This window comes from Adlercreutzia equolifaciens DSM 19450, assembly GCF_000478885.1.
Classification (GTDB): Bacteria; Actinomycetota; Coriobacteriia; order Coriobacteriales; family Eggerthellaceae; genus Adlercreutzia; species Adlercreutzia equolifaciens.
Window position 1 is genome coordinate 2,764,261 of the sequence record NC_022567.1, and the last position, 57,671, is coordinate 2,821,931.

A 57,671-nucleotide genomic window follows, 5' to 3' on the forward strand; every position below is an offset into this window, starting at 1 on the left:
GTGGATCTTGCGGAAGCATAGCCACCCCGCCGCGGAACAGCTCGGCCTTCTTCCAATCCTTCAGCCGTCGCCCAAACACGGTGATCTTCCCGCGATAGGGCCGCGCGACGCCGCAGATGGCGCGCAGCATCGTCGACTTCCCCGTGCCGTTGCCGCCCACCACCGCGAACAACGACCCCTCCGGCACGATCAACGTCGTCCCCCGCAGCACATCGGCGCCATCACGCTCATAGCGGAACCACACATCCCGCAGCTCCACCGCCGCCCGCGCGGGCGCCGAGCCGCAAGCCTCCCCCGCCGGAAGCGCCCAACGACGCGGCGGAAAAGCCGCCACCTCGTCCGCCAGCCAAGCCCGCCCCTCCCGCACAGTAAGAGGAGCTTCAACCTGCAAAGCCACTCCCTCTTCAACTATGGAAGAGTAGGGCCGCCGCAGTGAGGAGGGGGTCCGCGCGCAGTTCATTGAAGTGCATACAGAAACGTCAGTGGCCCTCGAAGAGCCCTGCACTTCAATGCTGTTTGAGCACGGCGCCCCCTCCCCGCTGCGGCGGCCCGGCCGATCGCACGGCGCCCCCCTCCCGACAGCGCGGGCCGGAGGAACGCACGGCGCCCCCTCCCCGCTGCGGCGGGCCGGCCGATCGCACGGCGCCCCCCTCCCGACAGCGCGGGCCGGAGGAACGCACGGCGCCCCCTCCCCGCTGCGGCGGCCCGGCCGACCTTCCACACCCCAAGCAATCCGTGCCGCTGCCGGCAGCGCCAGCGCCATCGGGCTGCCCGCACGATGCAGCTGGCCCGCGACAGCCCGCGGCTCCCCGTCGGCGACGACGCGCCCCTCCTCCAGCACCACCACGCGGTCGGTCAGCCCATACACCTCTTCCAGTCGATGCTCGCTCATAACCACCGTCGTCCCCAGCTCGCGATTGATCCGGTGCACCGTAGCCAGAAAGTCGCTGGCGGCAATGGGATCCAGCTGGCTCGTGGGCTCGTCCAGGACCAGCACATCGGGTCGAGCCGCCATGACCGACGCCAGGTTCAGCAGCTGTTTCTGACCGCCCGAAAGCTCGCCCACGTTCTTATGAAACCAGTGCTGGATGCCGAAGTAGCTGGCCATTTCCGCCACGCGCAAGCGCATGGTGCGCTCGTCGCAGCCGAGGCTTTCCAAGACGAAGGCCAGCTCGTGCCACACCTTGTCGGTCACAATCTGCGCATCGGGGTCTTGCATGACGAAACCGATGCGAGCCACTTGCTCGCGTTCGGGCGCATCAGCGAGAGGCACACCATCGAACAGCACCCGCCCGCTTTGGTTCCCATGGGGAGCGAGCGCCGACTTGAACTGGCGCAAGAGCGTTGTCTTCCCACAGCCGCTCTGCCCACATACCAGCACAAACTGGCCCGGCTCAATGGCCACAGAGACATCGCGAAGGGCATCGCGAGGCGCTTCCGGGTAGCGAAACGTCAGCTCTTCGAAAGCGAATAGCGCCACAACGCCCTCCCTCCGCAATTGATAACCGCCGGAATAGCCAGAAAGGCGCCGTAGCAAACGGCCCCAACAAGCACGGCCGCACTCGCAGAGGGCCATACGATTGTCGGGAAGTACGTGACCGCGAACCCTCCCTGCACGAGCGCAACCACCGCCCCAGCGGCAAGCGCAACCATCACTCCGGCCAGCACCGTATCGCGCGTCTCCCAGCGGAAGAGCGCGAAATGGGTGCGCCCCCGCAGCCCGAAGCCGCGGGCCGTCATAGAGTCGGCAGCCACGACGGCACCTTCCAAAGCGTCGGCCGACAGCAACAAGAGAACGCTGCCTCCGTCGCGCACGCGCGCTGCCACAGAGGCGCCTTCCGCTGGGCCTTTCCCAATGCAGGCGCGAGCCGTCATGAGGGCGTCGGCTTTGCGGCGATAGCTCGGCACAAGGCGCAGCACCATGATGAGCGTGAGCGATAACGCCGGAATGGCGCGGCCGAACAGATAAGCGAACTTGTCCGAGGTCATAACTAGGTGATAAGAGGCGAACCACAGCATCATAGCCACGAGCATAAGCCCCGTAGAGGAGCCCAAAGCTAGCGCTTCCAGCGTATAGGGCCGGCTGCCCCACCAGCGAAAGAGCACCGTGGCCCCCTGCGTGTTGAACAGCGGAGCCGACAGCGTCACCACAAGCAGCACCACCGCGAGCCCCCCGATGAAGCGCCAGGCTTCGCGGCCGCGGAACGTCAGGTAGCACACAGCCGCAAAAAGAACGGATATCGCCTGGCAGATTGGATTAGCGAGCACCACGGAAAGCACGATAGCCCCCGCGAAGAAGCCGAACGTCACCACGGGATGCAGAGACGCAAAGGCGCAACGGCCTTGGTATGGCAGGGTGCTCATGGGCGACGCGGCTTCTCGGCGAGAACCTTACAGGACCGGTGCCACATCGAGGCCCGCAACGGTGGCGGCCAGCACACCGGTGTAAGCCGGGGTCGCCTGACCGGCGGCGCGCAGGAACTGGACGCCGGCCGCGCGCAGCTCAAGAGCCGCGGGCATCATGGTGTCGGGGCTGTAGTAGGGGTTCTCGGCCGTGGGGCCCTGTTGCTTGGCGTCGCGCTGGAACACCTGCAGCGTGGCCGCAAGACACAAGTCCGCCCCCCGGGCCTCCAACGCCTCGCGGGCCGTATCGGCCAAGCTGCGCACCTGGCTCGGCGCGGCCAGCGTCGAGAAGCCGGCCACCGCCGCGCCGTATTCCACCATCACTTCCACGGCCTCGCGCCAGGTACCCCGGCCGCTCGTCAGCACGCCGTCGCCCTGCACGTCCACCGACGCGATGATAGGAGCATCGGTCACCTTGCGCAGACCCATGAGCGCGCACTTCAGATCATCGGCCGTCGTGAACCCGTTCAAAAAGAACGCGTCGAAAGCGCGGCCATCGAACAATTGCGCCGCGCGGACGTACTGGTCGCGATTTTCCACAAGCGACGCCTTGGAGTCGGGATCCAGCGGCAGACCGCAGGGAGCGATTTCCACAAGCGTGTGCTGAGGTTTGAACTCCGCCATGACCGCAAGAGCCGCCTCAGCCAGCGCTTCGCCTTTGCCCTCGGCACCAACGGCCACCAAGCGCGCCGGCGTGAAATCGGCCACAGGGGTGACAAGGCACTGCGGGCCGGCCACCGCTTCCATACGGTAGGCCTCCTCGATGGTTTCCGGCTCCACGAACAGCGCGAGCGCCTGATCGCGCGCCGACTCGATGCCAGCCCGACGCAGGGCCTCCTGAATCGGCGACGAAACGACGAGCATATCCTTGCCAAAGCGCAGCGCGAGATCGGCCATGGGGGTTCCTTTCCACGAATTTGTTGCCTTCCATGATACAAGATTGCTCGCGGGAGAAACCTTTTTCGACATGAACCCCTTCCAAATGATCTTTTGCGACCGCCGTGCATCCTACGTCCTAGAGCGTGGCAAAATCAAACAACCAGGGGGGTGACATTCTTATTCGTCCATAACACCGTCGTGCATTCTGCGCATCGTTTCGTCCATTCAAAAGGCGCTTTCCGATGCCGAGGGCCCTGCATCAACGAAGGAAGACAGAAGGCTCGGAAAGGAGGGAGACAGGCAATCTGAAAACTTTCTTATTGAATGTGAAGAAAATTCTCGGAGGGCGAACGGGCTTCTGGCGCGGGTAAACGGGCTCTGACAAGGGGTTATGTGCTATTCACCGTCGAATTGGCACCGTTCTTCGTGGAAAATGAAGCACATTATGGTGACCAAAACAAGTCTTGACCTATAATTCGTTTCAGCGATTTGGAAGTTCCCCTGCTTCCATCGCTCTGCTTCAATCCCCTTGAAAGCAGAATGCGGCACTCGATGCCGCTACCCCCTCCTCCGAGGCGGCGAGGCACCCCTCCTTGCCGCCTCACTTCTTTTTTTGGCGCTGCCCTTGAAACAAGCGCCGTGCTCGCGACGATGAGCAACCCGCCAACCCTGTTGGCACAAGCCGGTGGAACTGGATCGGAGTTCCGCCGGCTTTTCTTTTGAAAGCTCCAGAAACAGTTTTTAGAAGTTGAGGTAAAGAAAAGTGCGATCGTGCGAGCTTTAAGCAAGCTAGAACTCGCACAATCGCACTTTTCTCTGCACGACAACCCCGAATCAGCGATTCAGACTCGCACAATCGCACTTTTCTCTACCGAGAAGGCAGAAAACTCGGGGGAGTAGGGTTGCGGATGCGGACGAGATCCGTGAACCGGGCTGAAGCGTGCAGCCCGACGGGGGTTACTCGGCGTCTTCCACGACCTCTTCGGCCTTTTCCACCGTGTCAGCGACTTCCTCGGCCTCTTCGGCATCGCCCTCTTCGACCTCGTCACCCTCAGCGTCGGCCTCTTCGACCTCGTCACCCTCAGCGTCGGCCTCTTCGTCGCGGTAGCGCTCGTCGATCTCGTCGTCAGTGTAGGCGACCGGCTCTTTCAGGGCCGCCATGAAGTTCGGGGCCTCGCCGATGTAGGCGGCCTCGGATTCGAAGGTATAGGTGCCCTCGTCATCCACCTCGTACAGATAGGCGATGGCGTAGCCCTCCTCGGCACCCGGCACGCCGCCCTCGGCGATGAGCGCGTCCTTCACGCCATCGTCGGTCTCGATGTAGCCGTCGTAGCAGAAGGCATAGCAGTCGGCCCCGCGGGCGCCGCGCACGTTCTTCTCGGCCGCCTCGAAGCACTCCTCGGCGGAATCGCCCGGATGCGACTCGATGAACAGGTTGTCCTTCACGACGAGCGTGGTGAAGGGGATGACGTCCTTGCCGCCCTCGATCTTCTCTTTGGCCTCGTCCAGGGCGAAGACGAGCACGCGCTCCAGCTCGTCGGGGATCTCCGGCACCTCGGTGCTCGCGTTCTCAATGTTGCGATCGGCCACGGAGGGCCTCCTTTCCTTCAGGTTCACAGGCGGCGCAACCTCCTGCGCGTCGGCCTGCATCACGGGGCGCCTTCTTCGGCGCTTCGTTGCTTGCCCGTAGTGTAAAGCAACGGCATCTCAACTCAAACCACAACACGGCGACAAACGGGCAGCGCGGGCAGCCGCTTCGGTGAGGCTTCGCCCCCTTGCCGCAGAGCAGGAACGAAGTTCGGCGGGGGCAAGCGGCGACCGGAGCGCGTCGCTTTATCGTCAGACGCAGCACCCGTTTCAGCATAGCGACAATCCCCCGCTGTCCGTAGCATGAAGAGCTGGATGTGGGAAACTTTTCTCATTACAAGCAAGGTCAGCAAACGGGCAGAGAAAGGCGCAAGCGGGCGCATATGCTGAAGCGAATGCGGACATACCTTGGGGTGATCTTCGCCATTTTCGCACGGGACGTGAAACGCGTGCTGCGCAACCCAGTCGCGCTCGTCATTGCTCTGGGCATGATCGTCATGCCGTCGGCTTACGCCTGGTACGTGGTCGTCGCCAACTGGGATCCCTACAGCAACACCACCGGCATGTTGGTAGCCGTGGCCAACGAGGACGCCGGCGCCGACAGCCCTGAGACGGGGCATTTGGACGTGGGCGCGCAGGTGGTGGCCCAGTTGCACGACAACCACGAGATGGGCTGGGAATTCACCGACGCCGAAGCGGCCATAAACGGCGTCTATGAGGGACGCTACTGGGCGGCGCTCGTCATCCCGAAGGATTTCAGCGCCGATTTCGCCAGCGTGTTCACCGGCGACTTCACCCAACCGACCATCGACTACTACGTGAACGAGAAGCCCTCCTCCATCGCGCCCAAGGTAACCGACGCGGCGGCCAACGCCGTTGAGGCGGCCGTCAACGAGAACTTCGTGAAGACGGTGTCGGAGAAGGTGGTGGAAACGACCCAGAAGGTGGGGGCCGAGGCGGAAGAGAAGGCCGATGCCGCCGAGGGCAGCCTCACCGCCGGCGTTCGCAGCGCCAAAGAAACCGTCAGCGAAACCCGCACAACCTTGGAAGGGCTCGTCAGCACCGTAAACGACACGCAGACGTCCGTCGCTCGCGCCGACGACACGCTGGCGGGGCTTCAAGACGACGTGCCGCATCTGCTGGAGGCCATCGGGCAATCGAAGGAGCTGCTCGCGAAGGCGCGGAGCACCGTGAACGAGTACGGGACGGCGCTTTCCAAGAACGCCACCGATGGGGCGCTGCAGTTGTCGAGCGCCGCCGCGCAGGCCCAGCGCGCGCTGGGCACCGTGAGCGGCGATGTCGCAGCGGCCAAAGCGGCCACCAATACGGCCCTTGCCACGGCCGAGGGGCTGCTGGCCGACAACAAGGTGCTCATCAGCGACCTCACGTCCCAGGCCGGAGCGGCCGGCGCCGACCCGGCCATCGCCCAAGCTCTCTCCGAAGCCCGCACTGCCAACGAGCGGCTGACGACCACGACGGACGCCCTGCGCACGGCCTCAGACGACCTGGCTTCCACGGCCGACTCCCTGGAAACTGAGGCGAGCACCTTGGACACGGCGGCGCAATCGGCCTCCGAAACTATTCGCGCCACGGCGGCCACCTTCCAAGACAGCGTGCTGCCGGACATCACGACCAGCTTGGATTCCCTGGTGGAAGCCTGCGGCACCCTGGAAGGAGCCCTGCGCGGGCTGACCCCGTCGCTCGCCGAAGCACGGGCCATTTTGGAGCAACTCGGCGACACGCTGACCTCTTCCGAGACCTCGCTTTCCACCACTTCCGATTCCCTGAGCACCATGGAGACGAACCTGGAGCAGTCGCTCACCGACCTGACCGCGCTGCAGAACTCCGCCACCGTGAAGGATCTGGCCACCTATTTGAAGGCCGACCCGGAGAAGATCGGCGCCTTCATGGCCGCGCCCGTGGCCCTGGACACGCAACTGGTGTACCCCGTGAAGAACTACGGCAGCGGCGTCACCCCCTTCTTCACGAATCTGGCCCTGTGGGTGGCCGGTTTCATCCTCATGGCCATGGTGAAGCTGCGCGTCGATCCGGAGGGGCTGCCGAAGTTCACCGCCGTGCAGGCCTACTTCGGACGCTGGCTGTTCTACATGGTGTGCGGGCTGGCCATGGGGCTCGTCTGCTGCGTGGGCGATTTGGCCCTCGGGATTCAGTGCGAGAGCCCGGCGGCCTTCATCGGCGCGGGACTGCTCACGGTGTTCGTGGACGTGAACCTCATGTTCGCGCTGGCCTACGCGTTTAGGCACATCGGGAAGGCCATCGCGGTCATTCTGCTCATCGTGCAGATTCCCGGCTCCTCGGGCATGTTCCCCATCGAGATGATGCCGGACTTCTTCCAGGTCATTCATCCGCTTCTGCCCTTCACCTATTCCATCGACGCCATGCGCGAGGCCATCGGCGGCTTTTACGGGATGGACTATCTGCACGACATGTTGCTGCTGGGACTTCTGTTCGTGCCCCTGGGGTTCGCCATCGGACTGGGCATCGGGCGCTGCGATTTCAATTTGAACCTCATGTTCGACGAGAAGCTGGGGGCGACCGACCTGCTTCTGGCCGAGCCGGTCACGGCCAGCGCCAAAGCCGCAGGGCAGACGCCGGCCCGGTACCGCACGCGCACGCTCGTCCGCGCGCTGCTGAACATCGACGCCTTCCGCCAGGCCCTCATCGCCCGAGCCGAGCGTTTCCACCGCGCCTACCCGGTACTGCGGCGCATCGGCTGGGTGGCGCTTATCGCGCAACCGCTGGTCACCTTCGCCATTATGGTGCTGGTGCATGCCGACGTGGATACGCGCGTCATGATGCTCATGGCCATGGTGGTGGGGATCATCGTGGTGGACACGTATCTCATCGTGATTTCATACCTGGACACCAACCTCGCGCACCAGCTTGCCCTGGCGAACCTGAACGCCGAGGAGCTGCAGAAACGCGCTAGCGGGCAGATTGGTGGTGATTCGGCGTGAGGGTGATTTGGGACATTTTCTCGGGTGATGTGCGGAACCTGTTCCGGAACGTCATTGCTGCCATTGTGGTGATGGGACTGGCGCTCGTGCCGCCCATGTACGCCTGGTTTACAACGCTCGGCTTCTGGGATCCCTACGACAACACCGGCAACATCAAGGTGGCCGTGGCCTCGGAAGACGCCGGCTACACCTCCGACCTCATACCGACGCCCATTAACGCTGGCGAGCAAATCATCGGCAAGCTGCGGGCCAACGACCAGTTCGCCTGGCAGTTCGTCAGCGCCGAGGCGGCTGTGGAAGGCGTGCGGTCGGGCGAGTATTACGCAGCCCTGGTCATCCCGAAAGAGTTCTCGCGTGACCTCATGACCGTGTTCTCCAACGACATCACGGAGCCGAAGATCATCTACTACGACAACGAGAAGGAAAACGCCATCGCCCAGCGCGTGACAGCCACAGGCGCGAGCACCTTGCAGGAGACCATCGACGAGACGTTCACGGAAACCGTGGCGTCGGTGGCCTTGGGCACCACGAGCAGTCTCACCTCGTTCATGAGCGGCGACGGCATTCTCACCTACGCGCAAACCTTGGGGTCGCGCCTTGGCGAGGCGGTGGGCGAAGTGGGCGCGGCAGCCGACCAGGCCCAGGCCTACGCCGATCTCATGGGGTCCACGACCTCGCTCGTGAACGCGACGGCGAGCATTCTGAAGGAGGCGGGGAAGGCGCCCGACGCTACCGCTCCTTTGGTGAGCGAGGCACAAGAGGGCCTGACGAGCGGCCGGGGCGGGCTTTCCGCCGCGAGCACCGCAGCCGAGAAGGCACTCACCGCTGCCGATGCCAGCTACGACGCTGTAGCCCGCGCCGCCGATGAAGCCTTCGCCACCATGAAAGACGACCCAGCCGCGGCCCAGGGCGTGCTGGCCGCCTGTCGCTCGGACGTGCAGGGACTCGCCCAAGCCTACCAGACCATGCGCGACACCCTGGCCGGAGCCGACCCGGACAGCCCGGCCGTCGCCGCCCTTGACCGCATCATCGCCCAGCTGGGCACGCTGGAGGCGAACCTCGCCACCGCCGAGAGCGCCATCGCAAGCGACGCAGCATCCATCGACGAGGCGCACACCAAGGTGACTGACAGCATCAACCAAGCGCGTGCGGGTCTGCACGACTCGATGAGCACCTATAACGACCAGCTAAAAGGCGAGCTGGCGTCGCTGGCCGACAGCTTGCAGAAGGTGGGCGCCGATACCGAAACTCTGGCCGAATCGCTGAAGGACACCGCGGACAGCCTGGGCGACAGCACCGATTCTCTGGCCGCGAACCTCGCCACCGCCGAGGCGTCGCTGCACAAGACCACCGAAACCCTGCGCACGGCGGAAAGCCAGCTCGCCCAGGCCCGCGACGACTTGCAGCACGCCCTGGACACCGGCGATATCGACGAAGTGCGCCGCATCATCGGCGATAACCCGGCCGCCATCGCCCAGTTCCTCGCCGCGCCGACGCACCTGGAACGTCACGCGGTGTACCCCATGGCCGACAACGGCAGCGCCATGAGTCCCTTCTACACCTCCCTCGCGCTGTGGATCGGCGCCATCTTCATGGTGGCCCTCATGAGCGTGACCGTTTCCCCCGCGCGCCAGGCCGCCCTGACGAAGAAGTTCGGGCGCGCGCCGCGGCCGGGCGAGCTGTACCTTGGCCGCTACGGGGTGTTCTGCCTGCTGGGCCTCGCCCAAGCGCTCATCGTGGGACTCGGCAACGTGTTCTTCCTCGGCGTGGAGTGCGAGCATTTCTGGCTGTATCTGGCAGCCTGTTGCTTGGCATCGGTGGTGTTCACGAACCTGGTGTACACGCTGACGGTGTCCTTTGGCAACATCGGCAAGGCGCTCGCCATCATCGGGCTCGTGCTGCAACTGGCCGGCGCCGGCGGCCTCATGCCGGTGCAGATGCTGTCGGCCCCGCTGTTCCAGGAGATTTACCCGTGGCTGCCCTTTGCCCATTCCATGCCGGCGTTAGAAGGAGCCATGGCCGGCATCTACGGCGACCAGTACCTCGTGCAGATGGGCCTGCTCGCGGCCATCCTCGTGCCGAGCCTGATCCTCGGCCTCGTCCTGCGCCGCCCCGTCATCCGCCTGAACGACTGGGTGCTCGCCAAACTGGATGAGACGAAATTTTTGTAGCACTTGCCGTGCTCCCTCGTGTCGCTTTCATCTCGTTCCGTCCTCATTCATTCACCAAACCACTGTAAGCACGCTCAATTCTGGAAAATGTGCTTTTTTGGAACATTTCGGCCACCCGCAACAAAGCGCCGCGCAAAAAAGCACATTTTCCAAAATTCACACCACCGTCTTCCTCGCAGCATCTTGCGCGGCAGCTTAACGACTCCGAATCGGAAGCTGAACGTTTCTCCAGCAGGAAAGCTCTGCTGCGAATTCCATCCCATGCGTCCAGCGGGACGAGAGCGCCGGGAATCATCCCGCACGCCCGATGCGACGGGAACTCGGGGGCATCCTATGCGTCCAAGGGGGCGAGGGCGCGGGGGAGGATGTTGTGGGCGCGGGCGATGGTCATGCCGTAGTTGGTGAGGGGAACCTGCTGGGCGCGGGCGCGCTGGATGCGGGAGGCCATGTCGCGGGCGTTCAAAGTGCAGCCGCCGCAGTGGACGATGGCGGCGTAGGGAGAAAGATCGTCAGGGAAGTCGCGGCCGGAGGTGAAGGCGAACTGGGGATCGGTGCCGCTGATGGCGCGGATGAGCCGGGGCAGCTTCACCGTGCCGATGTCCTCGCAGGTACGGTGGTGGGTGCAACCCTCGGCGATGAGCACGGTATCGTTGTCGGTCAGGCTTTCCAGAGCGCGCACCGCTTCCAGTTGGGCGGGCAGGTCGCCCTTGTAGCGGGCCATAAGGATTGAAAACGAGGTAAGCGGCACCTCGGCTGGCAGCAAGGCGTCTACCTCGCCGAAGACCTGGGAGTCGGTCACCACCAGGCGCGGCGGCCGGGCGAGGGCGGCCAGCAAGTCAGGCAGCCCTTCGACGCCGGTGGCGCAGGGGAAGGCGCCCACTTCCAGCGCGTCGCGCATGACCTGCTGCTGGGGCAAGATGATGCGACCCTTGGGGGCGGCGGAGTCCAGCGGGATGACGAGCACGACCACATCACCGGGCTCGAGCAAGTCGCCCACGAGCCGCCGCTCCCCCGCCGTGTCGGCGGCCAGGGTGGCGAGGGCGCGCTTCAAGTCGTCCAGTCCCTCCCCTGTCCGCGCCGATACGCGCACGCGGACGGCCCAGAGAGAAGCACTCCCCGGAGCTTCCGAACCGCAACCCCCTCTCTCCTCACGGGCACGAGCGCTAAGAGGCAAGGAGGCATCGCGGTTGCCTTGAACTCCTTCCTCGATCCTCTCGGAAGCTCCGTCTTCTTCTCGCAACGAAGCGCAGAGACATTCGCTCGACTCTGGCGCAGCGGTAGGGCACAATATCTTTCCCGGCTCAAACAGGGAAGGCTGATCCGAGGAACCAGCGCGCTCTTCCTCCACAAGCAAGTCGGCTTTGTTCTCGGCGATGACGTAGGGGATGCGGCGCGCCTGGAAGGCAGCGATGAGCCTCTCGTCGAAGGCAGTCATGCCACAGGTGGCGTCCATCACGAGCACGGCAACGTCGGCCTCGTTCAGGGCGGCCTCGGCTCGCTGGACACGTAGGTCGCCCACATCGCCGACGTCGTCGATACCTGGAGTGTCAACAATGAGCACGGGGCCGGCCGGTGCCAGTTCCATGGCCTTGCGCACCGGGTCGGTGGTGGTGCCGGCGACATCGGACACTACGGAGACGGTCTGGCTCGTCAGCGCGTTCACCAGGCTGGACTTGCCGGCATTGCGCACACCGAAGAAGACGATGTGCGCGCGCTCGCCGGAAGGGGTATCGTTCAGGGACATGCAGACTCCTTTCGTTGCCGGTTTGCCTCCGTAGGGGGCGACCTTGGTCGCCCCTCTCGACCAAAAGCGTTTTTCCTGTTGGGAGGGGCGACCGAGATCGTCCCCAACGGAAGGCACACTTCCGACGGCCTTCGGGACAGCGGCTAGAACCGGAAGTCGCGGGCGCCGGTGCGGATGCGGGCGAGGTAGTCCGTGGCGAGGGCGCGGCGGCGGTCGTCGGGGACGCGGGCGAGCTCGGCGTCGATCATCTTCCAGCCCTTCTCCGCCACCTCGGGGCTGGCATAGTCGCACAGGTACTCGCCCAATGTGAGCAGGGCGTTCGGCTGGCAGAAGTCCTGGATCTGGCCGCTCTTGCAGAATTCCATGAAACGATCGCCCGTGCGGCCGGCGCGATAGCACGCGGTGCAGAAGCTGGGAAGGTGGCCCTCGTCCATGAGCCAGCCGATGACCTCGTCCAAGGTGCGCTGATCGGACACGTCGAACTGCTCGGTGTCGTGGGGGCGTGCCTCGTCCACGTAGCCGCCCACGCTGGTGCGGCTGCCGCCGGAGATCTGCGAGACGCCCAGTTGCAGCGCCGCTGCGCGCACCTCTTGAGACTCGCGGGTGGAGATGATCATGCCCGTGTAGGGCACCGCGATGCGGATGAGCGCGATGATCTTCTCGAACATTTCGTCGGGAATGCCGTTATCGAAATCGTCGGGGTCGATGTCGCTCGCCGGCTTCACCCGCGGCACCGAGATGGTGTGCGGCCCCACGCCGAACGCCGCCTCCAGGTGTTCGGCGTGCATGAGCAGGCCCGCGAACTCGTAGGCGTAGCCCTCCAGGCCGAACAGCACGCCGAGCCCCACGTCGTCGATGCCGGCGGCCATGGCGCGGTCGTGGGCCTCAGTGTGCCAGGCGTAGTCGGCCTTGGGGCCTGAGGGGTGCAGCTCCTCGTAGCGGGCGCGGTGGTAGGTCTCCTGAAACAGGATGTAGGTGCCGATTTCCGCCGCCTTCAGCTGGCGATAGGCGTCCTCCGTGGTGGCGGCGATGTTCACGTTCACGCGGCGGATGGCGCCATTGGCGTGCTTCGTGGTGTAGATGGTCTGAAGGCTTTCCAGAATATAGTCGAGCGGGTTATGGGCCGGATCCTCCCCCGCCTCGATGGCCAACCTCTTGTGACCCATGTCCTGCAGGGCGATAACCTCAGCGCGAATCTCCTCCTGCGTGAGCTTGCGGCGCGGAATGTCGCGGTTCTTCGCGTGGTAGGGGCAGTAAAGACACCCGTTCACGCAGTGGTTGGAAAGATAGAGCGGCGCGAACAGCACAATGCGGTTGCCGTAATAGGCCTGCTTGATGTCGCGGGCGAGCTGGTGGATCTCGGCGTTCACCTCCGGATCCTCGCAGGCCAGAAGCACCGAGGCCTCGCGGTGAGTGAGCGTCGTACCGTGGTCGTGGGCCGGCGTCAGGTTTGCCCGGGCCTTTTCCAGGATGGAACGCGCCAGAGCGGCGTCGTGCCGATGCATGGCGGCATAGGCCAGGGTGTCGAGGATTTCCTGGTGGTTAATGAAATCATCGGCGCGAGGCGAGCGCACATCATAGCGAATCATAGGTTTTCTCCTTCATAGGGTTCCCGCGGTCTACCACGAGGCGGCGGCCCAAGGGCTCAAGCTGCGCCGCCAGGTCGGCCCACTTGCGGGCCGCGCCGGCCGACGAGCGGGGCTTCCCATCGTAGAGTGCGTAGTCGCCCTGGTGCTCGGGCGGCGACAAGTTCGGCATCACGACGTTGGCCCCGGCGAGAATGCCCTTTTCGCGGCCGTGAGGATCCAGCGCCTCCAGCGCCGTCGTGGCCGGCAGCAGCACCGTCGGGTGCGCCAGGCGAACGAGGGACAACAGGTAGCAGGTGAGCTCAACCGTGCCGGGTGCCTCGGCGGCGAAGGGGGTGTCGCGGTGAGGCACAAAGGGCCCGATGCCGCACATCTCGGGGCGGAACTCCTGAACGAACGCGAGGTCGGCCGCCAGCCGTTCCGCCGTTTGGAAGGGCGAGCCCACCATGAAGCCGGCGCCCACGGCGAACCCGGCCTCGCGCAAGGCGGACAGGCACGCCATGCGGCGCTGAAGCGTCATGACCGCCGGGTGCAGCTGCCGGTAATGGGCGGCCGTGGCCGTCTCGTGGCGCAGCAGGTAGCGGTCGGCCCCGGCGGCGCGCAGGCGCTCGTAGCTTTCCCGCGAGCGCTCCCCCACCGACAGGGTGACGGCGCAGCCCGGATGGACCGCCTTCAGCGCGCCCACCACGTCGGCCAGCCACTCGTCGGTCGCCGCCGGATCTTCCCCGCCCTGCAGCACGAAGGTGCGGAAGCCTGCCTGCCACCCTTCCTCGGCGCAGGCCAGAATCTGCTCACCGGTAAGGCGGTAGCGCTCGCAGGCGCGGTTGCTGCGCCGGATGCCGCAGTAGTGGCAGTCGTTGGCGCAGATGTTCGTGAACTCGATGAGCCCGCGTGCGAACACGCCGTCCCCGTAGACGGCCTCGCACGCCTCCCGCGCGCACCCGGCCAGCTCGGCGGCCAGCGCCGGGGTGCGGGCATCAATGAGCGCGGCGTACTCGTCCAGGGAAAGGCCGTGCCCGCGCGCGAGCTTCGCAGCCAGTGTCGCTGGTCTGTCGGTCATGAGCCTCTCCTTTCCGTCGAATACGCGCGATCCTACAAAAACAGGGGGGCGGAACGGCTGCGCAGCGGTTCCGGCCCCCTGCTCCTTCTTCCGCAACGGCGCTAGATCTTCCAGCTTTCCTGATCGGTGTGCAGCCACTCGTGGGCCGTATGCGACAGCGGCTCGCCGATCCAGTCGGCGTACAGCTTCGCAATGTCGGGGTTCTCGTGGGAGTAGCGCAACTTGTCCGCAGCGTCGAGCCGATTCAGCACCCCGGCCCGCGTCTGGGCCAGTTCGCTGTTGAACCGGATGGGCTGGCCACCGCCGCCCACGCAGCCGCCGGGGCATGCCATAATTTCCACGAAATCGAAGGCGGCCTCGCCAGACTCCAACGCGTCCAAAAGCTTCGACGTGTTCTCCAAGCCGCTGGCCACGGCGATGCGCACGGTGGCGTCGCCGATGGCAAGCTCGCGGGACATCCAGGGCGTCTCAGGCGTGGCGGCCGTGGTGTCGCAGGCGCTGAAATCGGGGTTCTCGCCGGTGATGAGGTAGGCTGCCGAGCGCAGGGCCGCCTCCATGACGCCGCCGGTGCGCCCGAAGATGGTGGCCGCTCCGGTGGACAAACCGAGGGGGCTGTCGAAGGACGCCTCGGGAAGCGCCGCGCAATCGACGCCCACCAAACGCAGCAGGCGGCCGAACTCGCGCACGGTGAGCACGGCGTCCACATCCGGCGTCGCCTCGGCGGCCAGCTCCGGGGCGGCCGGGGCGTCGGGCGCCAGGTTCGCGTCGCTCGTGCCGTTCCCATGGGTCGCGCCGACCACCGTGGAAAGCTCCGGCACGTCGCACTCGTACTTCTTCGCCACGCAGGGCATGATGGACACGACGAACAGCCGGCGGCCGGCCTCGTCGGCCTCGGCCGCAAGCGTGTTCTTCACCACGGCGCCCATCATCTGGTGCGGCGACTTGGCGCTGGATAGCTGGGCCGTGAACTGTGGATAGTGCTGCTTCACGAAACGCACCCACCCGGGGCAGCAGCTCGTGAACATGGGGCGGGGCGCGTCGGAGCCCAGGAACTCCACGAACTCGCTGCCCTCTTCCATAATGGTGAGGTCGGCGGCGAAATCGGTGTCGAAGACGCGGTCGAAGCCCACCGCGTGCAGGGCCGCGGCCAAGCGTCCCGGCGTGGCCTCGTCGCGGGAAAGCCCCACACCCTCCCCCCAGGCGGCACGCACGGCCGGGGCCACCTGCACCACGGTCTCCACGGCCGGGTCCAGAATGGCGTCCATGATGCGGCTCACGTCGTCGCGGGCGGTAAGGGCGCCCGTGGGGCAGTGGGTGATGCACTGGCCGCACAGCGCGCAGCCGGCGTCGGCGATGGGCAGGTTGTCGCGCACGATCACCTTCATCGAGGGGCCTGCGCCGGTGAAGTCCCACACGCCGCAGTGCTGCACCTTGTCGCAGATGGCCACGCAGCGCATGCACTTGATGCACTTGCTGCTGTCGCGCTGCAGCGGGAAGGTGGCATCCCACGGCTCCGGCACCGGCAGGGCCTCGCCGGCATCCTGCAGGTTGAAGGTGCTGGAAAGGAAGCGCAGGGCGCAGGTGTCCTGGCGCACGCAGGTGGCGCACAGGGCCCGATGGTCGTCCATGATGGCCTGCAGGTTCGCCCGGCGCGCCGCAGCTACCTGCGGGGTGTCGGTGCGCACGACCATGCCCTCGGCCGCGGCGGTGTTGCACGCCGCCACCAGGCCCTGGCCCTCCACGTCCACCAAGCACACCCGGCACGAGCCGATGCAGTTCAGATCCTTCAAATAGCACAGCGTGGGAATGTTAACGCCCGCCGCCGTGGCGGCCTCGAGCAGCGTGGAGCCCTCGGCCACCTCCACAGCCTGGCCGTTCAACGTGATGGTTACCATGCCTCAAGCCCCCTTCCGGTCAGCGCGCCTATGCCGTACACATCGCATCGCAGGCAGCGGCGGCACTCCTGAGCCGCCTCCTCGTCGGTCATCGGAACCTCGACGCCCTCGAAATCGTGCTTGCGCTCGCACGCCGGACGCTCGGCCACCTGCACGCGACCGTAGGCCGTCCGATCGTTGGGACGCGCCGGCAGCACAGCGGCGCCGCAATCCAGTTCGTGATGGAACCCGAGCTCGTGGTCGATGTTGGCCGCGGCCGTCTTGCCAGCGGCAATGGCCATGATGACGGTCTTGGGGCCCCACTGGCAGTCGCCGCCCACGAAGACGCCCTCCTGGCCCATGGCGCGCAGGTACTGGTCGGCCACGAAATAGGTGCGGTCGACCTCCATGCCGTACTCCTCGAAGGGAGCGCTCTCGATGGCCTGGCCCACGGCGATAAGCACGATATCGGCCTCGAGCCGCAGCTCCGGCTTGTCGGCCGCCACCGGCGCGGGACGTCCGCGCTTCACCGCGCCGATGCGCTGGGGCTGGCACACAAGTGCCGTGACCCGGCCCTCGGCATCCACCTCGATGCGCTCGGGAGCCTGCAGGCACATCATCTCGACGCCCTCGGCTATGGCGCTTTCCACCTCGGCGGGCAGCGCGGTCATGTCCTCCAGACGGCGACGGTAGGCCACCGTCACCGACTCTGCGCCGAGGCGCACGCTCGTGCGGGCGCAGTCCATGGCCACGTTGCCGCCGCCGATGACCACCACCTTCTTGCCCGTGAAGTCCGGATGCTCGCCATCGCCGACCACGCCGAGCAGATCGACAGCGCTCATCACGCCCTCGGCGTCGGCGCCCTCCAGCGCCAAGGTCTTGCCGCCCTGGGCGCCGATGGCCACGTACACGGCGTCGTACCAGCCGGCCAGCTTCGCCATCTCGGCCGCGTCAACGGCGCATTCGGTCTTCACCTCGATGGACCCGGCACCCAAGATGGCCCGAATGTCCTCGTCCAGGCGCTCACGCGGGAAGCGGTAGGCGGGAATGCCATAGCGCATCATGCCGCCGAGCTTCTTGCGCGCCTCGTACACCACCACCTCGTGACCCATCAGAGCCAGGAAGTAGGCGCAGGTCAGACCCGATGGGCCGGCGCCCACCACCGCGACGCGCTTGCCCGTGGAGGGCAGCGGCGCGGGGGTTTCCACGGTGTCGGCAGCCACCGTGTCCACGATGTGCTTCTTGATGCCGCGAATATTCACGGGCGCATCCACCATGGTGCGGCGGCAGCGCTCCTCGCACGGATGCTCGCACACCAGCGCGCAGGCCGTCGGGAACGGGTTGTCCTTACGGATCATCTTCACCGCCTCGGCAAAGCGCCCCTCCTCGGCCAGCGCGATATAGGCCGGCACGTTCACGTGGGCCGGACACAGCGTGACGCAGGGCACCGTCTGGCGCGTGCCCGGGGCGCAGGTGCCCGCTTCCACGTGGCTGGCGAACTCGTCGGCAAAGGCGTCGAGCCCCTCCAGCACCATCTGGCCCGCTTGCCAGCCCACCGCGCAGTCGGCCGTGTCGCGCAGCAACGCGGCCTTGGCGCGAATCTCGCCGACCGTCGTCTCGGTGGCGCGGAACTCGGCCACGTCGCGCAGCAGCGCCGCGATCTTCGGCATGCCCTGAGCGCACGGCGTACACTTGCCGCAGGTCTGAGCCATGCTCGCCTGCAGCTGGCCCAGCACCATCCCCACCGGACACTGCCCCGGCGGCATGGCTTCGACGCGACGCGTGAACGCCTCGACGAACGCTCCCATCTGCCCGTCGGCTTTCGCCGCGGGTTGTACCGTTAAACGCCCCATAGCTCTCTCTTTCCCTGTCTAGAGTCAACTGATACAAGATAGCGCGTCCAGTATTTCCAACTGGTAACACCCGTCTCGCGCGGTACCTTTGAGCGATCGACGACATCTCGGGCGTGCCCATGCTCATATTCGAGGGAAACATCGGTTCCGCGCCATCGCCGCTCGCGGCGAATCAGTCTTTCATACTCTCGGTTTACAACAGTAACCAGGCGACTCCTAGCCGAAGCGGTACTGCACCCCCATCATCGGAGCCGGATTATCCCAGCGCGACACGATGGTCTCCTCGCAGCAGATGCGGCAGGTACCGCATTCCAGGCAGCCCGCATAGTCGAAGCTCTTGCGGCCATCAGGGCCGATTTTGTACAGAGCTGCCGGGCACACCTTCACCAGCTTCAGGAACTCCGCCTCGTCCAACGCATCCACATCCTCGGCCGTGAAGCCGATATGCGATCCGCCTTCGTCGACGCTGTACTTGTTGGCGCCGATCATCTCATCGACGTTCACCGTGATCTTCGGCAAGGTGCTCATAGGGCCTTCAGCGCTCCTCTCACTTCCTTGGCCAAGCGCAGCAGACCGCGCTGCTTCACCACCGGGATAATACGCTTCGTCAGATGCTGCTGCGGTTCGCCATCGACGACGAACATGGCGTTGAACACCTCGGCGACCATCGTCGGATACTCCGTGAACATGCGATCCCAATGCTCCATCGTCTGAGGCCACGCACGGAAGGTCTTCATGTCCTTGATCACGAAGCTGTCCTCGAGCATGGTGCGATAGGGCGCCAGGGCCTGGGCGCTTACGTTGCCGCCATCAATAGCGGCGCAAGCGGCCTCGGCGGCGAACTGACCCGATGCCACGGCCAGATCCATGCCGCGCACCTGATAGCCCAGGTTCATGCAGAGCATGGCGGCATCGCCGGCAATAAGGCAGCCATCGTACACGCATTCGGGAATCATGTCGTAGCCACCCTCGGACACCATGTGTCCCGAATGCTCTACCATGGTAGCGTCGCGAATGATGGGCGCCACGGCCGGATGGTGCTTGAAGTCTTCCATGGCCTGGTAGATGGTGGTGCCGCTCGTGGAAAGCTCTTCGATGGTGGCCACGAGGCCCAAGCTGATGGAATCCTTGTTGGTGTACAGGAAGCCGCCGCCCACGCTGCCATGGGTGCAATCACCCACGAACAGCATGGCCGCGCCCTCACCCTCGGGTGTAAGGAAACGGTCCTCGATGGTGCGGGCCGGCAGCTCGAAGAGCTCCTTGATACCCACGGCCATTTCGTTGCGCTTGGGACGCGGGGCGCCGAGGCAGCGCTCGGCCAAGAGGGAGTTCACGCCCTCAGCCAAAATCACGACCTGGGAGGTGATCTCATCGTCTCCGGCCTTGATGCCGATGACCGCGCCCGTCTCGTCCTTTACCAGCTCTTCCACACCAATGCCAGCAATGATCTCGCAACCCGCCTTCTCGCACAGCTCAGCCATCCAGGCATCGAAGGGGGCGCGCAGGACGCTGTAGCTGTCGTTGGCCTCCTCGCCCAGCTCTTTGCTGGTGAAGTCGATGGTCATGTTGCTCGTCGGATCCATGAGGGCAATGCGCTCATGGGTGATCTTGCGCTCGAAGGGAATCTCGTCCCACACGACATCGCCGTTGGCATACTTGTCGAAAACCTTGCGCAGCGAATGAGCGTAGATGCGGCCACCGGTCATGTTCTTCGATCCAGCCGACTCACCGCGCTCCACGATGAGCACACTCTTGCCCCGCTTGGCTGCCACGTAGGCTGCAATGGCGCCGGCGCAGCCGCAGCCCACGACGATGATATCGAAATCGCGCTCTTCCACGCAGCACCTCCTTCGGTGATCGTTCTTCCAGAAGGGGAGCCCCAAATATGCGGGCACCCCTTCTGCTTGCTTACAGGTTGATGGCCGTCTTGTAGCCCTCGTGCACGGCGTCCATCACCAGACGCGGGGCCTTGGCGTCGCCGATCACGTAGGTGTCCACATCGGCAATCTGCTCGATGTCGTCGCGCATCTGGCTGGTGGGCAGGAAGCCGGGCGACACCACCACGGCATCCACATCCATCATCTCCAGACCATTCATCGTGGAGAACACCGGCTTGCCGTCCTTCACCTCAACCAGGTTGGCGCGGGTCTTCGTCTTCACGCCGGCCATGGCCAGACGTGTCATGTAGGCGATGCCCATCACGCCGGGCACAAAGAAGTTGTCCTGGCGCGTGGTGATGGTGACGTCCTTGCCGAAGTCTTCGGCCAGAATGAGAGCCGCCTCGGCACCCACGATGCCGCCGCCCACAACGACCACCTTGTCGGCATCCAGCTGACACCCCTGCTTCATCAGATCCATGGCGTAAATCACGTTGTCGGAATCCAAACCAGGCAGGTTCAACTCGCGCACCTTGCCGCCCGTGGCAACGATCACAGCGTCGAAATCGCCCGTAGCGATGGTCTCCGGCGTGGCATTCTCCTCAACCAGCTTGACGTTGGACTTGGCGATCTGGCGCTGGTAGTACTTGCCCAGACGGCCCAGGTCCTCCTTGTACACCGGCACCGAGGCCTCCTTCAGCACGCCGCCCACCTCGCGGCCCTCGAACAGGGTCACGTCGTGACCGCACTCGGCAGCGGTCAGAGCCGCAGTGCTGCCCGCAGGGCCAGCACCGATAATGGCTACCTTTTTCGGACGATCGGTCTTCGGGAAGTACTCGCGATCGAACTGGTACAGTGTGGGATTAACGGCGCACTGCACCATACCGCCCGACAGCATACCGCGGTCGTGGCAACCCACACCGCAGCCGATGCAGGGGCGAATGTCGCCCGAGCGGCCCTCCTCGGCCTTCTTGGCCCAGAACGGATCGGCCAGAGCCGGCTTGCCGATGCCCACGTAGTCGCACACGCCGTCTTCCAGCAGCTGCTCGCCAATCTCGGGAGTGTAGATGCCGCCGCATAACATGACCGGAATGCTCACCGCATCCTTAATGCGCTTGGCCATATCCACATGGTTTGCGCCGTGGGGAGACAGCAGACCGGCAGCGTTCACTACCTCGGCATGACTGCCCCAGGTGATATTGATGACGTCGGCGCCCATACGCTCGCAGGCCTTGGCCACCTCGATGGTCTCCTCGATGGTGATGCCGCCGGGCTCGAAATCGCAACCGGACAGACGAATGGACAGCGGCACCGAGGTCTTCTGCTTAATGTTGCGAATGACCTCCATCAGGAAGCGCATGCGATTATGCAGCGAGCCGCCGTACATGTCGGTACGGGTGTTGTTGAGCGGCGACAGGAAGTTGGAGAGCAGCACGCCGCAAGCGGAATGCACATCGATGATCTCAAAACCGGCGCGCTGACCGCGCTCGGCCGCATCGCCGAAGGCCTCCACGAACTCGTGAATCTCCTCGATGGTCAACTCGCGCGGCACACCGCCACCGTTCTCGTACCAAGGCTCCCACATAACGCGCGACGACGAGATGAGATCGTCGCCTGCCACGAAGGCGGCGTCGCGGCCGGGATGCACGATCTGCAGGCCGGGCACCGCACCGTGGTGCTTCAGCGTCTTGGCCAAGATGGACATCGGGCCGATGTAGGGATCGCTGGCGATGGACAGGCCCACATGATGGAACTGGGTCACACCGGCGTTATCCATATACACGATGCCCGCGCCACCGTCGGCTGCCTCGGCATAGGCCTTCACCGTGGCCCAGCTGGGAGAACCATCGGGATTGCCCAACTCGGTGCCCATGGGCTGTCGCACGATGCGGTTCTTGATCTCGAGGCCGGCGATATAGCCGCGTTCGAACAGCTTCGGGAAATGCTGGTTCTTCTTCATTATCTCAATCCCTTCTGATTAATACGATGATAAGAGTCGATAAGATGCTCGAGAAAACCTAATTAGTGAGCCTCGCGAGCTGCCGCCGCAGGATCGAAGCCACTGATGGCTTTGGCGATCTTCTGGGCAAGCCACAGGAAGATGATCACCAGCACTACCGCCGACAGAGCCACCAACGGCCACGAAGCGACAAAGCCGCCGAACACCGCTGCCCAGCCCAATGTCGGCAGGTTGTTGATCAGCATGTTGCCGAACGAAATGATCGTGCCGAAGTACACACCGAGAATCACGGAGTTGATCAGGTAGAACCCGATACCACCGCGTAGGTTCAACTTGGCGCACAACGCCGGCCCCCACGAAGCCACGGGAATAATATCGCCGAAGGCGTAGCCAATGCAGAAACTGGCGAACCAAGCCTCGATGACAATTTCAGGCAAAAGCGGAACACCCGCCGCAGTCAACATGACCAGCGACATGCACAGGCCCAAAATGATGTTCATGACGATATTGACAACTCTTCCGAATCCAATGGGACCCTTCATTCTATCCTCCTCTCGAGGAACTCCCTAAAGCTCCTCGCATTGCCTCACGAAGGCGCGCCGGCTCATTCCCCTGACCGGCGCGCCGCCGTTTCCTTAAGCGATTTCGCCCTGCATGCCACCGGTTACCGCACCAGCGCAGCCGCCGTCAACCGGCAGGTTGACCGCCGTGATGAAACGGGACTCGTCAGAGGCCAGGAACAGATAGGCGTAAGCGATATCGAGCGGATCGATAGCCTGCTGGGTGGTCTGGGCTGCAATGAGGCCCTGGGCCATCTCCTTGGGGATGTTGGACATGGCCTCGGTCCACACCAGACCGGGGGTGATGGAATTGCAGCGGATGCCGAAGGGACCGCCCTCGGCAGCGAGCTGACGGGCCAGAGCCAGGCATGCGCCCTTGGCGGCCGCATGGCAGGCCTGGGGGGAGTTGGAACCCTGCAGGCCCACGGTGGAGGAGGTGATGATGATGGAGCCGCCACCGGCCTCGATCAGATAGGGCCACGCGCAGTTGCACACGTTGTACACCAGATCGAGCTCGTTCTGGATGCCGTAAGCCCAGATGTCGGGGGTCATCTCGCCGAAGGGAGCCATGCCCGGGTGCGACGCGTTGTTGATGACGATATCAATACCACCCATGAGCTCGGCGCAGTCGGCCACCCACTTCTTCACGGCCTCGTAGTCGGAAAGATCCACGTCGAAACCCGCGGCCTTGTAGCCCTTGGCCACCAACTCGTTGGCCACCTCGGCAGCCACGCCCTTGGAGCGTCCGGAGCCGCACACGAAGGCTCCCTGAGCGCACAGCAACTCCTGGGTCACGCGGCCAACGCCCTTGGTGGTGCCGGTCAGCAACACGCGCTTACCTTCCAATCGCTTGCCCAGAGACTCCTCCGGAGCGACGAGCTTACCGAAATCGGGAGCGCCAACGAGCTTGGGGATGTTTGCCATAATGATTCCTTTCTCGAATCTCTTCTCTCACGAAAACCGCGCGACGCGAAATCGGCCGTGCGGCCTTGCGCACTAAGGGTTAGGCCTGCTGGGCTGCGAAATGACGGCCCGCGATACGGCCCGAGGTGTGAGCGAAGCCGTTAGCCGCGCCCGGCACCTCCATGTTGTAGGAGTCGCCGTACAGGCCCGTAGCGTCCAGACCCACGGCGTACAGGCCGGGAATGGGCTCGTAGTCCTTGTCGACTACCTGCATATTGCCGTTGATGCGAATACCACCGGCGGAGCCCATGGTGCCCGTGGCGAGGGCCACAGCATAGAACGGCGGGGTAGAAAGCGGACGCAGGTACTTCTCCTGCTTAAAGAACGCCTTGTCGTCACCCGTAGCGCACGCCTCGTTGTAGGTAGCCACGGTAGCGGCGAAGTTCTCCGGGGACACGCCGATCTTCTCGGCCAGCTCCTCGGGAGTGTTGGCCGCGAAGGCCACGCCGTCGGCCACGTCCTGATCGAGCTCCATACGCAGGCGATCGAGCGGGCGGCCGAACACGACGAACTCGCCGATGGAGATCTCGGAGCCGTTCTCAGCAAGACGGTCGATGTTGGCCTGGTCGAGCACCGACCACACAATGCCGTCGGGCTGCTTGCCGTACAGCGGGCCGATATCGCCGATGTTCTCGGCGGTGCCCTCGTTGGCGAAGCGGCGGCCGGTCTTGTTGATCCAGATGGCACCCGGCTGCACGCCAGCGGCGCCGATGTGGGAGTCCATGGCCTTGTCGCGGGCGCCGGCCGCCAGAATGGGGCAGGTGACGATGTTGGTGTCGTCGGCGCCAGCGGACAGGGCCATCATCAGGCCGTCGCCCATGTTCTGCAGCGGCGTGAGGGTGTTCATGTTGTAGGCGCTGGGCGCGAACCAGGAATACTTCGCGATGAGCTCGGGGTTGGAGCCCATGCCGCCCGTGGCCAGAACCACGGCCTTGCCGCCCACGCGCAGGGGCTCGCCCTCGGACTCGGCGACCACACCCACAACCTTGCCGTCCTCAATGATAAGCTCGGTGGCCGGAGTCTCGGTGAAGATGTCCACACCGGCGTGCTCCACGGCCGACAGCAGTAGTTCCTGCACGCGAGCGCCCAGGCCGTCGGGCAGATGGAAGGTCCACACCTCGTTGGGATCGTCATAGGCAGCGATGGTCACCGTCTTGTACTCCACGCCCAGATCCTTGAGGAAATCGATGGTATCGGCGGAGTTGTCCACGAAGGCGCGCACCACGTCGAAGTTTGCGCGATAGTGGCTGTACGCGTTGAACTTGTCATAGCCCTCCTGCTTGGTGGGGAAATGACGGTCGGGATGGGCCGGCTTCCCCAGCTTCTTCTGCTCGCTCGACTCGAAGGCAGCAGTGCCCTCGGCGAACATGGACAGGCCGCCCGTCTCGGGCATTTTCTCGAGGATGACCACGCTCTTGCCAGCGCGGGCCGCCTCGAGGGCCGCGGACTTCCCCGAAGCCCCGCCGCCGACGACGACCAGGTCGTACTCAGTATCGAACGCCATGCTCTTCTCCTTCTCTTTTCTTATGCGTCGGCATCCCCGGACGAGATGCCGTACTGCCCTGATTTAGGAAAGCGCCGCCGTGAGCGCAGGAACCACCTTGTTCAAGTCGCCGACGATGCCGTAGGCGCAAGCGCGGAAAATGGGCGCCTCGGGATCGTTGTTGATCGCGACGATGGTCTTGGCACCGCGCACTCCGGTCATGTGCTGGGGCTGACCCGAAATACCCACCGACACGTAGAGGCGCGGGGCGATGCGCTGGGTAGAAGTGCCCACCACGCGGCCATGCTCGAACCAGCGGTAGTCGTCGCACAGCGAAAGGCTGCAGGCGATTTCAGCATCCAGCGCCGAGGCCAAAGCTTCGGCCAGGGCCAGCTGATCCTTGCTCGTCAGGCCACGGCCGACACCCACCACGCGGTTGGCGCTGGCGAGGGAAGCCCCACCCTCCTCGCCGGCATGGGTCGCAGTGATCGCAAGGGGCGCGACAGCTCCTTCGGCGACGACCTCAACCGGCGCGGCAGCCGCTGCTTCCACATCGTCGGAGCCGTCAGCCACCAGTGCCACTACCGGCGCGGTGGTCTCGAGCGTTTCGACGGCGCGCTGCTCGGCCACCAGGCGATCAACGACTTTCACATCCCCCTCGAAGGCGACGTTGCTGACCGACGAAGCGACAGCGGCATCAAGCTCGGCGGCGACAGCTCCGGCGAGAACACGGGAGGCTGCAGCATTCGGCGCGAGCACGACACCCGGCTCCAAAGCCTTGACCGCCTCGGCCGCCGTGGCCGCAAAGGCCTCGACAGGCGTTGCTTCCGGCGCGTCAATCCAGGCCACCGACGCCACGCCGCCAGTTGCCACCGTGTCGGCCAGGGCGCGGGAACCCGCGACGACGGCCTTCACATCTGTGCCAGCGCGCTTGGCTACCGCGAGCAGCGTGCCCACCGGCACCTCGTCGGCAACGATAATTACCACGTTGTTGCTCATGAGAGAATCCTTTCTTGCGTTCAGTGCGACTAGAGCACGCCGTCGGCCTTGAGAGCGCTTACCAGCTGCTCCACGGCATCGGCAGGATCGGATCCATCGAACAGGCGCGACGAGGTCGCCTCGGGCAAGCGCGTGCCGCGAGAAGAGAAAGCCGAGCGGTCGCCTTCCACGGTCTTGGTGTCCGACGGCTTCTTGCGAGCGGCGAGCACCTGGCGCATGCCGGGCTTTTCCTCTTCCTCGCGACGAGCTGCCACATCAACCACAACCGGACCCGTTACCGCGACGTCCTGAGTGCCCATGCCGTGGCGGCGGGTCACAACCAGGCCACCGTCGGCGATAGCCACCTCATCCACGGCGGTCAGCAGGGGCCACCCCAGAAGGGCTGCCACCAGCGGGGCCACCATGGGATCCCAGTCGGCGTCGCCCATAGCAACCAGCCCCGTGCCTTCAACACCCTTGATTTCCTCAACCAAGGCGCGGGCCATGGTCATAGAGTCGGTGGGCACGGGGAAGCCCTCCAACACCACCGTGCGCTCGGCGCCGCGTGCGGCTGCAAACGACGTGTCGCCACCGCCCACGCACAAACCAACCACCTCGTCACCGTTGGCGGCCGCCATAGCGCAGGCCATGGCCGCATGATCGTCGTCGCCCACATCATGGCGGGCCGTGCTCCAGTTCACCGTGCCGTCGACACGCACCAGCGCGTCATCGGGATTCGGAGCCCACTTGAAAATTGCTACTGCCTTCATTGCTTTCCTCCGCCGCAGTCGTTAGGCGTACAGGTCGATGCCCATGTCGCGGGCCACTGCCTGGCCGACCGGGTCCTCATCGGGGAACTCGTTGAGAGCCACTTCGATGTTGTGGGTCTTCGGCTGCGGGGGGATGATGCACTCCTTCATCAGGTTGTGCTCGAAGTACACGCCAAGCTCGACGCCCTTGGCCTTCAGCTCGTCCATGGCCTCCTGGATGTTGTCCACGCGCAAGGCGATGCCCTTGATGCCCTCGCCGTGAGCGGCCAGATACTGCGAGAAGCCGATGGGGTCGTCGGCGGCCGTCGGGGAGGACACCTCCATGCCGCCGCTGCGCGGCAGCGCCACCTTCAGCTTCACATGCTCGTCATCAAACGGCCCGTAGAACTCGACCCCGAACAGGTCGTTGAAATCCCTCATGGTCTCGGCCGCGTCATTGGCCACGACGCACACGCGAATCAGCTTGCCCTTCATGGTTTGGCTCCTTCCAAACGACTTGGTTGCGGCACTCGGCTTTTCGCCAGGCCCGATGTGCCGTCATCATAGGAGGTATGAAGGTGGGTTCCCTAGCCCCGAACGTATAGGAGTTGGGATATAAATTGCTTCACCGATAAGAGACGAAAGACACCCTTGACCTGCGGCACAAGGGTGTCGAATGAGTATTCTTTCGGATACGGAAGAGGCTAGCGGGGAAGATGGCGCGCCGCATATACAGCAGCCTGCACACGATTCTGCACTTGAAGCTTGTCGATGATGCGGCTGACATTCTTCTTCACCGTCGGCTCGCTGATGAACAGGCGCGTAGCCACCTCCTGATTCGACAGGCCGTCCATCAACAGGCAGAGAATCTCGCGCTCGCGCTGGGTCAACAGCTTCATAAGGCCCGAATCGGCGTCGGAGAAAGCCGGCTCCTGCCCATCAGAAGAGCGCAATGCCTCTTGCAGATGGGTGCGAATGGATCCGTCGAACACCACCTCTCCGCAAACCATTCCCCAGATAGTGCCGCGAAGCCGGTCGACCGATAGCTCGTTGCGCACGCCATAGCCCATAGCACCGGCGCGCAGTGCGTCCAGCACTTCGCGCGAATCGCCCGACGAAGCCAAGACCATAACGCATACACCTGGATCGGAAGCGAGAATGTCGCGTATAACCGGCGCACATGGCGTATCTCCCACACGAGCCCCTAACAGCACCACCGCAGGGAGATGTTCCTTCGCCGCCGCGAGAGCCTCATCGTAGGAATATATCTTCGCGAGCAGATCAAACTCATCCCATTGCTCAATGAGCGCTGCGATGCCCTCCACGAAGAGTCGATCTTTATCGCAGATCATGATGCCAACTCTGTCGTCCCGAGAACGATCCCGATAGGCGCGGTGGCGCAGTCCCTCGAGGGTGTCGCTGTGCTGGTTCAACGATGTTTCGAAGCAGTCGGAAGTTTCGCAGTAGGCAGTCATAACGGGTATTCTCCCCATTGAAGTGAACGATTCAGGCGTCTTGATTGTACCAAGGTTCCCCATCCTTGGGCGGTATCCTTTCGTATCCTTTCGTATCCTTTCGTATCCTTTCGTATCCTCACAGCAGCGCGCACCAAGCAACGAAGCCCTGCTCGATCAAACGCTCCAATGCTTGCATGGCAAAACGGCTTTCTTGTCGCAGCGTCCATGGCGGCACCACCGCTTTCGCATCGCCCCTATGCGCGAACTTATGCTTCTCAACGAGGCAGCTCTATAAAAAACTTCGAAAGTGAAGATTTTTACGGAAGGTTGAGATTGCTTGTCGCTCTGTGGCCACAGTGACGTTTTTGCTAGAGAAAGCGAAGCCCCAGCGGCAAACCGACGCTCCCTCGGGCAGGTCGGCGCCGCAGCGCGAAGGAGATCCCTCGTCCACTACAGAACCAGGCAGGTTATCGGGACGACGTAGACGCCGGCCGGCCGGCGGGAGGCCGCTTGCTGGCCCGTAAGAACCATGAGGAGTGATCACTCTTTTTTAATCGTGCCGTTGGAGGGTTGACTCTGGGGGTAGCGGAAAGCATTGCGACATAAATGCGGTCGACGCGGGGAACGAAACGCGACTTTCTCGCGACATAATTGCGGTTCGGCTGATGTAGGCTCTTGCTTCCCGATAAAGCCTTGGGGATCATTGGGTTTTGTATTATACTTTAGTATTACATAAGGAAGAAGTCTATGGACTTGATACGCATCCATCCCCACGCCCTCAAGCACGATCTGTCACAAGAGGAGATCTCTTTCGCCTGGCACAACTTCGCTCGGAAGCGTCCGAGAGGCGATGACTGCTGGGTGACGATCGGCTTTACGGGTACTGGGCGCGAAGTCGAAATGGTCGGCATAATCTTAGCTGACGGGACAACACTGATCATCCATGCGCTTTCGCCGGCGACAGAGCGGATGAAGCGCGAACTTGGACTGGGAAGGAGATAGAAAATGGAATACACCCTCAAGAGCGGCAAGGTAATCACTGACGCAGAGATAGAAGCTCTGGCCGAGGCCGCCGAGACGGGATCCCTCCCCGGCCAGTGGTCGGGCAACGTGGTGATAGGCCGACCAAGGCTGGCCGACGAGCCTCTCGACGTGATTAGCTTCAAAGTACCGCACTCCGCCGCTCTTGCCATCAAGCGCGCAGCCGAACAGGAGGGAGAGTCACGTTCGGCATTCCTGCGCAAGGCAGCACTTGACAGAACTCAACGCGTGCTGACCGCCAGCTGAGAAACCCAAAGCTCCTTCGGAGCCCCCTACAGGACAGAGAAGGGTTTTGAGCGATCTTTCCCTTATGAGGCCAGACAGGTTATCGGGACGAGGACGCCCGTTATACCACGTCAACGAAGCGATTGGGGAAGTTGGACTATTTTCATTGCGGAAGTTGGACCGTTTCTGTTGAGGAAGCAGTCGTCACCCCGCTCTTCTTCCAAAAGGCCATGCAAAGCGCGTGATGCGGTTCAACGGTGTTGTCGACAACTACGGGCCGGGCTTTTACGGTGCCGGGCTTTATAACACCATGCACTGGTTCGACAACAACTCTGTCGTAACGAGCTATATTGAGCCCATACAAACCACAGCCGAGCAAAACGACGCAGAATTCCGCTTCGGCACGGACACAACCATCCCCTACAACGGTCCTTTGAACGGCGGCAATGGCCTTGTTGGTAACGGCCCATGTGATGTGGGCCCCTGATCGTTTAACTGCCAGATGGGAGCAATTTTCCCTTCCCTAAATCTCAATTAGCGGAAGTGAATTGCAATTCGCTTCCGCTAATTGTATAGTAAAGAAGCAAAGCCAAATGAAAGGATGCCTCGTGAGCGACTGGTCGGCCATAACCACCGAAGAGGTTCCGTGGCACCTGCGCGACGAGGACGTCTACCTCATTCCGAAATCTCGGCGCAGAAAAATCACTTCCACTTACCAGGCGGCCGTCCCGGCCAAAATCCGCCATGCGCGCCCCCGGCTCTCAGCCGAGCTCACCGAGCGCCTCGCTGATGCCCGAATGCGCCTCGTCCGATTCGACGAGCACCAAGACTCGCTGCCCTTTAACCTTCCCAGCCTCTTGCTGCGCAGTGAATCGGCGGCAAGCTCCCAAATAGAAAACCTCACCTCCAGCGCGCGCAATATCGCTCTGGCGGAGCTTTCGTCCTCCGCGCCGCCAAACGCACTCGTCATTGCGGGGAACATCGATGCCATGCGATGCGCGCTCAATCTCGAAGACGCCCTCACGACCGACGGCATTCGGCAGATTCATCGCCAGCTGCTCAAGAAAACCGCTCTTGATTTTGCAGGAGAGCTGCGCGGTGAGCAAGTTTGGGTCGGCGGTACCCCCTACAGTCCCCACGGTGCACTGTTTGTGCCACCTGTGCCAGGCCGCGTCGATGAGTGCTTGGACGACCTTTGCGCTTTCGCGCAAACCGAAGAGATAGACCCTATCGCCAAAGCCGCCCTCGTCCATGCCCAGTTCGAAACCATCCATCCCTTCGTCGACGGAAATGGGCGCACAGGCCGAACGCTTCTCCATCGCATGTTGCGCAGCGACGGAGTCCTCCTTCATGCAACCGTGCCCATATCGGCGGGTTTGCTGCACGATATCGACGACTACATGAGCGCGCTTTCATGCTACCAGCAGGGCGATCCGGCGCCTATTGTCGAACAGGTTTGCAACGCAATCGACTTGGCCATGGTCGTCGGGCAAAAGACATCGCGCACTATCGCAGGGCTTGTAGGAGACTGGACGGCGCGCATGCAAGAGCGCTCAGGATCTCGCATCTTCGGCCTACCCGCACTGCTCGTAGAGCAGCCCGTCGTCAACTCCGATTACGTGGCAAACGGGCTCGAGATAACCCGCAGATCAGCAACTTCCATCATCAACAGAGCATGCGAATACGGCATATTGAAACCTCTTGGCAATATGCGACGCGGCGATTTCTACCAAGCCCCTGAACTGATTTCCATCCTCGACGAAATCTCGAGCATGGCCGGCATACGCCGCCTTGTGGCGGGTGCATAGCCTCTGTTTTTCGAAGGAGATCGAGGGGCTTGCGGCGCCGCTACTCCGTTTTTACTCCGTTCCGCCCTACAGCGCCAACTTGTAGATCTCCGCGGCGTCTTCCAGGGTCAGCTTCTTGAAGGTGCCGAAGGGGACGCCCTTGTTCTGGGCGAGGGTCGGCAGCATCTTCGGGATGTCGGCCGCATCAACATCCAGCTCAGCCAAGGTGGTGGGCATGCCCAAGCTCGCGAAGAAGGCGCGCGCTGCCCAACTCCAGGTGCTCGATTTAGCCAATCATCTTTCGTTTTCCAGCCATCACGCCAAGCAACTCAAACGAGCTTTCGCTAAAATGTCCCTATGGGCAAAGTAGCAAATTCTCACCAGATGATGACGGTTACTGTCGAGCATTTTCGACAAGTATCGCATTGCGTGCGAGAGAGCCTGGGGCTAACCTACAACGAGTTCCTGGCTCTTATTGCACTTTACGAAACCAGAGCGACGCTCGGCGCTTCAGATCTTGCAGATTATCTTTTGCTGCAGAGAAAAACTACTTGGAACATTTTGCTCACTCTAGAAGATCTGGGGCTCGTCTCGAAAACGGTCGAAGAAAACGACCATCGAACCATGAGATGCGCCCTGACGGTCAAGGGAGAAGGCGTAGCCGTCAGAGGGGCCGAAATAGTTGCCAGATTCCTCCGCGAACGATTCCTTCGGAACTTGCAAGACGAAGAGTTTTTCAAATTTATGCGAGATTCCTCCTTGGAGAGCTGCGACCTCGTTCGCGGACACCATGTCGATGCGCTGTCCGTTCAGCCAGACCGAAAGCTCTACTTCGGCTCTTCTCACCTGCTTTTATGGCGCATAACAATTGACGAGTGGAAACAAGCTATTCGAGGTCTTGCACCTTTTAGTCTTGTCGAGTACCGCGCTCTCGACGTCCTGGAGGCCGAGGAGGTTCTCACGCCTTCTGAATTATCATCGCTCTTACGCATTCCACGAAGCAACGCAACCCTTGTGCTGCAAAAGCTTGAGGGAGCCAATTTGATTCACATCGAAGAGGACGTCGATGACGGACGACAGAGGATCGTCACGCTCACCGAGGCGGGCACCAAAAAAGCAAGCACCCTTCGCCGTGCGGCAAACGAGGTCACCCAGGCAATGCACAGCCCCATCAAGCAAAATGGAAGCATGGTGGTGGACGCATGGTACATGAGAATGTACCTCAATCTTTCAGCAGAGCAGCCCTATTAGTTCCCTCATTGTAATCATTTTTCTGCTATTGCTTTTTAGCAGAGCTCTCACCTGGCATTTTGCGCTAGCTAGATTCAATTGCTGTAATTTTTCTGCACCCCTATGCTCTCCTTGTTTCCACAATCAAGCGAACGGAGGGATCATGGAGACAATCACAAACGAGGCAGCAGGCAATCAGCGGGGCATGAGCCGCAGGGGGTTCATCTCGGGTGCCGCCCTCGGCACGATGGCGTTGCTGGGGCTTGCGGGATGCGCACAGCCGAACCAGACCAACACGCAAAAGGAGTCCGAGCCGTCGAACCAGGATGCGCAAGCGCCCGCGACGCCTGACAACGTATCCGAGACGCTCGAGTGCGACATCGTTGTCGTAGGCGCGGGCATCTCGGGACTCGCCGCAGCCGTGCAAGCCTCAGAGAACGGCAGCAAGGTTCTCGTTCTTGAGAAAGGCGGTGCAGCGGGCGGAAACGGCGCGGGCACCGAAGGCGTCTTCGCCGTGGGCTCGAAGCTGCAGAAAAACCTGAGCATCGAGATTAACGAAGTAGACATCATCCGCACCGAACTTGAAGAGGCCCAGTGGGTGACCAATGGCGCGCTTTGGTACGACATGGTGCATAATTCCGCCGAGAATATCGACTGGCTGCAAGGCAACGGCGTGCAGTTCAACGGTGTTGTCGACAACTACGGTGCCGGGCTTTATAACACCATGCACTGGTTCGACAACGACTCTGCCGTAACGAGCTATATCGAGCCGATGCAGGCCACGGCCGAGCAAAACGGCGCGGAATTTCGCTTCGGCACTGCAGCAACAAGTCTTAAGGTGGATGCCGGCACCGTTTCGGGACTGTACGCCGAAGACAGCTCGGGCAATATCATCGAAGTTAAAGCCAAAGCCGTCGTCCTGGCCTCGGGAGGCATCGGGGCCAACCCCGACCTCCTCGTACAAGCGGGCATGGCCCAGAACCAAGTGAACGAGATGATGACCAACTGCTCGCCTTCCGTGTGCGGCGACGGCTACAACATGGCCATGGCTGCTGGAGGCCGAGACTTTCTCCGCAATGCCGCCATTCAAGGCTTCCAAATGGTGAAGGCGTTCGGCACTGACACAACCGTCCCCTACAACAGTCCCTTGAACGGCGGCAATGGCCTTGTTGGCAACGGCCTGTGCGTGTGGGTCAACCAAGATGCGCGCCGCTTCAACGACGAGTCTCTGGCCATGACATTCAACATGGCGGCCAACCTTGGCGCATGCCTCGGCAACCGAGAGTCCTACGCCATCTTCGATCAGGCCATCCTTGATGGCTGCGAACTGAACGAGGCCGACAAGAAGACGGTCGAAGATGCGTTGACCAACAACGACGGCACGAGTGTCTTCACGGCAAATTCGTTCGAAGAGCTCGCTGAGCACTTCGAACTGGACGCGGAAACACTTGCGGAAACCATGGAGCGCTACAATCAGTTCTGTGCCCAAGGCTTCGACGGCGAGTTCGGCAAGGCCCAGCCTTTCCTTACCGCCATCGAGAACGGGCCATTCTACATCGCCCGCATCGATGCGCTGGTCGTGGTGGTGGACGGCGGCATCATGACCAACGTCCGCAGCGAGGTGCTCGACGACGCTTCTAAGCCCATTCCCGGCCTGTATGCCGTCGGCTTGGACGGAGCCATGCTTTGGCGTAACGTGTACACGCAGAACATGCCCGGCACCGCCATGGCCAACAACATCAATTCCGGTCGCAACGCCGCCAACGCCGCCGCGAAATATATCGCTTAGCTTAGCTTGGCTTCGCCTGGGTAACTTTTAGAACGTACGGCTGCGGGAGTCTGCTCGTCGAGGGCTCCCGCAGCCAGCTGGGCCGTCACCACGCCGACCATGATAAACGCTCGGCTGATAAGCCTAGGTATGGCGCTCGGCATTTTCTCAATGGATCCCGCCTCAACCAACGCGGCATCGACGGAGAGCTCGAACAAGGCGAACGCACAAATGACTGCATAGTTTCTGCCCCCTAAAAGCAGCGCGAAGCCCCAGCGTTGCAGAACGCCGGAGCTTCGCCTCAGGGGAGGGCGCGTTGAGTGAGCGCATTTTTGAGAAGCGCTCTCTTTGCTCCTAGCTGCTAGCGGCCGTTTCGCCCGCGACGTAGCCGGCGACCATGGCCTGGGAGTTCGACATCCCCATGCCCGAACTCTCATAGGCGTAGCCGAAGCGACGTCCCACGGTGTTGCCCGCGGCGAACAGGCCCGGGATCACTTCATGGTCGGCATTCAACACCTGGAACTTGTCGTTGGTGTGCACACCGGCGATGGAGCACACGAACACCCACTTCTCGTTGAAAGCATAGAACGGCGGGTTCTTCACGGGGATGAGGTACTCGGAGCTCTTCATGAAGTCCTCGTCAACACCCTTCTCGCACATCTCGTTGTACCGCTCAATCGTGGCTGTAAAGGTAGCCGGATCCACGTCGATGAGCTCGGCCAGCTCCTCTAAGGTATCGGCCTGGTACACGCCGGTTCCGCTTTTGGCGATAGCGTCCAGCACGTTAGGATCGATGCCGATGAAGCAGGGCATGAGCCGATCCTCGGTGGAGGAAATCTCCCAGGTGAAGGCACCGCTGGGCATCGAAGCTGCAGACACCACCTGCTGCACCTGGTTCACCGGGAACAGAGCCTCGTTCATATAGCGGCGCCCTGCCTGGTCCACTTCCAAATTCGGGCAGCCGATATGACCGCCGTTCGGCCAACCGAGGAAGCCGTGGGGGCCTCCCTCCATCTCGGCGCCGGCCCAGCACATCATGCGGTGGCCGATCCCGTCGTCCATGGGCTCTGCGCTAGAGAGGTCTTCGGTATCCATGTACATGGTGTACACATTGCCTTCTTCCAGCAGCTTCGCCACCTTTTCCTGCTGGAATTTCTTCACCATGGCAGCGTTGCCGGCATAACTACCCGTGCACACGATGACGCCCTTAGCCGCCTTGAACAACGTGCGGGAGCCGTCCTCGGCTGTGGCGATGACGCCAGTTACGCGCCCGGCCTCGTCCTGCACGAGCACCTCGGCCTTGGTGTTGTAGCGAATGTCGGCGCCGTTGTCGGCCAGATAGGCGTGCATGCCTGAGAGGAATTCCTTGTAATTGTCCTTCGTAGGATCGCCTAGCACCACATTGATATCGAACACCCGATTCAGCCACAGCTCCGGCTCATCGGGAGCCGGAGAGCACGTGAAGGGAATGCCCGCCGGCGTGAGCACCTTCTCGATGAGCGTGTCCACGAGCTCGCCGGATCGGTCGGCCCATACGCGCCATTGGCGAATGTCGCAACGGTTGGCGGTATTGCCCACGATGTGGTAGACAATCTCCTTTGGATCGTAGGTGGGCTTGCCGGACTGCTTCTGGAACTCAGAGTTCAAGAAGGAGCCCTGGTTGCCACCGTAGTGGAATATCTTGTTGCGCTCGAGCATAACCACCTTCGCACCGTTCTCCAAAGCGCCGAACGCGGAAAGCGAGCCGGCCACCGCAGAACCGATAACCACCACATCGGCATCCACCACGTTGTCGCAGTCGGCCTCGGTCAGCGCTGGCGCTTCACCGAGCCAGTCCTCCTCAGTTGCCGAGCCGGTCTCGGCCATCGACGTATCCTTCGGCGCCGGACTGCAACCTGCTAGGCCAGCTAAAGCCGCGGCTCCACCGAGCACAGCAGATCCAGTCAAAAAACTGCGACGCGAAATGCCTTTCATATCAGTCATTGTCTCTCTCCTTACATAGATGCTTTTTCGGAAGCCGAAGGCCCCATCCTTCCACCTGCCGCGGTCCACGGCTCTCAGGTGATGCCGTTATCATGAATGAAACACCTGGTGAAAGCATCATCTAAACTAGTCGATACCCATCCTCTGAAGCAGTGGAAACCGGCTCTACTATCCCCTGGCACAGCCGCGACGAATGCAACAGCCTGTGGTAAGCTGAGCCTAGACGTTTGGGAGAGGACACCATGGGAGCAATAAAATCGGAGGCGCAATCACGGCAGCGACGGCTCGGGATCACGCTCGATCTAGGTATCTACTGGGGCTGGATGAGCCTCGTCTTTTTCTCGACAGCCCTCGCGGGCATCGGCGGCATCGCCTCGGTAGAGCTGGCAAACTTCGTAGCGTTGACCGTAAGTACAGTCGTGGTAGGCATTTTGGCATTTCTTTCGCCCGCTCTGGCGCAGAAGATGGCCGAAAATCATCTGCTGCGAGCGACGACAACCTTGGCCGCATCGACTGGCACGTTGCTGGTGCTCTGGGGGTCGAACGGCGATGCGTTGCTTATTATCGGAGCTTGCTTGGTAGGCCTGCCCGAAGGATTTCTTCTCTATCTTTTCGTCAACCGAGCTATTCGTCAGTGTCACTCGGCGGAGGACGTCGTCGTGCTGTTCTCGTGGGCCCTCCTCATAGCAGCTGCTCTATATCTAACGGTGGCCTTTCTCGGAACCGCGGCAGGTTATATCTGCGCTGCGCTACCGCTGCTGTCGCTCGCGGGCCTCGCGACGGATGCTCATAAGAGATCCCCGCAGAACACCGAGGGATCGGATGCTGAAACGGCCAGAACGCGGCTTTCTTTTTGGGGTGCCGGCCAAAAGCTCCCCTGGAAGCTGCTGCTGGGCCTCGCCGTCTTCGGCATCGCCTTCGGCCTAATGCGCATTTCCGCCAGCAGCGAGTCTGTCGAGGTGTTCCAAGAGAGTTACCTGGCCCACACTCTCGCTCGAGCCGGCACGACCGTGGTCGCGCTGGTACTTATCGGCAAGCTGAAGAAGGCCTATTGGGTGCTGAGCACCTTGCAGCTACTGGCCTTTACACTCGGTATTTGTAGCTACTGGCTACCTTTTGAGTCTACCGCCGCCCTCACGGTGGCTGCCACTACCGCAGGGTACACCTGCCTTGAACTCATGCTCTGGGCCGTACTCTTCGAGCTGTTCCTGGAAACAAACGTCGCCTTCAACACGCTGTATGGCATTGTGCGCGGACTTGTCAGCTTGGCCACGCTGGTTGCCACCGGCTTCTCTCTTTTCGTCATGGCCTCCATGCCAGAAGAAATCGTACATATGGTGTTGCTCTTCTTCTTGCTGGCCATGATCCTCGTTTCGTCGCTTCTGTTCGGAAGCCGCAATGTAGCGTCGCTTTGGGGACTCGAACGCTCAGCCATGGCGCCTGAGACTGTCAACAGTGAGCAAGTCACGCAAGCCCTCTCCAAGCGCTACGGTCTTACCACTCGCGAAACTGAGGTGATGGGGCTGCTCATGAAGGGGCGCAATGAGCCGTTCATTTCCGAGGCGCTGTTTATCTCCTCCAGTACCACCCACAGTCACGTCAGCCACATCTACGCCAAAATCGGCGTTCACTCCCGCCAAGAGCTCCTTAGCGTCATCGATAAGGAAATCACGGGCAACTTCAGCCAACCGGAATAGCCCTTCAAATTTAACTGATCGCGCAAAAAGCGGAAACCCTCGCCCCTGAGATGCAAAGACGAGATAGAAGTCCATTTAATACCCAAGCGCTTCGAGAAGCTCCTGGCGGGAGTGAACACCCATCTTTTCATAGATATGTCTTACATGGGTGCGCACAGTATGCTCAGAAAGAAAAAGCTTCGGCGCAATATTGGCCAATGTGTAACCCCTCACAAGGTAACTCAGTACATCCAGCTCTCGGGCAGTCAACCCGAATTTTCTCTATTTTGTTTACGGTCTCTATCTTGCAACCAAATCCGAAAAGTCGTTGATTCTTTCTTCAGTCCATGGTAGATCTTTCTCGGTTAACCGTTTGATCGGTCTGGCCTACCAAAGACGGGCAGACGGGCGGAGGGATCTCCGCCCTTTCGTTTTCGGAAGGAGACTGGTCGGCGCTCGAATGCAGCGTATTCGCAGACGAATCGGGCGATTCAGGCGGTAATGTCCCCTACGGGGCCAGGCAGGTTATCGGGACGACGTAGATGCCATCCGGCCGGCGGTAGGCCGCTTGCTGGCCCGTAAGAACCATGAGGAACGAGGGCGCTCCCTCCTTGGAGTCGTCAACGCGCGAGGCGAGCTTCAATAGGTGGGCCGCACCCTCTTCAACCTGCTTCTCGCCGAGCTTCACCTCGACGGCCCCCCAGCGGCCGTCATCCAAGACGACGACGGCATCGGCCTCGAGGCCCGTCTTATCGCGATAGTGGTAGACGGTTCCCCGGAGCTTGGCCGCGTACACACGCAGGTCACGCACGCACAGCGATTCGAAGAACAGCCCGAAGGTGTTGAAGTCCAGCAAGAGCTTCCGGGGAGACGCGCCCAGCAGGGCCGCCCCGATGCTCGGGTCGCAGAAGTGCCGCGTCGGACTGGTGCGCACGGCGGTCTTGGAGCGCAGCGCCGGATTCCATGCCGGCAGATCCTCGGTAACGTAGGTGCGCCGAAGCGCGTCGAGATAGTCCGCGACCGTGTTCTCCGAAGGGGACTCGCCCCCCATGTCCGCCGCGATGGTCGCCTGACTCGCCTCGGTGGATAGGTTGCGCGCATAGGAGCGCAGAATGGCCCGCAGCCACGTCGAGTTGCGCTTCTTGTCGTCCATCTCGTCGATATCCGAGTCGAGCAGCTCGGCAACGTAATCCTTGGCCTGGTCGAGGGCGATCTCCGGATCGCTTTCCAGCACGGCCTCCGGCCAACCGCCACGGCAGAGCGCGAAGGCGATGTCCTCGATGGAGCGATCGGATAGGGCGCCCACCTCGGCAGCGCCATCGAAGAGCCCCGCTAGCGAGACCGCGCCCGTGGACTCGCGGGACTCGAAGAGCGACATGGGACGCATGTGCATGCGGGATATCCGTCCCACGCCGGAGTGCTTCGGTCTCTTCTTGGGCGTAGCCGATCCGGTGAGGATAAACCGGCCCTTGCCCTTCCCCTGGTCGACCGCGAAACGGACGGCATCCCACAGCTGCGGCGCCATCTGCCATTCGTCGATAAGATGCGGCTCGGCGCCTTCCAAGAGCACCGACGGGCGCACTTCGGCCAAAGCGACAAGAGAGGGACCCTCGTCGGGGTCTTGGAGGTACACGGCACTTTGCGCCTGCTGCTTGGCCGTCTCGGTCTTGCCGCACCATTTCGCGCCAACGATCTGAACGGCGCCGGAAGCCCGAAGCGCCCGCTGAAGCACGGCGTCGGCCACGCGCGGCCAATAGCCCTCCTGCTGCTCTTCGTCTTTCTCCACCATGGCGCGCCCTTTCCGTCAATGATCGATCGGTATGCTCACTATACCACGTCAGCGAAGCGATTGAGGAAGTTGGACTATTTTCATTGCGGAGGTTGGACCGTTTTCGTTGGGGAAGTTGGACTCTTATGGTTGATCCGGTTGATCAGGTTGCGCAAAGTCATCCCGAATCGAGAAACTTAGAACTCCTTAGAAGAACTTAGTGAAACTTAGAAGAGCTTAGAGGAATTGGTCTGCAGGAGAGGCTCGACAGCAGAGAGCTACTGCTTGAGCAATAGACCTCCGAAAACCGCGCCCCTACAGCGCCAGCCGGTAGATGGCCTCGGCGTCTTCCAGGGTCAGCTTCTTGAAGGTGCCGAAGGGGACGCCCTTGTTCTGGGCGAGGGTCGGCAGCATCTTCGGGATGTCGGCCTCTTCCACATCCAACTCGGCGAGGGTGGTGGGCATGCCAAGGCTCGCGAAGAAGGCGCGCGTCTCGTCGATGGCCGAAAGCGCGTCCGCTTCCACGTCGCCGGTGGGCGTGAGACCGAACACCGCCTGGCCGTAGAAGGCGAAGCGCGCCGGGTTCTCGGTGTGCACGTACTCCATCCAGGCAGGGAACATGACGGCCAGACCGGCGCCATGAGTGATAGCCGGATTCAGCGCCGACAGCTCGTGTTCCAACCCATGAGTGGCCCAGTCCTCATGGCGGCCCACTCCGGCGAGTCCCTGATGGCAGAGCATGCCGGCCCACATGATGTTGGCGCGGGCGTCGTAGTTGTCGGGGTCGGCCAACACGCGCGGCGCCTCGGCGCGGATGGTGTTCATGAGCGACAGGTTCAAGTTGTCAGTCACGGGCACCGCGCCCACGTCGTCGAAGAAGCGCTCAAGCAGGTGGCAGAACATGTCGGTGAGGCCGGCGGCCGTTTGGAAGGGAGGCAGCGTGAAGGTGAGCTCGGGGTTCATGAAGGCGAACTTCGGACGCTGGGCGTTGTTGGCGTAGCCGGTTTTGCGGCCCAGCTCGTCGTTGGAAATAACCGTGTTCTTCGACGCCTCGCTACCGGCGGCCGGGATGGTGAGCACCACGGCAATGGGCAGCACATCGTGGTCGAGGGCCTTGGTTTCGAAGAGCTCCCACACGTCGCCTTCCACGCAAGCACCGTTGGCGATGGCCTTCGCGGAGTCGATGACCGAGCCGCCACCTACGGCGAGAATCCAGTCGACGTTAGCCTCCTTGCAGAGGCGCACGCCCTCGCGCACAAGGGTGATCTCGGGGTTCGGGCGCACACCGCCCAGCTCCAAGTGCTCGATGCCCGCAGCATCCAGCGACGCACCCACGCGGTCGATAAGCCCGGAGGCCACAGCACTCCCGCCGCCGAAGTGCACAAGCACCCGCTTGGCGCCAGCTGCCGCCAGCTTCTCGCCCACCTGCTCTTCAGCCCCGCGCCCGAAGACAAAATGCGTGGGGGAAACGAATTCGAAGTTTTCCATGGGAGTCCTTTCTGCTTTTCGACACGGCGACGCCTTATCGTTATCGCCGCGCCATCGCCGTCGGGCGCGTTCTCCAATCATACTCTGTGTTGATGCTAGGGCATCGCCAGCAAACAGGCAACTGTCAGACCACGGGAAAATGTCTCGCAATCTTAGCAAACAAGGCAGCTTGTCACAAAATTGCACCCAGACCCCCGCATGGTCAGGGAGGCTATTCCCCGTGAGCGCGGGTTATGAGGTCGGCCATTTCCGTGGCGGTTTTGGCGGCTATGTTGGCCTGAGCAGCCAGGCGCTTGTCGTGGGTTACCAGATAGTTCGCCTTGCACAATTCGCAGGAAGCAAGAACCGAGGCGTCTTCGTAATCCGAGGTGATATCGCGGTAGTGGCGAGCTAGCCACGCCGTACGATCGTCCATGGGAACCGATATCGCAAGATCGGTCATGTGGTCGACGCACCCCCACGCGAAGTTGTTTATAGCACGGGCCGTGCACTCGTCGACAGTGCCACCGTTTTCGCGTACCTGCTGTTTCAGATATCTTCCCACCGTGTAAAAAACTTCATTGACAGCATCCGCTGGTGTTCCCAAATTGGCGTTGTATTTCTCCGCAACGCGAATAAAGCGAGCAGCTTCTTCATGAAGGGGCCGCTCGTGAAGATAGAAATCGAGCCAAATGTTTTTGTCTACAACAATAGCATTCTCCGCAACCGTCACCAGAGTCCCCTTTCAGCCAGTCTTTCGGTCTTCGCCTCGTAGAAAAGATTGTCCCAATATTCATCCGAGAACTCCTGAGGCGAGGCAGCTGGCGGAATACCCAGGGCCTCGCGTTGCGCCTGAAGCGATGTCAGGAAGTCCGTGACCGCTTGGGCACGCTTCTCGCCCTCGCTCATGGCGTCGGCTTCCTCCGTCTCGGGGCCGATGACCGCCCGCAAGGCCGCTTCGGACTCGTCGTCATAGCGCGCCGCCATCTCGTAAAACCGCCGCAGGGCCTCCGACGGCGTGCACCCAAGCCGGGCAAAGCGCTCGTCCCCGCGCCGCTTCAGTTCGGCATCGATACGGAAGTTCATCTGCATGTTCGGCATAGCAACCCCTTTCAGAATTGCTAGCAGTATATCATAACTGTCGACCTTTCTATCCGTGAAAGGAAAAGGGCCATTGTAAACCTCCCTTCCGCAACTCCCGGTTCTTATTTGCTTCTTATTTGCTTCGTTGGGCCGCGACACGAAAACGAGGGGTCACCGGGGCTGTGTTAAGATTGAGACTCACGTTGAAGGAAACGGAGTTCTCCCCCATGGAACAGCATCCGCATCGACGGCCGACGCCGCGCACAGACCAGTCGCAATCGGACCGTCCGCGCGCCGCCCGGGCGCAGGGCGAGCAATCGCGCCCGACCCGCCCGCGCCCGACCCAACCAGCTTCGCGCACGACGCAGCCACGGCCAGGCAGACCCCATGCGGCCCAGCCCTACGACGGCCAACAACGCCGAGCCGCTTCCGCGAGCCGGCTCTACCAGATGCAGCAGGCGCGCCAAGCGCGACGCCGACGCATCATTGCGGGGGCGCTTTGCGTCGTCCTCGTCGCGGTCGGGGTGTTCTTCGCCGCCAACGCGCTCGGCGGCGCAGGCGCCACGAACGACGCGACCAACCCCGACGCTTCCACCAGCTTCGACGCAGCCAACCCCGAGGCGCCCAACAACGGCGAGGAAGCCGCCGCGCCGCCTGTGGCCGACTCTATCGTCATGACCCTGAGCGGTGGCAAGGACACCTACGTACTCGTCGGCGAAAACTTCCTCGACGGCGGCTGCCACGCCTACGATGCCGCCGAGGGCAACCTCCCTGTCACTGCCACCGGCGACGTGGACACCGCCACACCCGGCGACTACACCGTCACCTACACGGCGGCGCTCGCCTCGGGCGCCCAGGCCACGACCACCCGCACGGTGCACGTCGTGGAGAACTTCGACGACTTCGCGGGCAACGCCGAGACCCTCCCCGTGCTCATGTACCACTACGTGTACACCGAGGACGACCCGCCGGAGAAGAACGACGCGAACTACCTGCTCGACACCAAGCTGGCCGCCCAGCTGCAGTACCTAGTGGACAACAACTACTACTACCCCTCCTACGCCGAGGTGCGCGCCTTTGCCCAAGGCACCCACACGCTGCCGGCGCGCAGCGTCGTGCTCACCTTCGACGACGGCCAGAAGGGCTTTCTCAACTACGGCATTCCTCTGCTGGAGCAGTACGAGGTACCGGCTACCTCGTTCATCATCTGCTCGCAGGACTCCACGCCCGAGAAGCTGCGCGACTACGCGAGCCCCTACGTGTCGTTTCAGTCCCATTCCTACAATATGCACCGGGACGGCTCGGATGTGGGCCGCGGCGGCATCATCCACGCCATGGCCACGGCAGAAATCGTGGACGACCTGAAGCAGGCCCAGGCCATTCTGGGAACCACCGAGGCCTTCGCCTACCCCTACGGCGACAACAACGAGAACGCCTGGGCGGCCATGGAAGAAGCTGGTGTACTGTGCGCCTTCACCATCGAGAACCGCCGCGTTGAGGTGGGCGACCCTGTGGAGGCCCTCCCTCGCGTGCGCATCGCCGGCGAGTACACCCAAGAAGGCTTCGAGTACCTCGTAGAACCCAACGGCGGCGAGCAGTAGAGGCAATCTCCAAAGAGGCTTCTGGGCGACGCCCGCCGTTCCCACAAGCGCTCTGCCAAGGTCGCCAGTTTGGTATCTTCCGCCGCTGATTGCTGTCGCTTAATCCCTCTCGCCGGGCTGGCGGACGCGGATCTCCTGCTCCTTCACGGAGACGCGAGAATGGGGCGGCACCGAGAAGGTCACGAAGGTGGAGCCGGCAATGACCGAGCCCTCGCCGATGACCGTCTCGCCGCCGAGCACGCTGGCGTTGGAGTAGATGGTGACGTTGTCCTCAATAGTGGGATGGCGCTTCACGCCAGCCAGACGCTGACCACCGCGGGTGGAAAGCGCGCCCAGCGTGACGCCCTGGTACAGCTTCACATGGTCACCGATGGTAGTGGTCTCGCCGATGACGACGCCAGTGCCGTGATCGATGAAGAAGTACTCGCCGATATGAGCGCCGGCGCCGATGTCGATGCCCGTGGAAGAATGGGCAATTTCGGTCATCACGCGCGGGATGATAGGCACGCCCAAGTCGTAGAGCACGTGCGCAATGCGGTACACGTAAATGGCGTACAAGCCCGGGTACGTGAAGATGACCTCCTCCTTCGACCCCGCCGCCGGATCGCCGTCATAGAGCGCCTGCACATCCGTGAGCAACGTGCGCTGAATTTCGGGCAGGGCGTCGAAGAACTTCGTGCAGATATCGGCCGTTTGCTCGCAAATGGAGTCGCTCGTGCAACCGCCGCACAAGTGGTTGCCGCTGCCGACGAGGTCGTCACGATCATCGGAGGTGTAGGTGAGCGCCAAAATGAGCTGCTCGCGCAACACCGATTCAATGTCGATGAGCGTCTGGCCGATAAAGTAGCTGGGGCTTGTAGAGGGCGAGAGCATCTCCGGCCCGAAATAACCGGGGAACAGCACGCGGCGCAGCTCGGTGATGAGCCCCTTGATAGCGGTGCGGCTGGGGAAGCGGCGCCCGGGCTTCGTGAAGAATATCTCATCGGCCTCGTAGTTCTTCTCGATGGCCGCGACGATGCGCTCTAGGTTGTCTCCGAACATGGGCCTTCCTTTCCGTGCGAAAGCGCCGACACAACCGCTCTCCGCAGAGCGGCTGGCAAGGTCGTCGCCAGAGTGGGTTCGCGCCTCAAGGAACGCGGACGCCTCTAGTGTTTTCGATAGGATAGCAGATCGGAGACGCTTGACCGTCCGCAGCCCGCACCGTCACGCAAAACAGTTACTATCGGGGTAAAGATACTGGATGCCATCACTAGCGCACCGCCGCTTGCCCGCACCGCCGCAAGCAAGCACGCAATCGCACCCCGCGCACCTGGCATCTTCCCATACGCACGGAAGCCGACCATGCGGCTTCCCAAACGCAAGCAGCCCCGTTGCCCTCGCTCGCCGGGGCTGCTTGAATGTTCGGGGCAAATGGCGCTTTAGCTACCTCTCCTCGCAGGCCTCTTCCACGCACTCGTGCTGGCCGGACGGCCCCTCGCCGCAGTAGACGGCGCGCTCCGGATGATCGGCCAGATAGGCGGCCATGGAGTACTGCGTGATGTCGCTGCGATTGATGATGCCCACGATGTGGCCGCTCTCCAGCACCGGCACCTTCTTCAGGTGATTCTCGGCCAGCACGCGGCACACGTCGGTCAGGTTCGCGTGCACGCTCACGCAGATGGGGCTGGCGGCGCCGATTTCGCTGGCGCGCATTTGCATGACCTTCGCCAGCTTCTCGTCGTAGCCCTCGTCGTCGTTCACCGTGCTGTTGATGAGCACGATGGGGTCGGTGAACGACTCGCGGCGCGGGCTTAGGCGCTTCAGAATATCGCCGTCGGAGATGAAGCCCACCGGTTCACCGGATTCATCCACAATAGGAGCGGCGGAGATGTTCTTGTCGACGAACAGGCGCATGGCCTCTTCCACGGTGGCGTCCTTGGAAAGCGAGAACACGTCGGTCTTCATGATGGACATGAGCAGCGACTTGCGGGTGCCGCCCTCGTCCACGGCCTCTTCCTCGCCGGGCTTGTCCTTCACCAGCACAATGGTCATCACCAGGCCGATGAGACACAACAGCGTGCACACGAGGAAGGCGGCGTTGATGCCGAACATGGTGCCTTGGGCCGCGCCGAATTCCGGCGTCGCGAAATTCTGCACCTGGGTGGACACCGCGATGATGATAGCGGTGCCGAGCGAACCCGCCACCTGGCGCAACGTGTTGTTCACCGAGGTTCCGTGGTTCATGACCTTGTTATCCAGGGCGTTCATGCCCCAGGTGGTGATGGGCATGTTCACGAGCGACATCGAGAACATGCGCACCGTGTACACGATGGTGATGTAAATGATGCTGGACGTGAGGTTCAGGATAGCGAAAGCGAAGGTGGTGAGCGTCAGCAGGCTCATGCCCACAATGGCCATACGGCGCGGGCCGTGGCGATCGAACCATTTGCCGGCGAGCGGGTTCATGATGCCCATAAGGATGGCGCCGGGCATGAGCACGAGGCCCGACACCGTGGCCGACAGCCCGTGAAGCGACTGCACGTAAATGGGCATGAGGATACCGGCGGCCAGCAGCGCGCCCTGCACGAGCATGCCGATGATAGTGCCCACGAGGAAGCGGCGGTTCTTCAGCACATCGACGCGCAGCATCGGGTGCGGCAGGCGCGTCTGACGGATGAAGAACCACACGACGCCGACGATGCCGAGAGCACAGGTGAGCAGCGGCACCGGCGTGAACCCGGCAGAGCCCAGCGCCGAGAAGCCGTAAAGCATGAGCCCGAAGCCCAAGGTGGAAAGCGCCAGCGACAGCGGATCGAGCACCGAGTCGCCCTTGTTCGCCGGCGCCTTGTCATCGACAAGGAACAGCGACGGGATGATAATGACGATGGCCAAGGCGAAGATGAGGTAGAACAGGATGTGCCAGTCGGCTTGGTCGATGACGAAGCCCGCCACCGTGGGGCCGATGGCCGGCGCGAAGGCGATGACCAGGCCGAAGATGCCCATGGCCGAACCGCGGCGATCAACCGGAAACACCAGCATGAGCACCGTCATGGTCACCGGCATGAGGATGCCGGCGCCGGCAGCTTGCACGAGACGGCCGCCCAGAAGCACCGGAAAGTTGAGGCCCACGGCCGCCAGCAGCGTGCCCACGGCAAACAGGCTCATTGAGAACACGAACAGCTTCCGCGTGGAGAACCGATCCTGCAGAAACGCCGTAATGGGGATCATGATGGCGTTCACCAGCGTGAACCCGGTGGTCAGCCACTGGGCCGTCGATTGGTCGACGCTCATCTCCACCATGATGGACGGCAGCGCCGGCGTCACCAGCGTCTGATTCAGCACCGTCACAAAGGCGCCCGACACGAGCACCGCCAGCATCATCCATTGTTTGCGCGTTAGCTTCATACACAACACCTCATTCGCTTTATGCCCCGCTCTCGCTTGTTTTTTTCTTAGTATGAGCGTCGCCGCTGCCTTCTGCGGTATCAGTTCGGCGACTGTTTGGGAAAATCATCTATGGATTCGCTCATGTTATCTCCCGCACCTCTATAATGCGGAACAGAGTTTTCGCCCTGAAAGGATGATTGATCGGTATGCAAACCGCTATATGTCTGTTGCTCGTGGTGTTCTTCCTGCTGATGAACGCGTTCTTCGTCATCGCGGAATTCGCGCTGGTGCGCGTGCGCAAGAGCCAAATCGACATGGCCGTCGCCGAGAAGCGCCGCGGCGCCGAGGCCGCCCGTGACGTGACCACGCACATCAACGCTTACCTGTCGGCCTGCCAGCTCGGCATCACGCTGGCCTCCCTGGCCATCGGCTGGTTGGGCGAGCCGGCCGTGTCCGCCGTTCTGGAGGCACCGCTACTGTCCTGGGGCTTCCCCGAGGCGACGGTATACCCCATCTGCGTGGCCGTAGGCTTCTTCATCGTGACTACCCTGCACGTGGTGGTCGGCGAGCTCATCCCGAAATCCTTCGCCATCTTCGCCACCGAGAAGTACGCCCTGCACACCGCCGGCCCCCTGCGCGTGTTCTACCGCATCACCTACCCGATCATGGTCATCTTCAACGGCATCACCAACGGGGTCATGCGCCTGTTCGGCCATGACCCGGCCGATGAGCACGAGGTGTACACCGGCGAGGAGATCAAGCTGCTTATTGACGAGTCCACGGAAAGCGGCCTCATCGATCCGGAGCAGAACGAGTTCGTCGACAACATTTTCGACTTGGGCGACAAGGACGCTGAGGGCATCATGACCCCGCGCACCGACGTCATCTGCCTCGATCTGGAAGACACCTTGGAAGAGAACTGGGACGTCGTGCGCCAGTACAAGTACACGCGCTACCCGGTGTGCGACGGCTCGAAGGACCGCATCGTCGGCTTCGTGCACACGAAGGATCTCGTAGACGAGCCCAAGGACGCCCCCATGAGCGATTGGAAGATTCGCGAGCTGCCGCCGGTGCCCGAGGGCGCGCCCATCGCGAAGCTTTTGCAGGCCATGCAGGAGGGTCGCACCGAGATGTGCGTTGTCGTAGATGAGCACGGCGGCACGGCGGGCATCGTCACCATGAGCGACATCATGGAGCAGATCGTTGGCCGCATCGACGACGAGTACGTGCACGACACCGACGACGACATCGAGGAGCTGCCCGACGGCACCTACCAGATCAATGGCACGCTCGCCATTGACGATTTGGTGGAGCTGCTCGGCTTCGAGCCCGAGGCAGCCAACGATGTGGAAACCGCCGGCGGCCTTCTGCTGTCGCTGTTCGACCGCATTCCCAAGGAGGGCGACGTGGCGGTGCTGGAAGATCGCGGCACCAAGGTGACATTCACCGTGCTCGCCATGGATCGCTTGCGCATCGACCGCATCCTCGTCGTGATCGACAAGCCTGCCGCGGAAGAAGAGTAGAGGTTCTACCGCGGCATCTCTCCCGCGATGAAGCGTTGGGCGTTGTTCCAAGTGATAGCCTCGAACTCGTCTTCAGTGAAGGGCATGGCGGAGATCATGTTGTACTCGTTCACGGGACTCCACATGGGGAAGTCGCTGCCGAACATCACGCGCTCGATGCCGTAGGCGCGGGCGAGCTCCACGGTGCGGCGGGGGCCCAGAAACTCGAGGGCGCTGGATGTGTCCACGTAGCAGTTCTCGTCTTCCAAGTACTCGAGGGCGTAATCGAACACCGACCAGCCGCCGAAGTGGGCCGCATCAACCACCAGATTAGGGAACGTGTGCAGAATACGCTTCAGGCGGCGTGGGTGCGAGAAGTCGTAACGATAGTCGCCGGTGTGGATGACGATGGGCAGGCGGCCCTCGATGACCTCGTACAGGTGCATCAAGCGTGGGTCGTCCATGTTCACCTTCTGCGTGTCCGGGTGAATCTTCACGCCCTTCAACCCCAAGCCGATAGCGCGATCGATTTCCCCTTCCATGTCTTCGAAATCTTGGTGCATGGTAGCGAAGCCGATAAAGTTCTCGTGCTCGCGGCACTGCTCGGCGATGAAGTCGTTGATGATGGGCACCTGGCCCGGCGTTGTGGCCACGGAATGCACCAGATGATGGGTGATGGGTGAGCCCTCGCAGGCCGCGAGCATTGAGGCGACGGAAGCGTTCTTGGCGTTCATGTCCACGCCGTAGAAATCGCCCACCGCCGAGGAGGCCTTGCAGGCGATCTTGTCGGGATAAATGTGGGAATGGGCATCAATAACGGGCATAGTGGATCCTTCGGTATTCAGCAGTAGTTTCCCTTATTGTAAGGAAGGATACGCTGCGAAAAAATGACCAACTTGCCCAGTTTATCGCCAAAATCAGTCAGCGACGACTGCAACCACGCGATGCTAAACCGGCCAAAAACAACTTTTTTGATTTCAATGCAAAGAAAAGTGCGATTATGCGAGTCCTGAAGCGCTAAAAACCTTCTCGGTGCAGAAAAAAGTGCGATCGTGCGAGTTTTTCATCGTAGAAAACTCGCACGATCGCACTTTTCTTTACATCAACGCCAGAAAACTCGGTTCGAATCCCGCGTCGTTGCAATTTCTTGCCTTAATGCGAGTTCACTAATGTCGCAACTAAACTGGCGGAGGAGGAGGGATTCGAACCCTCGTCACCGGGAGCACCGGTGAAACGGTTTTCGAGACCGCCGCATTCAACCACTCTGCCACCCCTCCGCAGGGGCGATGCGCCCGCAAAGGGGCGCCATATCAAAGCGAGCCTGGAAGAGGCTCGCGGGATTAGTCTGGCGGAGAGATGGGGATTCGAACCCCAGATACCCTTTTGGGGCATACACGATTTCCAATCGTGCTCCTTCGGCCAGCTCGGACATCTCTCCGCATAGCGTCTGCCCCGCCCTAAGACGAAGCGTCTAAGAAGTATAGCGCAGCACCGCCGCTGTCTCAAGAAGTTTTTTTGCCCAACAGAGAAGAATCGGATTGATGATCGACAAGAGCAAATCCGGTTACACAGCGGAGCGCCCACGCATCAGCGCGGGCGCTCTCGTCTCTTCTCTCGCAAGGTATCCCTCGCGACGTTGTTTCTCGAGTGTGCTACTGGGCGGGAGTCTCCGCAGGCTGGGTGCCCTCGGCCACGCCTTCGGTAGGCTGCTCGGCGTCGTCGCCAGCAGGCGCTGCGCCCTCGGCGTCGGCAGCAGCCTCATCGGCAGCGGCCGCGGCAGCATCTTCGGCACCTTCAGCGCCCTCATCGACGCCCTCAGCCACGGGCTCCTCGCCCTCGGCGCTTGCGTCGGCCTGCTCGCCGGCGCCCTCGCCTTCGACAGCGCCCTCGTCAAGAACGATGGGGTTGCCATCAGCGTCAACCGCCGTCACGCCCGTGCTGTTCTCGGAGCTTTCCTCCTTGGGATAGTTCGCCATATCGACCCAGTAGGGCAGCCCCTCGGGCATGTCGTTGATCTGAATGTCGGCGGCGTTGCGTTGCTCCTCCAGCCACGAGTAGTACGCGTTGGACTGGTTGGAAGACTGCAGCATGGCGCGGATGGAATCCTGGAACTCGGTCGGCAGCTGATCGAGGCTCGTCAGCTCCTCGGGGGCCTCGAACACATCGGTGCACTGAATGATGTGAATGCCATAGGTGCTGGTCACCAGCCCGCTCACGTCGCCCTTGTTCAGGTCGGCGAGCGCCGTGGTGTACTCGGTCACCAAGTTCGAAAGACGATCCCAACCCACATTGCCGCCCTCGGCAGCGGAAGCGGTGTCCTTGGAATAGGACTCGGCCGCCGTCGCGAAATCAAGCTCGCCCGCATTAATCTTGTCGAGCACTTCCTGGGCCTGAGCCTCATCGGAGGCCTCGAACAAGATGTGGGAAGACTTCTTCGCGCCGTCGTAAGAGCTCACGTAGGTCTTGGCGCTCTCAAGCACTTCCTCGTCGGTCGGCTCAGCAGCGCCCTCGCCCACCTTCTGCTGCAGCTGCTGAGACACCAGCGACAGCGAGATATTGTCACGGTACTCGTCCTCGGTCATGCCCACGGCCTCCAGCGCCTCTGCCCAAGCGGTATCGGAGTCATAGTGGCCACGCATGGTTTCCACGTACTGATCGACCTGGGCGGAATCCGCCGTGATTCCCTCGGAATCGGCGCCCTGCTTCACGAGCTCCTGATCGACATAAGAGTTCACGATCTCCTCGCGCACCGACTCGGGCGTGTAGTCGTTCTCGGCAAGCCACTTGCCCCATGCGTCCTCGTCGGTAAGGCTCATCTGGGCGCGAATGTCCTGGATAGCCTGGGTAACCTTGTCCTCGGGAATCTCCACCCCGTTGACCGTAGCTGCAACACCACCCGTATAAGTGGGCGTGTCGCTGGTCTGCTCGGAACAACCGACGATACCCAGGGCGCACACGGCCGCAAGACTCACCGAGGCAAGCGATTTCGCGAAAGACAGCTTCTTCATTAAATACCTTCCTCATAGGCGACGGAAACTGCCAGGCTTCAATTCACGAGTGCGTCTTGAGACAGTTCCCGATGATCTCAAAGCGCATTTTCCCACGCATGACGGCACGGTAACAACCGTCGCACAATTTGCCCACTTTTGATTCACGGTACGTCAATGAGCGCGAGGAAGAAATCCCACTTCAAAGCTTATGAATTGGGTCATGTTCGAGAATATGACCCACACAATTTCGCAACCTGTTTCCCGCAGGGGCGGCGCGCGGTCAACGCCGCGAATTTCGTAGGAGCTGACCTTGGTCAGCCCTCTCGGCCATGGGGGCCATAGGAAGTCGGGAGGGGCGACCAAGGTCGCCCCCTACGGAGAGATCCATCCATGGGAGCCCCCGCTGCAGAAAGGGGCGACCGAAGTCGCCCCCTGCGGGTGGTTATGTGGCCCAGCTATTGAGCGCGGGACTAGTTCTTCTTCGCCTTCTTGCGGTCGGTGGCGGAAAGCAGGCGCTTGCGCAGGCGCACGGACTGCGGAGTGACCTCCACCAGCTCGTCGTCCTCGATGTATTCCAGAGCCTCTTCCAAGGTGAAGGTGATGGGCGGCGTCAGCTGAATGGCCTTGTCGGCCGAACTGGAACGCTGGTTGCCCAGGTTCTTCGTCTTCTCGACGTTCACCACCATGTCGCCTTCCTTGGCGGACTCGCCCACGATCATGCCCTCGTAACAGTCGTCGCCCGGCGCCACGAACAAACGCCCGCGCTCCTGCAACGTGTCCAGTGCGTAGGCCACGGCCTTGCCGGTGGACATAGCGATCATGCCGCCGTTCTTGCGCCCGGCCATCTCGCCAGTGTAGGGGCCGTACTCCTTGAAGTGGTGGAACAGCATGGCCTCGCCGTGGGTGGCGTTCAGGATGCGCGTCTTCAGGCCCATGGTGCCGCGCGAGGGGATGGAGAAGGAGAGGTGCGTCATGGTCTCGTCGGAGGCCATGTGCTCCATGATGCCGCCGGCGGTGCCCATGACCTCGATGGCCTTGCCCGCGTACTCGTTGGGCACGTCCACCGTGGCCTCCTCGATGGGCTCGAGCTTCGTGCCGTCCTCAGCGGTCTTGTACACCACGCGGGGGCGGCCCACCTGGAACTCGAAGCCCTCGCGGCGCATGGTCTCCATGAGCACGGACAGGTGCAGCACGCCGCGGCCGGCCACCTCGATGCCGGATTTGTCCTCCAGCTCGTTGATGCGCATGGAGATGTTGCTCTCCTTCTCGCGCATGAGGCGTTCCTTCAGCTGGCGGCCACCGACGATCTCGCCCTCGCGACCCACCAAGGGGCTCGTGGACGCCTCGAAGACGACGGCCATGGTGGGCTCCTCCACGGCGATGGGGGCCATCTCGGTGACGGGGCTTTCCGGGTCGGTGATGATGTCGCCGATGTCGGCATCCTCGATGCCGATGACGGCCACGATATCGCCGGCATCAGCCGCGGTGACCTCGGCCTTGCCCAGGTTCTCGAAGGTGTACACCTTGCGAATCTGCGCGCGGCGCTCGGCCCCGTCGGGCTTCACGACGAGCACCTGCTCCTTCTCGTGCAACGTGCCGGAGGACAGACGGCCCACGCCGATACGGCCCTCGTAGCTGGAGTGGTCCACGGTGCAGATCTGCAGGGCCACCGGGCCGTCGATGTCCACATCGGGGGCGGGAATCTCGTCCAGAATGGTGTCGAGCAGCGGCACCATGTCCATGTTGCCGTCGTCGGGATCGAGGCGCGCGTAGCCGTTCACAGCCGAGGCGTACACCACGGGGAAGTCGAGCTGCTCGTCGCTGGCGCCCAGTTCCACCATGAGGTCGAAGACCTTGTCCACGGCACCCTCGGGATCGGCGTTGGGGCGGTCGATCTTGTTCACGACCACCACAATGCGCAGGCCGCGCTCGAGCGCATGGGAAAGCACGAAGCGGGTCTGGGGCTTGGGGCCCTCGTAGGCGTCCACGATGAGCAGGGCGCCGTCGGCCATGTTGAGCACGCGTTCCACCTCGCCACCGAAGTCGGCATGGCCCGGCGTGTCGATGACGTTGATCTTCACGCCCTTGTAGGTGATGGAGATGTTCTTGGAAAGGATGGTGATGCCGCGCTCGCGCTCCTGATCGTTGGAGTCGAGGACGCGCTCTTCCACCTGCTGGTTCTCGCGGAAAACGTGGGAGGCCCACAGAAGACGGTCTACGAGGGTGGTCTTGCCGTGGTCGACGTGGGCGATGATAGCGACGTTGCGGATGTTCTCTTGCTTCATGAATCTTCTTTCGGTTCGTTTTTGGGCGCAGAAATTATAGCGCTTTGCGGGGATGATGGCGGCGTGCGACCGCAGACGGCACCGGGACGACAAACGGGCGCGGCAGAAGGGGTACGATGCGCACGGCCGGACGAGGCGGCGGGAGCAACTACTCCTCGAGGAGCGCCTCGTACTCCTTGCGTTCCTCGGTGAGCTTCGCCAAGTGCTCGTTCAACGTATTGAGATTGCGCTGGGCACCGAGAAACTGGATGATGCCCCACACGGTGGCGGTGCCGGCGACGGCGGCGATCATGCCGAGGATGCCGAAAGGCCGCCGGATGGTGAGCAGCGTGGCCACCGCGCCAATGGCCGCCATGGCCAGGCCGTTGCGGCGCTCATCGGAGACGGTATCGCGCTGGGCCACCAGCTGGGCGCGGGCGGCGGCGATGCCAGCGAGGCGCGCCTTGATCTCGGCCTCGGTGAGGTATTCCACTTCCACGCCATCTTCGACCTCGGTCCAGGCACGCGCGGCGCCGGATGAGGAGGATACGCCGGACGAGCTGCCGGAGCGCGCGCCGCGGCCGCCACGACCGCCGCTGGCGCCCGAAGACAGCAGGTCGTAAGCCTCCTGCAGGCGTTTGAACTGCTCAGTGGCGCGGCTTTGCAGCTTCTCGTTGCCCGCGAACTTGTCCGGGTGCAGAATCTGCACCGTTTCGCGGTAGGCAATTTTGATGTCATCGGCCGTGGCGTTGTCTTCCAGGCCGAGTATATGCAGGGCTTCAGTTCTATTCATGGGCAAAGCCTAACATGATTTTACGGCCCATGCCAGCAGAACCGTTGTGATCACCAAAGGTACGAGATCGGCCGCGTTGCCCGTGAGATAGGTAGAAGGCAGCACGCCGCCTGTCAGCAGAAGAGGGCCCCAGAACAGCAGATCGAAAAGACCGTGAGCGATTACGGGTGCCACCAGGGAAAGCGCCCACTGCGGGAGAGGACGCGAGCCGTAGGGGCTACGAACGACGAGCAGCGCCATGACAGCCCCGAACAACGTCGATTGGGCCACTTTGAGAATGGCCTGCGCGACAACGACCACCGTATCGGCCCCCGAAGCTATCAGCGAGCCATCGGGAATCAGATGCATCAATCCGAAAACGAGAGAGCTTGCCACAACGGCAAAACGGGTCGAGACGGGGACGATGCGATGGTCGGCCGCGCGATCGACGCTCGCTGCACACTTCAGATGCCGCTTGTTGCAACGGATCGCCCAAGACAGGCACGCCCACAGCAGCACACCGCGGAAGAGCACCTCTTCCACCAACGCCGCCTCCCAGGCCTCGGCAAGCAATGCGCCACAGCGCGCCAGCTGCACTGCTTGCGAACCCCCGTCGGCCCACCACTGACCGAGGCCGCCCACGACGCCGGCGAGCAGCACCAAGACGAGCACAGGCCCAAAGCCACACGGTATGATTTTGGTATTTCCCATGCGCATCATTATAATAGGTGCGCCTCTTTGACTGCGCCGGCACCTTTCAGCCGGCCTCGCGAAAGGATCCCCATGAAGCCTATGCCCTCCGTTACCGCCTTTGCGTTGAAGGTGGCAGCCATCGTGGGCATGACGTGCAACCATATTGCCAACGTGTTCGGCAGCGAGCTGCCAGGGGGCGCCATGGTCGCTTTGTATTCCCTGGGCGGCCTCACCTTCCCCATTATGGCGTATCTGCTGTGTGAGGGGTATCGACACACCTCCAGCGTGCGACGTTACGCAGAGCGACTCGCCGTGTTCGCAGTTGTCTCGCAAATTCCCTATTCGCTGCTGTTCGGAGCGACGGGCAACGTGCTTATTACTCTGCTTATCGGGCTCGGAATGCTGTGGCTTGTCGCCCACCAGCGGCAGAACCTTGTCCTATGCGCGCTGGGCCTCCTTGGAGGGCTGGCCGTCAGTTCCTTTTGCGACTGGGGCATTATCGGCCCGCTTATGATTCTGCTTTTCTGGCATTTTCACGATCGGCCGCGCGGGGTAGCGCTCGCGATGCTCGTACCTTTTTTGAGCCTAGGGCTGCCGGCTCTTTCATGGGCAGTCAACGATCCTGCGCCACTAAGCCTAGGCGTACTCGGCTATTACACCGTTGGGTTCGGATTGGCAACAGCGCTCATGCTGAACTACAACGGCCAGCGAGGCCGACCGTTGAAATGGTTCTTCTATGGGTACTACCCTGGGCACCTTCTAGCACTGTGGGCGCTGGCGCAAGCGCTTGCTCTCTAGCTGAAACGCCAAACCCTGAGGGCGCGGCGGTTCTTTAGAAGCTTTCCCTTTAAAACAAGGCTAAAGCGCTTGATGCCCGGCATTTGGAACGGCGACGGCATCAGCCTCGACAGCACTATTGCCCAGCACCTGGCTTTCGAATGTGGCCAGCTGCTGCGCCATCACGAGGCGCCGGCGCACGGCGACAACGCCCCACAAAGCCGTACCGATGGCTCCCATCCCAGCTACCCATGGCGCCGGATCAACCGGGGCGTCGAAGGCGCCCAGAGGAACCGCTTCTGCAACGATGACTTCAGCACCAGGCGCGCGAGACACCATGGGCGTCGCATCGTCTTCGATAAGCACTTCCCCGGCCGCTGCCCCTGCCGTGGCCTCAACAGCCCCGGCGGTTTCGGTCGCTGCGGGCTGCGCTGTTGCTGCTGGCTCGGAAACGGTCGTGCGCTCACCGGCGGCGAACCCGCGAGAAGCCGACGTCGCGGTGCCCGCGGCGGGCTGGGTTGCTTGATGAGATCGGCTGTCGGTCTGAGGCACGATGAAGCTCACCTGGGGATTCGACGGACGCGTCGAGGCGTCCGTATTACCAGGACGCTGGGAGCCATTGTCGGTGTTATCATCGGAAGGAACTGATGGCGTCTCGCCGTTTCCGCCGTTCGGATCGTCTACGCCGCCGGGCAGGTCGTTAGGATCATCAGGGATGGGCTCGGAGTCGTCGGGGATAATACCCGGATTATCGGGGTTTATCGGAGGGTTATCAGGAGGCGTCACCGGATCGGAAGGGCCGACGATCGGATCGTCGGGGACAACGACGGACACTTTCTCGTAGACAAGCGTCAAATGATCCGCCCCATTCGCAACTGCCTCGGTAACATCCGCATCCACCACGTGCTCTTCTGATGCGGCTTCGGCTTTAACGACAAGATTGCCGTTGTTGGCGTCTTTAGTCAACGCTTCGGAGAACTTGTAGCCCGGGACGTCGACGACATAATCGCGCGCGACCATTTCAGAACCTTCGGCAACGAAGAGCTTGCGCGAAGGGACGGTCATCTGGCCATCGGCGCCCTCAGCAGCCGGAAGAGGCCGACCATCCTTATCGACATAATCGATATCGAATTCGACGAGTTGCACTGAAAGCTCACCGTCGAGATGCCACGCCTTCGATCCGCTGGCCTCAGGATAATCCGTCGCGCCGTCGCAGACCTTCAGCTCGTTCCACTGGGCGCCGTAAATGGCCAGCTTTTCGTTGTCGAGAAAGCGCACAAGGGCTTTGAGGGATTTATCGATACCCGCTTTGAGCGCAACAAGCTCGTCCGTGTTTTCCTCGGTGTTGAGAAGAATGGACTGCTTCTCGGAAGCAGAGGCCTCCGTGATGTCAAGCTGAATGACACCGATTGTGAACCATTTTTGGGAGCCGTCGTTGTTGTGGGTAAGCCCAAGCTCCTCGGCTGCCTTGGCGGCGTCGCCGGAGAGCTGGAGGTAGACGTAAACATTTTGCGGA

46 protein-coding genes, 2 tRNA genes and 1 pseudogene (2 of these 49 only partly in view) are annotated in these 57,671 nt (G+C 62.3%); 12 read left to right on the forward strand and 37 right to left on the reverse strand.

What is annotated here, in order from left to right:
- The 4 genes from AEQU_RS12065 to AEQU_RS11285 all read right to left on the reverse strand — a co-directional run.
- A protein-coding gene (locus AEQU_RS12065) for an ABC transporter ATP-binding protein (RefSeq protein ID WP_051353448.1) crosses the window boundary here: on the reverse strand, positions 1–1,480 show its 5' portion. 515 nt of this gene lie to the left of the window's left edge; the window shows 1,480 of its 1,995 coding nt (coding positions 1–1,480); the start codon lies at positions 1,478–1,480; its stop codon lies off the left edge, out of view.
- Complete coding sequence (locus tag AEQU_RS12785; RefSeq protein WP_197536797.1) at positions 1,453–2,364, reverse strand: energy-coupling factor transporter transmembrane component T; 912 nt, start codon at positions 2,362–2,364, stop codon at positions 1,453–1,455. The genes AEQU_RS12065 and AEQU_RS12785 overlap by 28 nt, the downstream gene beginning before the upstream one ends.
- A 27-nt stretch (positions 2,365–2,391) precedes the next feature.
- Entirely contained in the window at positions 2,392–3,300 is a 909-nt protein-coding gene (locus AEQU_RS11280; RefSeq protein WP_022741737.1) for a hypothetical protein, read from the reverse strand.
- A 939-nt stretch (positions 3,301–4,239) separates the two neighbouring features.
- Positions 4,240–4,872 carry a hypothetical protein gene (locus tag AEQU_RS11285; protein WP_244874827.1) on the reverse strand — a complete coding sequence of 211 codons (633 nt, stop codon included), beginning with the start codon at positions 4,870–4,872 and terminating at the stop codon, positions 4,240–4,242.
- Positions 4,873–5,252: 380 nt separating this feature from the next.
- Here AEQU_RS11285 and AEQU_RS11290 point away from each other — a divergent pair, with 380 nt between their 5' ends.
- Both AEQU_RS11290 and AEQU_RS11295 read left to right on the forward strand, forming a co-directional pair.
- On the forward strand, positions 5,253–7,847 hold the full coding sequence (locus tag AEQU_RS11290; RefSeq protein ID WP_051353449.1) for a YhgE/Pip domain-containing protein: 2,595 nt from the start codon (positions 5,253–5,255) through the stop codon (positions 7,845–7,847).
- Complete coding sequence (locus tag AEQU_RS11295; protein WP_041714714.1) at positions 7,844–10,018, forward strand: YhgE/Pip domain-containing protein; 2,175 nt, start codon at positions 7,844–7,846, stop codon at positions 10,016–10,018. Before AEQU_RS11290 ends, AEQU_RS11295 begins: the two co-directional genes overlap by 4 nt.
- A gap of 331 nt (positions 10,019–10,349) precedes the next feature.
- Here the strand turns inward: AEQU_RS11295 and hydF are convergent, their stop codons facing one another.
- The 15 genes from hydF to AEQU_RS11370 form a co-directional block, all read right to left on the reverse strand.
- Positions 10,350–11,762 carry a [FeFe] hydrogenase H-cluster maturation GTPase HydF gene (gene hydF, locus AEQU_RS11300; protein ID WP_022741742.1) on the reverse strand — a complete coding sequence of 471 codons (1,413 nt, stop codon included), beginning with the start codon at positions 11,760–11,762 and terminating at the stop codon, positions 10,350–10,352.
- A gap of 143 nt (positions 11,763–11,905) precedes the next feature.
- Complete coding sequence (hydG, locus tag AEQU_RS11305; protein WP_022741743.1) at positions 11,906–13,351, reverse strand: [FeFe] hydrogenase H-cluster radical SAM maturase HydG; 1,446 nt, start codon at positions 13,349–13,351, stop codon at positions 11,906–11,908.
- On the reverse strand, positions 13,338–14,408 hold the full coding sequence (hydE, locus tag AEQU_RS11310; protein ID WP_022741744.1) for a [FeFe] hydrogenase H-cluster radical SAM maturase HydE: 1,071 nt from the start codon (positions 14,406–14,408) through the stop codon (positions 13,338–13,340). Before hydE ends, hydG begins: the two co-directional genes overlap by 14 nt.
- A gap of 101 nt (positions 14,409–14,509) precedes the next feature.
- The gene (locus tag AEQU_RS11315) at positions 14,510–16,303 is read right to left on the reverse strand and encodes a [FeFe] hydrogenase, group A (protein ID WP_022741745.1); all 1,794 of its coding nucleotides are present in this window, start codon (positions 16,301–16,303) and stop codon (positions 14,510–14,512) included.
- A complete protein-coding gene (locus AEQU_RS11320) occupies positions 16,297–18,135 on the reverse strand; it encodes an NAD(P)-binding protein (protein ID WP_022741746.1) in 1,839 nt (612 codons plus the stop codon). The genes AEQU_RS11315 and AEQU_RS11320 overlap by 7 nt, the downstream gene beginning before the upstream one ends.
- Before the next feature lie 216 nt (positions 18,136–18,351).
- On the reverse strand, positions 18,352–18,663 hold the full coding sequence (locus AEQU_RS11325; protein WP_022741747.1) for a ferredoxin family protein: 312 nt from the start codon (positions 18,661–18,663) through the stop codon (positions 18,352–18,354).
- Positions 18,660–19,973: an FAD-dependent oxidoreductase gene (locus AEQU_RS11330; RefSeq protein ID WP_022741748.1), complete on the reverse strand. Its 1,314-nt coding sequence runs from the start codon at positions 19,971–19,973 to the stop codon at positions 18,660–18,662. The genes AEQU_RS11325 and AEQU_RS11330 overlap by 4 nt, the downstream gene beginning before the upstream one ends.
- 70 nt (positions 19,974–20,043) lie before the next feature.
- Positions 20,044–21,972 carry an oxidoreductase gene (locus AEQU_RS11335; RefSeq protein WP_022741749.1) on the reverse strand — a complete coding sequence of 643 codons (1,929 nt, stop codon included), beginning with the start codon at positions 21,970–21,972 and terminating at the stop codon, positions 20,044–20,046.
- Between the two features lie 62 nt (positions 21,973–22,034).
- Complete coding sequence (locus AEQU_RS11340; protein WP_022741750.1) at positions 22,035–22,514, reverse strand: hypothetical protein; 480 nt, start codon at positions 22,512–22,514, stop codon at positions 22,035–22,037.
- Between the two features lie 93 nt (positions 22,515–22,607).
- The gene (gene ddr / locus AEQU_RS11345; RefSeq protein ID WP_022741751.1) at positions 22,608–23,456 is read right to left on the reverse strand and encodes a dihydrodaidzein reductase; all 849 of its coding nucleotides are present in this window, start codon (positions 23,454–23,456) and stop codon (positions 22,608–22,610) included.
- Positions 23,457–23,535: 79 nt separating this feature from the next.
- Positions 23,536–24,999 carry an FAD-dependent oxidoreductase gene (locus AEQU_RS11350; RefSeq protein ID WP_022741752.1) on the reverse strand — a complete coding sequence of 488 codons (1,464 nt, stop codon included), beginning with the start codon at positions 24,997–24,999 and terminating at the stop codon, positions 23,536–23,538.
- A 63-nt stretch (positions 25,000–25,062) separates the two neighbouring features.
- Positions 25,063–25,977: an electron transfer flavoprotein subunit alpha/FixB family protein gene (locus AEQU_RS11355; protein WP_022741753.1), complete on the reverse strand. Its 915-nt coding sequence runs from the start codon at positions 25,975–25,977 to the stop codon at positions 25,063–25,065.
- A gap of 29 nt (positions 25,978–26,006) precedes the next feature.
- A complete protein-coding gene (locus AEQU_RS11360) occupies positions 26,007–26,726 on the reverse strand; it encodes an electron transfer flavoprotein subunit beta/FixA family protein (protein WP_022741754.1) in 720 nt (239 codons plus the stop codon).
- 21 nt (positions 26,727–26,747) lie between these two features.
- Entirely contained in the window at positions 26,748–27,200 is a 453-nt protein-coding gene (locus AEQU_RS11365; protein ID WP_022741755.1) for a VOC family protein, read from the reverse strand.
- A gap of 209 nt (positions 27,201–27,409) precedes the next feature.
- Positions 27,410–28,180: a LuxR C-terminal-related transcriptional regulator gene (locus AEQU_RS11370; protein ID WP_022741756.1), complete on the reverse strand. Its 771-nt coding sequence runs from the start codon at positions 28,178–28,180 to the stop codon at positions 27,410–27,412.
- A gap of 729 nt (positions 28,181–28,909) precedes the next feature.
- Here AEQU_RS11370 and AEQU_RS11375 point away from each other — a divergent pair.
- The 4 genes from AEQU_RS11375 (at position 28,910) to AEQU_RS11390 (ending at position 31,236) form a co-directional block, all read left to right on the forward strand.
- A complete protein-coding gene (locus AEQU_RS11375; RefSeq protein ID WP_041714715.1) occupies positions 28,910–29,164 on the forward strand; it encodes a hypothetical protein in 255 nt (84 codons plus the stop codon).
- Between the two features lie 3 nt (positions 29,165–29,167).
- A complete protein-coding gene (locus AEQU_RS11380) occupies positions 29,168–29,449 on the forward strand; it encodes a type II toxin-antitoxin system TacA family antitoxin (RefSeq protein ID WP_022741757.1) in 282 nt (93 codons plus the stop codon).
- A 220-nt stretch (positions 29,450–29,669) separates the two neighbouring features.
- Complete coding sequence (locus AEQU_RS11385; protein ID WP_022741758.1) at positions 29,670–29,915, forward strand: hypothetical protein; 246 nt, start codon at positions 29,670–29,672, stop codon at positions 29,913–29,915.
- 121 nt (positions 29,916–30,036) lie between these two features.
- Positions 30,037–31,236, forward strand: coding sequence for a Fic family protein (locus AEQU_RS11390; RefSeq protein WP_051353450.1), 1,200 nt, complete (start codon positions 30,037–30,039; stop codon positions 31,234–31,236).
- A gap of 66 nt (positions 31,237–31,302) precedes the next feature.
- On the opposite strand, the gene AEQU_RS11395 is transcribed toward AEQU_RS11390, so the two are convergent.
- Positions 31,303–31,509 carry a hypothetical protein gene (locus AEQU_RS11395; RefSeq protein ID WP_041714717.1) on the reverse strand — a complete coding sequence of 69 codons (207 nt, stop codon included), beginning with the start codon at positions 31,507–31,509 and terminating at the stop codon, positions 31,303–31,305.
- A gap of 63 nt (positions 31,510–31,572) precedes the next feature.
- On the opposite strand from AEQU_RS11395, the gene AEQU_RS11400 reads away from it, so the two are divergent.
- Both AEQU_RS11400 and AEQU_RS11405 read left to right on the forward strand, forming a co-directional pair.
- Complete coding sequence (locus AEQU_RS11400) at positions 31,573–32,466, forward strand: MarR family transcriptional regulator (protein ID WP_041714718.1); 894 nt, start codon at positions 31,573–31,575, stop codon at positions 32,464–32,466.
- Between the two features lie 142 nt (positions 32,467–32,608).
- Positions 32,609–34,234, forward strand: coding sequence for an FAD-dependent oxidoreductase (locus tag AEQU_RS11405; protein ID WP_022741762.1), 1,626 nt, complete (start codon positions 32,609–32,611; stop codon positions 34,232–34,234).
- A 333-nt stretch (positions 34,235–34,567) separates the two neighbouring features.
- Here the strand turns inward: AEQU_RS11405 and AEQU_RS11415 are convergent, their stop codons facing one another.
- Positions 34,568–36,079: an FAD-dependent oxidoreductase gene (locus AEQU_RS11415; RefSeq protein WP_041714720.1), complete on the reverse strand. Its 1,512-nt coding sequence runs from the start codon at positions 36,077–36,079 to the stop codon at positions 34,568–34,570.
- A 36-nt stretch (positions 36,080–36,115) separates the two neighbouring features.
- Positions 36,116–36,196: pseudogene (locus AEQU_RS13170) on the reverse strand (twin-arginine translocation signal domain-containing protein); the annotation flags it as partial.
- A gap of 242 nt (positions 36,197–36,438) precedes the next feature.
- On the opposite strand from AEQU_RS13170, the gene AEQU_RS11420 reads away from it, so the two are divergent.
- Positions 36,439–37,893 carry a helix-turn-helix transcriptional regulator gene (locus AEQU_RS11420; RefSeq protein ID WP_022741764.1) on the forward strand — a complete coding sequence of 485 codons (1,455 nt, stop codon included), beginning with the start codon at positions 36,439–36,441 and terminating at the stop codon, positions 37,891–37,893.
- A 75-nt stretch (positions 37,894–37,968) separates the two neighbouring features.
- On the opposite strand, the gene AEQU_RS12400 is transcribed toward AEQU_RS11420, so the two are convergent.
- From AEQU_RS12400 to AEQU_RS11440, 5 genes are all read right to left on the reverse strand, one after another.
- Entirely contained in the window at positions 37,969–38,142 is a 174-nt protein-coding gene (locus AEQU_RS12400) for a response regulator transcription factor (RefSeq protein WP_084280758.1), read from the reverse strand.
- A 238-nt stretch (positions 38,143–38,380) separates the two neighbouring features.
- On the reverse strand, positions 38,381–39,661 hold the full coding sequence (locus AEQU_RS11425; protein ID WP_022741765.1) for an ATP-binding protein: 1,281 nt from the start codon (positions 39,659–39,661) through the stop codon (positions 38,381–38,383).
- Between the two features lie 294 nt (positions 39,662–39,955).
- Positions 39,956–41,128 carry an iron-containing alcohol dehydrogenase gene (locus tag AEQU_RS11430; protein WP_022741766.1) on the reverse strand — a complete coding sequence of 391 codons (1,173 nt, stop codon included), beginning with the start codon at positions 41,126–41,128 and terminating at the stop codon, positions 39,956–39,958.
- Positions 41,129–41,339: 211 nt separating this feature from the next.
- Entirely contained in the window at positions 41,340–41,840 is a 501-nt protein-coding gene (locus tag AEQU_RS11435) for a type II toxin-antitoxin system VapC family toxin (protein WP_022741767.1), read from the reverse strand.
- Positions 41,837–42,208, reverse strand: coding sequence for a hypothetical protein (locus AEQU_RS11440; RefSeq protein ID WP_022741768.1), 372 nt, complete (start codon positions 42,206–42,208; stop codon positions 41,837–41,839). The genes AEQU_RS11435 and AEQU_RS11440 overlap by 4 nt, the downstream gene beginning before the upstream one ends.
- A gap of 209 nt (positions 42,209–42,417) precedes the next feature.
- Between AEQU_RS11440 and AEQU_RS11445 the strand changes: the two genes are divergently transcribed.
- Positions 42,418–43,791 (forward strand): immunoglobulin-like domain-containing protein, encoded by a 1,374-nt coding sequence (locus tag AEQU_RS11445; protein WP_084280762.1) that lies wholly within the window; start codon positions 42,418–42,420, stop codon positions 43,789–43,791.
- Positions 43,792–43,890: 99 nt separating this feature from the next.
- Here the strand turns inward: AEQU_RS11445 and AEQU_RS11450 are convergent, their stop codons facing one another.
- Both AEQU_RS11450 and AEQU_RS11455 read right to left on the reverse strand, forming a co-directional pair.
- Complete coding sequence (locus AEQU_RS11450) at positions 43,891–44,832, reverse strand: serine O-acetyltransferase (RefSeq protein WP_022741770.1); 942 nt, start codon at positions 44,830–44,832, stop codon at positions 43,891–43,893.
- 381 nt (positions 44,833–45,213) lie between these two features.
- On the reverse strand, positions 45,214–47,175 hold the full coding sequence (locus AEQU_RS11455; RefSeq protein ID WP_022741771.1) for an MDR family MFS transporter: 1,962 nt from the start codon (positions 47,173–47,175) through the stop codon (positions 45,214–45,216).
- A gap of 188 nt (positions 47,176–47,363) precedes the next feature.
- Between AEQU_RS11455 and AEQU_RS11460 the strand changes: the two genes are divergently transcribed.
- Complete coding sequence (locus AEQU_RS11460) at positions 47,364–48,680, forward strand: hemolysin family protein (RefSeq protein ID WP_022741772.1); 1,317 nt, start codon at positions 47,364–47,366, stop codon at positions 48,678–48,680.
- A 5-nt stretch (positions 48,681–48,685) separates the two neighbouring features.
- Here the strand turns inward: AEQU_RS11460 and AEQU_RS11465 are convergent, their stop codons facing one another.
- From AEQU_RS11465 to AEQU_RS11495, 7 genes are all read right to left on the reverse strand, one after another.
- Positions 48,686–49,483 carry an amidohydrolase family protein gene (locus AEQU_RS11465; RefSeq protein WP_022741773.1) on the reverse strand — a complete coding sequence of 266 codons (798 nt, stop codon included), beginning with the start codon at positions 49,481–49,483 and terminating at the stop codon, positions 48,686–48,688.
- A 360-nt stretch (positions 49,484–49,843) separates the two neighbouring features.
- Positions 49,844–49,936: transfer RNA gene (locus AEQU_RS11470), tRNA-Ser, on the reverse strand.
- Between the two features lie 69 nt (positions 49,937–50,005).
- Positions 50,006–50,097: transfer RNA gene (locus tag AEQU_RS11475), tRNA-Ser, on the reverse strand.
- A gap of 214 nt (positions 50,098–50,311) precedes the next feature.
- Entirely contained in the window at positions 50,312–51,667 is a 1,356-nt protein-coding gene (locus AEQU_RS11480; RefSeq protein ID WP_022741774.1) for a peptidylprolyl isomerase, read from the reverse strand.
- Between the two features lie 452 nt (positions 51,668–52,119).
- The gene (typA, locus tag AEQU_RS11485) at positions 52,120–53,934 is read right to left on the reverse strand and encodes a translational GTPase TypA (RefSeq protein WP_022741775.1); all 1,815 of its coding nucleotides are present in this window, start codon (positions 53,932–53,934) and stop codon (positions 52,120–52,122) included.
- Between the two features lie 148 nt (positions 53,935–54,082).
- Positions 54,083–54,706 (reverse strand): J domain-containing protein, encoded by a 624-nt coding sequence (locus AEQU_RS11490; RefSeq protein ID WP_022741776.1) that lies wholly within the window; start codon positions 54,704–54,706, stop codon positions 54,083–54,085.
- A 9-nt stretch (positions 54,707–54,715) separates the two neighbouring features.
- Positions 54,716–55,396: a CPBP family glutamic-type intramembrane protease gene (locus AEQU_RS11495; RefSeq protein WP_158318418.1), complete on the reverse strand. Its 681-nt coding sequence runs from the start codon at positions 55,394–55,396 to the stop codon at positions 54,716–54,718.
- A gap of 72 nt (positions 55,397–55,468) precedes the next feature.
- Between AEQU_RS11495 and AEQU_RS11500 the strand changes: the two genes are divergently transcribed.
- Positions 55,469–56,176 (forward strand): TraX family protein, encoded by a 708-nt coding sequence (locus AEQU_RS11500; protein WP_022741778.1) that lies wholly within the window; start codon positions 55,469–55,471, stop codon positions 56,174–56,176.
- 60 nt (positions 56,177–56,236) lie between these two features.
- Here AEQU_RS11500 and AEQU_RS12070 read toward each other — a convergent pair whose 3' ends face one another.
- Positions 56,237–57,671, reverse strand: the 3' portion of a protein-coding gene (locus AEQU_RS12070; protein WP_051353452.1) for a hypothetical protein. The gene runs 188 nt beyond the window's last position; the window shows 1,435 of its 1,623 coding nt (coding positions 189–1,623); its start codon lies beyond the right edge, outside the window — the gene reads right to left on this strand; it ends in the stop codon at positions 56,237–56,239.

Excerpts from the sequence above, each read along its gene's own strand:
- AEQU_RS11340 (WP_022741750.1), bottom strand. The coding sequence starts at position 22,514 with ATGAAGGGTCCCATTGGATTCGGAAGAGTTGTCAATATCGTCATGAAC.
- typA (WP_022741775.1), bottom strand. The coding sequence starts at position 53,934 with ATGAAGCAAGAGAACATCCGCAACGTCGCTATCATCGCCCACGTCGAC.
- AEQU_RS11425 (WP_022741765.1), bottom strand. The coding sequence starts at position 39,661 with ATGGTGGAGAAAGACGAAGAGCAGCAGGAGGGCTATTGGCCGCGCGTG.
- AEQU_RS11415 (WP_041714720.1), bottom strand. The coding sequence starts at position 36,079 with ATGGCCGAGACCGGCTCGGCAACTGAGGAGGACTGGCTCGGTGAAGCG.
- hydE (WP_022741744.1), bottom strand. The coding sequence starts at position 14,408 with ATGACCGACAGACCAGCGACACTGGCTGCGAAGCTCGCGCGCGGGCAC.
- AEQU_RS11420 (WP_022741764.1), top strand. The coding sequence starts at position 36,439 with ATGGGAGCAATAAAATCGGAGGCGCAATCACGGCAGCGACGGCTCGGG.
- AEQU_RS11495 (WP_158318418.1), bottom strand. The coding sequence starts at position 55,396 with ATGGGAAATACCAAAATCATACCGTGTGGCTTTGGGCCTGTGCTCGTC.
- AEQU_RS11380 (WP_022741757.1), top strand. The coding sequence starts at position 29,168 with ATGGAATACACCCTCAAGAGCGGCAAGGTAATCACTGACGCAGAGATA.
- AEQU_RS11400 (WP_041714718.1), top strand. The coding sequence starts at position 31,573 with ATGGGCAAAGTAGCAAATTCTCACCAGATGATGACGGTTACTGTCGAG.
- AEQU_RS11335 (WP_022741749.1), bottom strand. The coding sequence starts at position 21,972 with ATGAAGAAGAACCAGCATTTCCCGAAGCTGTTCGAACGCGGCTATATC.
- AEQU_RS11460 (WP_022741772.1), top strand. The coding sequence starts at position 47,364 with ATGCAAACCGCTATATGTCTGTTGCTCGTGGTGTTCTTCCTGCTGATG.
- AEQU_RS11375 (WP_041714715.1), top strand. The coding sequence starts at position 28,910 with ATGGACTTGATACGCATCCATCCCCACGCCCTCAAGCACGATCTGTCA.
- AEQU_RS11480 (WP_022741774.1), bottom strand. The coding sequence starts at position 51,667 with ATGAAGAAGCTGTCTTTCGCGAAATCGCTTGCCTCGGTGAGTCTTGCG.
- hydF (WP_022741742.1), bottom strand. The coding sequence starts at position 11,762 with ATGTCCCTGAACGATACCCCTTCCGGCGAGCGCGCGCACATCGTCTTC.
- AEQU_RS11315 (WP_022741745.1), bottom strand. The coding sequence starts at position 16,303 with ATGGTAACCATCACGTTGAACGGCCAGGCTGTGGAGGTGGCCGAGGGC.
- AEQU_RS11440 (WP_022741768.1), bottom strand. The coding sequence starts at position 42,208 with ATGCCGAACATGCAGATGAACTTCCGTATCGATGCCGAACTGAAGCGG.
- AEQU_RS11350 (WP_022741752.1), bottom strand. The coding sequence starts at position 24,999 with ATGGCGTTCGATACTGAGTACGACCTGGTCGTCGTCGGCGGCGGGGCT.
- AEQU_RS11405 (WP_022741762.1), top strand. The coding sequence starts at position 32,609 with ATGGAGACAATCACAAACGAGGCAGCAGGCAATCAGCGGGGCATGAGC.
- AEQU_RS11355 (WP_022741753.1), bottom strand. The coding sequence starts at position 25,977 with ATGAGCAACAACGTGGTAATTATCGTTGCCGACGAGGTGCCGGTGGGC.
- AEQU_RS11490 (WP_022741776.1), bottom strand. The coding sequence starts at position 54,706 with ATGAATAGAACTGAAGCCCTGCATATACTCGGCCTGGAAGACAACGCC.
- AEQU_RS11280 (WP_022741737.1), bottom strand. The coding sequence starts at position 3,300 with ATGGCCGATCTCGCGCTGCGCTTTGGCAAGGATATGCTCGTCGTTTCG.
- AEQU_RS11465 (WP_022741773.1), bottom strand. The coding sequence starts at position 49,483 with ATGCCCGTTATTGATGCCCATTCCCACATTTATCCCGACAAGATCGCC.
- AEQU_RS11360 (WP_022741754.1), bottom strand. The coding sequence starts at position 26,726 with ATGAAGGCAGTAGCAATTTTCAAGTGGGCTCCGAATCCCGATGACGCG.
- AEQU_RS11325 (WP_022741747.1), bottom strand. The coding sequence starts at position 18,663 with ATGAGCACCTTGCCGAAGATCACGGTGAACGTCGATGAGATGATCGGC.
- AEQU_RS11430 (WP_022741766.1), bottom strand. The coding sequence starts at position 41,128 with ATGGAAAACTTCGAATTCGTTTCCCCCACGCATTTTGTCTTCGGGCGC.
- ddr (WP_022741751.1), bottom strand. The coding sequence starts at position 23,456 with ATGGCAAACATCCCCAAGCTCGTTGGCGCTCCCGATTTCGGTAAGCTC.
- AEQU_RS11450 (WP_022741770.1), bottom strand. The coding sequence starts at position 44,832 with ATGTTCGGAGACAACCTAGAGCGCATCGTCGCGGCCATCGAGAAGAAC.
- AEQU_RS11365 (WP_022741755.1), bottom strand. The coding sequence starts at position 27,200 with ATGAAGGGCAAGCTGATTCGCGTGTGCGTCGTGGCCAATGACGCGGCC.
- AEQU_RS11445 (WP_084280762.1), top strand. The coding sequence starts at position 42,418 with ATGGAACAGCATCCGCATCGACGGCCGACGCCGCGCACAGACCAGTCG.
- AEQU_RS12785 (WP_197536797.1), bottom strand. The coding sequence starts at position 2,364 with ATGAGCACCCTGCCATACCAAGGCCGTTGCGCCTTTGCGTCTCTGCAT.
- AEQU_RS11455 (WP_022741771.1), bottom strand. The coding sequence starts at position 47,175 with ATGAAGCTAACGCGCAAACAATGGATGATGCTGGCGGTGCTCGTGTCG.
- AEQU_RS11320 (WP_022741746.1), bottom strand. The coding sequence starts at position 18,135 with ATGGGGCGTTTAACGGTACAACCCGCGGCGAAAGCCGACGGGCAGATG.
- hydG (WP_022741743.1), bottom strand. The coding sequence starts at position 13,351 with ATGATTCGCTATGATGTGCGCTCGCCTCGCGCCGATGATTTCATTAAC.
- AEQU_RS11370 (WP_022741756.1), bottom strand. The coding sequence starts at position 28,180 with ATGACTGCCTACTGCGAAACTTCCGACTGCTTCGAAACATCGTTGAAC.
- AEQU_RS11500 (WP_022741778.1), top strand. The coding sequence starts at position 55,469 with ATGAAGCCTATGCCCTCCGTTACCGCCTTTGCGTTGAAGGTGGCAGCC.
- AEQU_RS11290 (WP_051353449.1), top strand. The coding sequence starts at position 5,253 with ATGCTGAAGCGAATGCGGACATACCTTGGGGTGATCTTCGCCATTTTC.